This is a genomic window from Leuconostoc gasicomitatum LMG 18811 (assembly GCF_000196855.1).
Taxonomy (GTDB): Bacteria; Bacillota; Bacilli; order Lactobacillales; family Lactobacillaceae; genus Leuconostoc; species Leuconostoc gasicomitatum.
Window position 1 is genome coordinate 1 of the sequence record NC_014319.1, and the last position, 57671, is coordinate 57671.

Annotated in this window: 57 protein-coding genes, 1 pseudogene and 1 other annotated feature; of the genes and pseudogenes, 40 read left to right on the forward strand and 18 right to left on the reverse strand. The window is 35.8% G+C overall.

The genetic code is table 11. The features are described from left to right. Positions 1–45: 45 nt before the first annotated feature. The 6 genes from dnaA (at position 46) to gyrA (ending at position 9126) form a co-directional block, all read left to right on the forward strand. Positions 46–1392 carry a chromosomal replication initiator protein DnaA gene (dnaA, locus tag LEGAS_RS00005; protein WP_010391580.1) on the forward strand — a complete coding sequence of 449 codons (1347 nt, stop codon included), beginning with the start codon at positions 46–48 and terminating at the stop codon, positions 1390–1392. 198 nt (positions 1393–1590) lie between these two features. After that, a complete protein-coding gene (dnaN, locus tag LEGAS_RS00010) occupies positions 1591–2724 on the forward strand; it encodes a DNA polymerase III subunit beta (protein ID WP_010391578.1) in 1134 nt (377 codons plus the stop codon). Between the two features lie 140 nt (positions 2725–2864). Continuing rightward, the gene (gene yaaA, locus LEGAS_RS00015) at positions 2865–3326 is read left to right on the forward strand and encodes a S4 domain-containing protein YaaA (protein WP_010391577.1); all 462 of its coding nucleotides are present in this window, start codon (positions 2865–2867) and stop codon (positions 3324–3326) included. After that, entirely contained in the window at positions 3308–4435 is a 1128-nt protein-coding gene (gene recF / locus LEGAS_RS00020) for a DNA replication/repair protein RecF (RefSeq protein WP_013231071.1), read from the forward strand. Before yaaA ends, recF begins: the two co-directional genes overlap by 19 nt. A 25-nt stretch (positions 4436–4460) precedes the next feature. Continuing rightward, positions 4461–6470: a DNA topoisomerase (ATP-hydrolyzing) subunit B gene (gene gyrB, locus LEGAS_RS00025; RefSeq protein ID WP_013231072.1), complete on the forward strand. Its 2010-nt coding sequence runs from the start codon at positions 4461–4463 to the stop codon at positions 6468–6470. A gap of 100 nt (positions 6471–6570) precedes the next feature. Further along, on the forward strand, positions 6571–9126 hold the full coding sequence (gyrA, locus tag LEGAS_RS00030; protein ID WP_013231073.1) for a DNA gyrase subunit A: 2556 nt from the start codon (positions 6571–6573) through the stop codon (positions 9124–9126). Positions 9127–9320: 194 nt separating this feature from the next. Here the strand turns inward: gyrA and LEGAS_RS00035 are convergent, their stop codons facing one another. The 4 genes from LEGAS_RS00035 to LEGAS_RS00050 are packed head-to-tail and all read right to left on the reverse strand — an operon-like array spanning position 9321 to position 11521. Further along, positions 9321–9584 (reverse strand): PspC domain-containing protein, encoded by a 264-nt coding sequence (locus LEGAS_RS00035; protein WP_013231074.1) that lies wholly within the window; start codon positions 9582–9584, stop codon positions 9321–9323. Between the two features lie 12 nt (positions 9585–9596). Further along, on the reverse strand, positions 9597–9791 hold the full coding sequence (locus LEGAS_RS00040) for a hypothetical protein (protein WP_010015478.1): 195 nt from the start codon (positions 9789–9791) through the stop codon (positions 9597–9599). A 39-nt stretch (positions 9792–9830) separates the two neighbouring features. Further along, positions 9831–11174: a DUF4097 family beta strand repeat-containing protein gene (locus tag LEGAS_RS00045; RefSeq protein ID WP_013231075.1), complete on the reverse strand. Its 1344-nt coding sequence runs from the start codon at positions 11172–11174 to the stop codon at positions 9831–9833. Continuing rightward, positions 11171–11521 (reverse strand): PadR family transcriptional regulator, encoded by a 351-nt coding sequence (locus tag LEGAS_RS00050; protein WP_010382496.1) that lies wholly within the window; start codon positions 11519–11521, stop codon positions 11171–11173. The genes LEGAS_RS00045 and LEGAS_RS00050 overlap by 4 nt, the downstream gene beginning before the upstream one ends. Before the next feature lie 348 nt (positions 11522–11869). Between LEGAS_RS00050 and LEGAS_RS00055 the strand changes: the two genes are divergently transcribed. Genes LEGAS_RS00055 through LEGAS_RS00070 form a run of 4 tightly spaced genes read left to right on the forward strand, consistent with a single transcriptional unit; the run spans position 11870 to position 15304 of the window. Next, on the forward strand, positions 11870–12370 hold the full coding sequence (locus LEGAS_RS00055) for an MFS transporter (protein ID WP_010382498.1): 501 nt from the start codon (positions 11870–11872) through the stop codon (positions 12368–12370). Between the two features lie 40 nt (positions 12371–12410). Then, entirely contained in the window at positions 12411–13454 is a 1044-nt protein-coding gene (locus LEGAS_RS00060; RefSeq protein WP_013231076.1) for an efflux RND transporter periplasmic adaptor subunit, read from the forward strand. Continuing rightward, positions 13447–14136 (forward strand): ABC transporter ATP-binding protein, encoded by a 690-nt coding sequence (locus LEGAS_RS00065; RefSeq protein ID WP_010382500.1) that lies wholly within the window; start codon positions 13447–13449, stop codon positions 14134–14136. The genes LEGAS_RS00060 and LEGAS_RS00065 overlap by 8 nt, the downstream gene beginning before the upstream one ends. Next, positions 14123–15304 (forward strand): ABC transporter permease, encoded by a 1182-nt coding sequence (locus LEGAS_RS00070; RefSeq protein WP_010015485.1) that lies wholly within the window; start codon positions 14123–14125, stop codon positions 15302–15304. Before LEGAS_RS00065 ends, LEGAS_RS00070 begins: the two co-directional genes overlap by 14 nt. Positions 15305–15471: 167 nt before the next feature. On the opposite strand, the gene LEGAS_RS00075 is transcribed toward LEGAS_RS00070, so the two are convergent. The 3 genes from LEGAS_RS00075 to LEGAS_RS00085 all read right to left on the reverse strand — a co-directional run bounded on the left by LEGAS_RS00075 (position 15472) and on the right by LEGAS_RS00085 (position 16977). After that, positions 15472–15870 carry a hypothetical protein gene (locus LEGAS_RS00075; protein ID WP_010386830.1) on the reverse strand — a complete coding sequence of 133 codons (399 nt, stop codon included), beginning with the start codon at positions 15868–15870 and terminating at the stop codon, positions 15472–15474. Positions 15871–16173: 303 nt separating this feature from the next. After that, entirely contained in the window at positions 16174–16515 is a 342-nt protein-coding gene (locus LEGAS_RS00080) for a GNAT family N-acetyltransferase (RefSeq protein WP_010386829.1), read from the reverse strand. A gap of 123 nt (positions 16516–16638) precedes the next feature. Next, complete coding sequence (locus LEGAS_RS00085; protein WP_010386828.1) at positions 16639–16977, reverse strand: Rgg family transcriptional regulator; 339 nt, start codon at positions 16975–16977, stop codon at positions 16639–16641. Between the two features lie 319 nt (positions 16978–17296). On the opposite strand from LEGAS_RS00085, the gene LEGAS_RS00090 reads away from it, so the two are divergent. From LEGAS_RS00090 to LEGAS_RS00105, 4 genes are read left to right on the forward strand one after another with little or no spacing between them, the layout of a single operon-like run. After that, complete coding sequence (locus tag LEGAS_RS00090) at positions 17297–18106, forward strand: hypothetical protein (protein ID WP_013231077.1); 810 nt, start codon at positions 17297–17299, stop codon at positions 18104–18106. Positions 18107–18110: 4 nt separating this feature from the next. Next, positions 18111–18692, forward strand: a complete 582-nt coding sequence (locus tag LEGAS_RS00095) for a hypothetical protein (protein WP_013231078.1) — start codon at positions 18111–18113, stop codon at positions 18690–18692. Between the two features lie 20 nt (positions 18693–18712). Next, positions 18713–19312, forward strand: a complete 600-nt coding sequence (locus tag LEGAS_RS00100) for an ATP-binding cassette domain-containing protein (RefSeq protein ID WP_010386825.1) — start codon at positions 18713–18715, stop codon at positions 19310–19312. Then, the gene (locus LEGAS_RS00105; RefSeq protein ID WP_041771631.1) at positions 19305–19799 is read left to right on the forward strand and encodes a hypothetical protein; all 495 of its coding nucleotides are present in this window, start codon (positions 19305–19307) and stop codon (positions 19797–19799) included. Before LEGAS_RS00100 ends, LEGAS_RS00105 begins: the two co-directional genes overlap by 8 nt. A 110-nt stretch (positions 19800–19909) precedes the next feature. On the opposite strand, the gene LEGAS_RS00110 is transcribed toward LEGAS_RS00105, so the two are convergent. From LEGAS_RS00110 to LEGAS_RS00120, 3 genes are read right to left on the reverse strand one after another with little or no spacing between them, the layout of a single operon-like run. Further along, complete coding sequence (locus LEGAS_RS00110; protein ID WP_010386824.1) at positions 19910–20869, reverse strand: nucleoside hydrolase; 960 nt, start codon at positions 20867–20869, stop codon at positions 19910–19912. Between the two features lies 1 nt (position 20870). Next, on the reverse strand, positions 20871–21803 hold the full coding sequence (gene rihC / locus LEGAS_RS00115; protein WP_010386823.1) for a ribonucleoside hydrolase RihC: 933 nt from the start codon (positions 21801–21803) through the stop codon (positions 20871–20873). A gap of 29 nt (positions 21804–21832) precedes the next feature. Then, on the reverse strand, positions 21833–23056 hold the full coding sequence (locus LEGAS_RS00120; RefSeq protein WP_010386822.1) for a NupC/NupG family nucleoside CNT transporter: 1224 nt from the start codon (positions 23054–23056) through the stop codon (positions 21833–21835). Positions 23057–23211: 155 nt separating this feature from the next. Here LEGAS_RS00120 and rbsR point away from each other — a divergent pair, with 155 nt between their 5' ends. From rbsR to LEGAS_RS00160, 8 genes are all read left to right on the forward strand, one after another. After that, on the forward strand, positions 23212–24207 hold the full coding sequence (rbsR, locus tag LEGAS_RS00125) for a ribose utilization transcriptional repressor RbsR (RefSeq protein ID WP_013231080.1): 996 nt from the start codon (positions 23212–23214) through the stop codon (positions 24205–24207). Positions 24208–24540: 333 nt separating this feature from the next. Continuing rightward, positions 24541–24939 (forward strand): D-ribose pyranase, encoded by a 399-nt coding sequence (gene rbsD, locus LEGAS_RS00130; RefSeq protein WP_010386821.1) that lies wholly within the window; start codon positions 24541–24543, stop codon positions 24937–24939. Between the two features lie 28 nt (positions 24940–24967). Further along, positions 24968–26455: a sugar ABC transporter ATP-binding protein gene (locus tag LEGAS_RS00135; protein WP_013231081.1), complete on the forward strand. Its 1488-nt coding sequence runs from the start codon at positions 24968–24970 to the stop codon at positions 26453–26455. Between the two features lie 56 nt (positions 26456–26511). Beyond that, positions 26512–27441, forward strand: coding sequence for an ABC transporter permease subunit (locus tag LEGAS_RS00140; RefSeq protein WP_224127311.1), 930 nt, complete (start codon positions 26512–26514; stop codon positions 27439–27441). A gap of 14 nt (positions 27442–27455) precedes the next feature. Next, positions 27456–28412 (forward strand): D-ribose ABC transporter substrate-binding protein, encoded by a 957-nt coding sequence (locus LEGAS_RS00145; protein WP_013231082.1) that lies wholly within the window; start codon positions 27456–27458, stop codon positions 28410–28412. Positions 28413–28460: 48 nt separating this feature from the next. After that, on the forward strand, positions 28461–29408 hold the full coding sequence (gene rbsK, locus LEGAS_RS00150) for a ribokinase (protein ID WP_010388069.1): 948 nt from the start codon (positions 28461–28463) through the stop codon (positions 29406–29408). Further along, positions 29405–30091: a ribose-5-phosphate isomerase RpiA gene (gene rpiA / locus LEGAS_RS00155; RefSeq protein ID WP_013231083.1), complete on the forward strand. Its 687-nt coding sequence runs from the start codon at positions 29405–29407 to the stop codon at positions 30089–30091. Before rbsK ends, rpiA begins: the two co-directional genes overlap by 4 nt. 327 nt (positions 30092–30418) lie before the next feature. Beyond that, positions 30419–30670: a binding site (T-box leader), on the forward strand. A gap of 251 nt (positions 30671–30921) precedes the next feature. Then, positions 30922–31782 carry a MetQ/NlpA family ABC transporter substrate-binding protein gene (locus LEGAS_RS00160; protein WP_013231084.1) on the forward strand — a complete coding sequence of 287 codons (861 nt, stop codon included), beginning with the start codon at positions 30922–30924 and terminating at the stop codon, positions 31780–31782. 211 nt (positions 31783–31993) lie between these two features. Here the strand turns inward: LEGAS_RS00160 and LEGAS_RS00165 are convergent, their stop codons facing one another. Next, complete coding sequence (locus LEGAS_RS00165) at positions 31994–32848, reverse strand: AraC family transcriptional regulator (RefSeq protein WP_010388072.1); 855 nt, start codon at positions 32846–32848, stop codon at positions 31994–31996. A gap of 141 nt (positions 32849–32989) precedes the next feature. On the opposite strand from LEGAS_RS00165, the gene LEGAS_RS00170 reads away from it, so the two are divergent. From LEGAS_RS00170 to LEGAS_RS00180, 3 genes are read left to right on the forward strand one after another with little or no spacing between them, the layout of a single operon-like run. Beyond that, complete coding sequence (locus LEGAS_RS00170; protein ID WP_013231085.1) at positions 32990–34447, forward strand: PTS transporter subunit EIIC; 1458 nt, start codon at positions 32990–32992, stop codon at positions 34445–34447. A 16-nt stretch (positions 34448–34463) separates the two neighbouring features. Next, the gene (locus LEGAS_RS00175) at positions 34464–35966 is read left to right on the forward strand and encodes a sucrose-6-phosphate hydrolase (RefSeq protein ID WP_013231086.1); all 1503 of its coding nucleotides are present in this window, start codon (positions 34464–34466) and stop codon (positions 35964–35966) included. Between the two features lie 53 nt (positions 35967–36019). Further along, complete coding sequence (locus tag LEGAS_RS00180) at positions 36020–36511, forward strand: PTS sugar transporter subunit IIA (RefSeq protein WP_010388078.1); 492 nt, start codon at positions 36020–36022, stop codon at positions 36509–36511. A 156-nt stretch (positions 36512–36667) separates the two neighbouring features. On the opposite strand, the gene LEGAS_RS00185 is transcribed toward LEGAS_RS00180, so the two are convergent. Continuing rightward, on the reverse strand, positions 36668–37408 hold the full coding sequence (locus tag LEGAS_RS00185; protein ID WP_010388080.1) for a helix-turn-helix domain-containing protein: 741 nt from the start codon (positions 37406–37408) through the stop codon (positions 36668–36670). A 153-nt stretch (positions 37409–37561) separates the two neighbouring features. Next, positions 37562–38329: a cyclase family protein gene (locus tag LEGAS_RS00190; protein WP_010388082.1), complete on the reverse strand. Its 768-nt coding sequence runs from the start codon at positions 38327–38329 to the stop codon at positions 37562–37564. 699 nt (positions 38330–39028) lie between these two features. On the opposite strand from LEGAS_RS00190, the gene LEGAS_RS00195 reads away from it, so the two are divergent. The 3 genes from LEGAS_RS00195 (at position 39029) to LEGAS_RS00205 (ending at position 41312) form a co-directional block, all read left to right on the forward strand. Beyond that, positions 39029–39814 carry a CPBP family intramembrane glutamic endopeptidase gene (locus tag LEGAS_RS00195; RefSeq protein WP_010388084.1) on the forward strand — a complete coding sequence of 262 codons (786 nt, stop codon included), beginning with the start codon at positions 39029–39031 and terminating at the stop codon, positions 39812–39814. Positions 39815–40305: 491 nt separating this feature from the next. Continuing rightward, entirely contained in the window at positions 40306–40983 is a 678-nt protein-coding gene (locus LEGAS_RS00200; RefSeq protein ID WP_013231087.1) for a CPBP family intramembrane glutamic endopeptidase, read from the forward strand. Positions 40984–41072: 89 nt separating this feature from the next. Further along, positions 41073–41312, forward strand: coding sequence for a hypothetical protein (locus tag LEGAS_RS00205; protein ID WP_010388088.1), 240 nt, complete (start codon positions 41073–41075; stop codon positions 41310–41312). A gap of 220 nt (positions 41313–41532) precedes the next feature. Here LEGAS_RS00205 and LEGAS_RS00210 read toward each other — a convergent pair whose 3' ends face one another. Further along, entirely contained in the window at positions 41533–42312 is a 780-nt protein-coding gene (locus LEGAS_RS00210; protein ID WP_013231088.1) for a CPBP family intramembrane glutamic endopeptidase, read from the reverse strand. A 601-nt stretch (positions 42313–42913) separates the two neighbouring features. On the opposite strand from LEGAS_RS00210, the gene LEGAS_RS00220 reads away from it, so the two are divergent. The 12 genes and pseudogenes from LEGAS_RS00220 (at position 42914) to LEGAS_RS00275 (ending at position 53424) form a co-directional block, all read left to right on the forward strand. Next, positions 42914–43141, forward strand: a complete 228-nt coding sequence (locus LEGAS_RS00220; protein ID WP_010388096.1) for a hypothetical protein — start codon at positions 42914–42916, stop codon at positions 43139–43141. A 615-nt stretch (positions 43142–43756) separates the two neighbouring features. Then, the gene (locus LEGAS_RS00225) at positions 43757–44035 is read left to right on the forward strand and encodes a bacteriocin immunity family protein (protein WP_013231090.1); all 279 of its coding nucleotides are present in this window, start codon (positions 43757–43759) and stop codon (positions 44033–44035) included. A 134-nt stretch (positions 44036–44169) separates the two neighbouring features. Next, positions 44170–44409, forward strand: a complete 240-nt coding sequence (locus LEGAS_RS00230) for a hypothetical protein (protein WP_013231091.1) — start codon at positions 44170–44172, stop codon at positions 44407–44409. A 379-nt stretch (positions 44410–44788) separates the two neighbouring features. Then, positions 44789–45535, forward strand: a complete 747-nt coding sequence (locus LEGAS_RS00235; RefSeq protein WP_010388100.1) for an amino acid ABC transporter permease — start codon at positions 44789–44791, stop codon at positions 45533–45535. 54 nt (positions 45536–45589) lie between these two features. After that, positions 45590–46417 carry a transporter substrate-binding domain-containing protein gene (locus tag LEGAS_RS00240; RefSeq protein ID WP_013231092.1) on the forward strand — a complete coding sequence of 276 codons (828 nt, stop codon included), beginning with the start codon at positions 45590–45592 and terminating at the stop codon, positions 46415–46417. Between the two features lie 12 nt (positions 46418–46429). Beyond that, complete coding sequence (locus LEGAS_RS00245; protein ID WP_010388102.1) at positions 46430–47134, forward strand: amino acid ABC transporter permease; 705 nt, start codon at positions 46430–46432, stop codon at positions 47132–47134. A 2-nt stretch (positions 47135–47136) separates the two neighbouring features. Further along, positions 47137–47874 carry an amino acid ABC transporter ATP-binding protein gene (locus LEGAS_RS00250; RefSeq protein WP_010388103.1) on the forward strand — a complete coding sequence of 246 codons (738 nt, stop codon included), beginning with the start codon at positions 47137–47139 and terminating at the stop codon, positions 47872–47874. 30 nt (positions 47875–47904) lie between these two features. Further along, a complete protein-coding gene (locus tag LEGAS_RS00255) occupies positions 47905–49128 on the forward strand; it encodes an aminotransferase-like domain-containing protein (RefSeq protein ID WP_010388105.1) in 1224 nt (407 codons plus the stop codon). Positions 49129–49158: 30 nt separating this feature from the next. Next, positions 49159–50130: an NAD(P)-dependent oxidoreductase gene (locus LEGAS_RS00260; protein WP_013231093.1), complete on the forward strand. Its 972-nt coding sequence runs from the start codon at positions 49159–49161 to the stop codon at positions 50128–50130. 10 nt (positions 50131–50140) lie between these two features. Continuing rightward, a complete protein-coding gene (locus LEGAS_RS00265) occupies positions 50141–50914 on the forward strand; it encodes an amino acid ABC transporter ATP-binding protein (RefSeq protein WP_010388110.1) in 774 nt (257 codons plus the stop codon). Further along, entirely contained in the window at positions 50914–52143 is a 1230-nt protein-coding gene (locus LEGAS_RS00270; protein ID WP_010388112.1) for an MFS transporter, read from the forward strand. Before LEGAS_RS00265 ends, LEGAS_RS00270 begins: the two co-directional genes overlap by 1 nt. A gap of 587 nt (positions 52144–52730) precedes the next feature. Further along, a pseudogene (locus LEGAS_RS00275) lies at positions 52731–53424 on the forward strand (IS6 family transposase). Between the two features lie 105 nt (positions 53425–53529). Here the strand turns inward: LEGAS_RS00275 and LEGAS_RS00280 are convergent. Genes LEGAS_RS00280 through LEGAS_RS00295 form a run of 4 tightly spaced genes read right to left on the reverse strand, consistent with a single transcriptional unit; the run spans position 53530 to position 57597 of the window. Continuing rightward, positions 53530–54618 carry an NADH:flavin oxidoreductase gene (locus tag LEGAS_RS00280; RefSeq protein WP_013231095.1) on the reverse strand — a complete coding sequence of 363 codons (1089 nt, stop codon included), beginning with the start codon at positions 54616–54618 and terminating at the stop codon, positions 53530–53532. After that, positions 54608–55975 (reverse strand): MFS transporter, encoded by a 1368-nt coding sequence (locus tag LEGAS_RS00285; protein WP_010388120.1) that lies wholly within the window; start codon positions 55973–55975, stop codon positions 54608–54610. Before LEGAS_RS00285 ends, LEGAS_RS00280 begins: the two co-directional genes overlap by 11 nt. Then, positions 55965–56657 carry an AAA family ATPase gene (locus LEGAS_RS00290; protein ID WP_010388123.1) on the reverse strand — a complete coding sequence of 231 codons (693 nt, stop codon included), beginning with the start codon at positions 56655–56657 and terminating at the stop codon, positions 55965–55967. Before LEGAS_RS00290 ends, LEGAS_RS00285 begins: the two co-directional genes overlap by 11 nt. Position 56658: 1 nt before the next feature. Next, positions 56659–57597 (reverse strand): AvrD family protein, encoded by a 939-nt coding sequence (locus tag LEGAS_RS00295; RefSeq protein ID WP_010388124.1) that lies wholly within the window; start codon positions 57595–57597, stop codon positions 56659–56661. Positions 57598–57671: the final 74 nt, after the last annotated feature.

Below are 57671 nucleotides of genomic sequence, written 5' to 3' on the forward strand. Positions count from 1 at the left end.
TTGCCGTTATTTTTAAAGTACACCGAATTTATAGGAGAGATTTTTGTGACAAAACCCATAACAAAAGAAGAATTATGGAATCAGGTAAAAGCTAAGTTCTATCAAGAAATTGGTCCTGTTTCCTTTGATACCTATATAGAGCCCCTTGTACCAGTTACTTTAACAGAATCAAGCATTATTCTAGAAGTTCCCGTTGATGAAAGCAGTGATATCATTGACAATTGGAACAAATCGTATGCTATGAGCTTTGTACAGTATGCCATGGAAATTGCTGAAGGGTTCATCAAGCCTGAACTTCGTATTGCCGAAGCCATACAAAAATCCACGCTTATTCAAACAGAAAATCTAACGTTTACACGCGAATCAGATTTAAATGAGAATTTTACGTTTGATAAATTTGTTGTTGGTACTGGTAACGAAAATGCTTACGCGATTGCACGTGCTGTAGCTGAAGATCCAGGTCGTGTCTATAATCCATATTTAATTTACGGTGGTGTTGGCCTTGGTAAAACGCATTTAATGCAAGCCATTGGTAATGCTTACTCAAAAACAACACCATCGGCTCGCATTAAATATGCGACGGCAGAAGATTTTTTAAATGATTTTACTGAATCTTTGCGTGCTGGAGAGGGTGCAACAGCGGTATTTAAAAAAGAATATCGTACAGTAGACCTGTTGTTGATTGATGATATCCAATTCTGGTCGGGTAAAGAAAAAGTTCAAGAAGAATTCTTCAATACCTTTAATGTTTTAACCAAAACAGGTAAACAAATCATCATGACATCAGACAAATTACCAACAGAAATTGTTGATCTGCAGTCTCGTCTGACATCACGTTTTGAGGCCGGTATCTCAATGGATATTCAAAAACCAGATTTGCCAACTCGTGTAGCTATCCTCAAAAATTTAGCAGAAACTGACAATTTAGAGATTCCTAATGACGTCTTAGAGTTAATTGCTGATAAAATTGATTCCAATATTCGTACACTTGAAGGTACATTCCATCGTTTTGAAGCAATGTTACGCTATCGTAATAAACCAGCCACTAAAGAAACCGCCCAAAAAATATTGGGTGATTTAAATATCAATCAAGGCTTTAAAATCACTGTTGAACGCATTCAACAGGTTGTAGCTGACTACTACATGCAAACGATTGATGATCTCAAAAGTACGAGTCGTAAAAAAGACCTCGTAACCGCACGACATGTTGCTATGTACTTAACCAGAACGCTAACAAACGAGAGTCTGCCAGACATTGGGCGATCGTTTGGTGGCCGGGATCATTCATCCGTTCTACACGCAACCAATAAGATTACCGAAAAAGCTGAGTCTGATGCGCGAACAAAAGAAATGCTTGAAGCACTAACAGATGAGATAAAAAATGGGAAATAGGGTAAATACCACTTGTGGATAAGACATGATAAAGTAGCTGTTTTTCCCACAGCATTGTGAACAAGTTTAAATGTTTACTACGTTATGACCAGGCAGTTATCCCCAACTTAAACACCCCTTATTATTACTACTAGATCTTTTATTTAAAATATTTAAAAACAAGGCTACGCATATTGCTAAAATCAAAGGAGCATAATTATGCAATTCTCAATTAATCGTCAAGCTTTTATCAAGGCATTAAATGATGTCTCTCGTGCAATTTCATCTCGTACAACAATTCCAATTTTGACAAATATCAAAATTGTCTTGACCCAAGAAGAATTAATTTTAACAGGATCAAATAGTGACATTTCAATTGAAACGCGTATTGATCAATCAGATACTGGGGCCCAATTAATTATTAAACAACCAGGTGGTATCACATTACTAGCGACATTCTTTTCAAACATCGTTAAAAATTTACCTGCTGACGATATGACCTTATCTGTTGATGGGGTTCGTGCTAGTATCACATCTGGTGCTTCTGATTTTACAATTAATGGTCAGGATGTTCATAACTATCCACAATTACCAGAAATGGATGATGTTCAAAGTTTGAGTGTTTCAGCAGCACAACTTGTTGATATTATTTCGCAAACAAAAATCTCTGCTTCAACACAAGAAAGTCGTCCCATTTTAACTGGTATCCACCTAGCTTTGAATGGGAATGATGTTAAAGCTGTGACAACTGATTCACATCGCTTATCGCAACGAATTGTAACTTTAACAGGTACTGATGCGCATGTTAAAGCGGATGTGATTATGCCAGCTAAATCGTTTAACGAATTACAAAGTTTGTTAGAAGGGCAAGATCGAGTTGAAATCAAGTTAGCAGCAAACCAAGCGGTATTTGATTTAGGTAATACTACGTTTTATTCAAGATTATTAGAAGGAAACTATCCAGAAACAGATCGCTTAATTCCAACAGAAAGTACAACACAGCTTACGATTGAAGCAAGTGCTTTACTAGGTGCAATTAATCGTGCCAGTCTATTGAGTCATGAAAGCCGAAATAACGTTGTTCAACTCACACTGAAAAATGGCGTGGTAACACTGATTGGCACATCACAAGAAGTAGGTCGTGTACAAGAAGAATTGGTGACCAAATCTGTAGAGGGGGAAGATTTGGAGATTTCATTTAATCCAGATTATGTTCGTGATGCGCTACGCGTGTTTAATGGTAAATCTGTTGATATCAAATTTACCAGTAATTTGCGCCCGTTCACATTGACACCAGCTGGTGAAACAGATGATAAGCAATTACAGTTGATTACACCAGTCCGCACGTTTTAATTCCTAACGGGCGTTTTGAATAAATTTGATAACAAACAAACATTTATCCTTAAAACGGTCTAAAATCGCTTAAAAACGATTTTAGACCGTTTTTTTAAGAATAAGCTGCAAAAAAATGGTACAATACAAGAGTAACTAATATGACGAAAAATATAAAAATCACAACTGAATACATCACACTCACACAATTACTAAAAGAAGAGAATATTATTTCTTCTGGTGGTCAGGCAAAGTACTATCTAATGGATTTTCCAGTCTTACTAAATGGCGAGACTGAAAATCGACGTGGTAAAAAACTATATAATCACGATGAGATTACTGTGGACGGCGAGAACTATGTTATTTCATTGGCAGATAATGCTGATGAGATGATTGCAGCAGCACAAGAAGAAAAAGCTGAACGTGCTGCTGCTGCAAAAAAAACCGTGCGTAATGACCGAATTAAAGCGCAAAAAGCTGCTGTCGCTAAAGAACGTAAAGAGGCGCGATTTGCTGAATTACGTAAGAAAAATGGGACACGTGCAGGTGGGTTTGGTCGATCCAATCAAGGTGGTCGTGGTACAGGACCAAAAGGACCTAGTTCTTGGAACTCCAATCGCTAAGACTGGTTAATTACCGTAATTATACTGACCTAACGCTAAATTTTAGTGATGGTGTGAATGTTTTTTTGGGTGAAAATGCACAAGGTAAGACAAATTTACTAGAAAGTATTTACGTTTTAGCTTTGGCACGCTCGCATCGAACAAGTAGTGATAAAGATTTAATTCGTTGGCAGGAAAAAGAAGCCACAATTAGTGGTCGAGTTAAGAAAAGCATTAGTGACACACCGTTATCTTTGCACTTTTCGAATAAAGGCAAAAAAGCGCGTGTGAACCATTTGGAACAATCTAAATTATCACAATACATTGGCCAATTAAATGTTATTTTATTTGCACCCGAGGACTTAGAGTTAGTTAAAGGTGCACCGAGTGTGCGACGGCGGTTCATTGATATGGAATTTGGACAGATGAATCCCTTATATTTGTACAATACAACGCAGTATCGTCGCATATTAAAGGAACGTAACGCGTACTTAAAGCGATTGCAAATGAAACAAACAACGGACACAATTTTTTTAGATGTTTTGACAGAACAATTAGTTGATATTGGATCGCAAGTACTTTTGGCACGTCAAACATTTTTGGAAAGATTAGAAGTTGCAGCGCAACCCATTCATGCTGAAATTTCAAATAAACGTGAAACTTTAACTTTGAGATATCAAACAAGTCTTGATTTTGAAAAAGAAACTGATTTAGCAACGATTAAATTAGTTTTTGAACAAACCTTAAAAAAGCAACAATCACGTGAAATCATGCAAGGATCAACATTAGTTGGTCCACATCGCGATGATATTCAGTTTATTGTTAATGATAATGATGTCGCTGTTTTTGGCTCACAAGGTCAACAAAGAACAACTGCGCTTGCAATTAAGTTAGCTGAAATAGATCTCATGCAACAAGAAACAGGTGAATATCCAATCTTGTTACTCGATGATGTTTTAAGCGAGCTTGATGCTAATCGGCAAACACATCTTTTGTTAGCGATTCAAGATAAGGTACAAACGTTCATTACAGCACCAACGTTAAGTGATGTTGCACGGCAATTAATTCATGCGCCAAGAGTGTTTCACGTGAAACAAGGTGAAATTGTGTTAGAAGAACAAGTTGAGTGACCAACAAGTACATAAAGGATTTAATATGTCTGAAGAAATAAATAATGAATTAGAAAATATAGATGGTATTGTCACTGATGATGTTGAAATTCGTCAAGCCAGTACCGTAAATGCCAGTGCTGGGGACTATAATGCAGATCAAATCCAAGTTTTAGAAGGGTTAGAAGCTGTTCGTAAACGCCCAGGCATGTATATTGGCACAACTACTGCACAAGGTTTGCATCATTTGGTATGGGAAATTGTTGACAATGGGATTGATGAAGCCTTAGCCGGATTTGCCTCTCATATTACAGTAACAATTGAAAAAGATAACTCAATTACCGTAACTGATGATGGGCGTGGTATTCCAGTAGATATCCAAACTAAAACGGGAAAATCTGCACTTGAAACAGTCTTTACTGTATTACATGCTGGTGGTAAATTTGGTGGTGGCGGCTATAAAGTTTCTGGCGGATTACATGGTGTTGGTGCGTCAGTCGTTAATGCGTTATCAACTAATCTAGATGTTAGAGTTATTCGTGATAATCAAGTATATTATATGGACTTCAAATTAGGTCGTGTGAATACAAGTATTGTCAAATTGGATGAGAAACCAACAATTGATCGTGGCACAATTGTGCATTTTAACCCTGATAGCGATATATTCCGTGAAACAACAACTTTTAATTACAATACTTTATTAACACGTGTAAGAGAATTGGCATTTTTAAATAAAGGCTTACGCATTTCTATTACAGATAACCGCTTAGAAGTGCCTGCAACAGAGAGCTTTCACTTTGAAGGTGGCATAAAAGAGTACGTTGGATACTTGAATTCTGAAAAGACAGTTATCTTTCCTGAACCTGTTTATGTTGAAGGTGAAGAAAATGGGATTGTCGTGGAGGCAGCATTACAGTACACAACGGATATTAAGGATAGTTTGCGTACATTTGCAAATAACATCAACACCTATGAAGGTGGGACACACGAAACAGGATTTAAAACAGCCTTGACACGTGTGATTAACGATTATGGTCGTAAAAATGGCCAATTAAAGGACAATGCTGAAAGTTTAACCGGAGAAGATGTGCGTGAAGGGGTGACAGCGATTGTATCAATCAAACATCCGGATCCGCAGTTTGAAGGTCAAACTAAAACAAAATTAGGGAACTCAGATGCGCGACAGGCAACAGATCGCATGTTTTCAGAGACCTTTAGTCGCTTTATGATGGAAAACCCAATAGTTGCCAAACAAATTGTTGACAAGGGAATTTTGGCGCAAAAAGCACGTTTAGCTGCTAAACGTGCACGCGAAATGACACGTAAGCAATCTGGTCTGGAAATTGGTAATTTACCAGGTAAATTGGCAGATAACACGTCAAATGATCCAGCAATTTCAGAATTGTTTATTGTCGAGGGCGATTCTGCCGGTGGCTCTGCTAAGCAGGGGCGCAATCGTGTCACACAAGCTATTTTACCAATTCGTGGTAAAATTTTGAACGTTGAAAAGGCGACATTAGACAGAGTATTAGGAAATGAAGAAATTCGATCATTGTTTACCGCAATGGGCACGGGATTTGGTGATGATTTTAACGTTGAAAAAGCGAATTATCACAAAGTTATTATCATGACTGATGCCGATGTCGATGGTGCACATATTCGTACATTATTGCTGACACTCTTTTATCGTTATATGCGGCCATTAGTTGATGCCGGATATATCTACATTGCACAACCACCTTTGTATGGCGTAGCATTAGGTAATTCAAAGACACGTGAGTACTTGGATACTGATGAAGAACTTGAAGCCTACTTGACGCAATTACCATCAAATATTAAACCGAAAGTGCAACGTTATAAGGGACTAGGTGAGATGGATTTCGATCAGCTTGCTGATACAACAATGGATCCAATAAATCGTCGCTTATTGCGTGTTGATCCTTCTGATGCGGAGGCAGCTGATAGTATTTTTGATATGTTAATGGGTGATGATGTCGCACCACGTCGCGAATTCATTGAAGAAAACGCTGTGTTCGTAGAAAACTTAGATATTTAAAAAAGTGTGCTATAGGTCATGATGCTGGTATTGCAAAAAAGCACTCGAAACTGCCAGTTGGCAGTACATAACTTCAAAATTACGCTATAAGGAGTAAAAAATGTCTGAACAAAATGATTCGCGCATTCATAATGCGAATTTGTCAGAACAAATGAAAACATCGTTTTTGTCATACGCTATGTCTGTTATTGTGGCGCGTGCATTGCCTGATGTTCGCGATGGCATGAAACCTGTTCATCGTCGTATTTTATACTCAATGATTGAGCAAGGAAATACACCTGATAAGCCACATAAGAAATCTGCACGTATTGTTGGCGATGTCATGGGAAAGTATCATCCGCATGGTGATTCAGCAATTTATGAATCAATGGTCCGTATGGCTCAACCTTTTTCATATCGACATATGCTTGTTGATGGCCATGGTAACTTTGGTTCTGTCGATGGTGACAGTGCTGCTGCTATGCGTTATACTGAGGCGCGTTTGTCAAAGGTTGCCATGGAAATGGTCCGTGATTTAAACAAGGATACAGTTAATTTCATACCCAACTATGATGGTGAAGAACGCGAGCCTGAAGTCTTGCCAGCACGTTTCCCTAACTTGTTAGTTAACGGTGCAACTGGCATTGCGGTTGGGATGGCAACAAACATTCCAACGCATAACTTGGCTGAAGTTATTTCGGCGCTGCATATTCTGATGAATAACCCGGAAGCAACAACCATGGACTTAATGGAGGCACTTCCTGGACCAGACTTTCCAACCGGTGGAATCGTGATGGGGAAATCAGGTATTCGCCGTGCTTATGAAACTGGTCGTGGACGAGTTACCGTTCGTGCAAAAGTAGATATTGAGCAAACAAAAACAGGTAAAGAACAAATTATTGTCACAGAATTACCTTATGCTGTCAATAAGGCCCGTTTGATAGAGCGCATTTCAGAATTAGCCCGTGATAAGCGTATTGAGGGTATCACAGGAATCCGTGATGAGTCTGATCGTGACGGTTTACGTGTTTCAATAGATGTGCGACGTGATGCCTCTGCTAGTGTTATTTTAAACAATTTATATAAAGAGACATTATTACAAACAAACTTTAGTTTTAATATGTTGGCCATTAATGGTGGCAAACCACAGACAATGAGCCTCAAAGAAATCTTAGTTGCTTATCTAATTCATCAACGCGAAGTTATTCGTCGCCGTACAGCTTTTGATTTACAAAAAGCACAAGCACGCGCGCATATCCTTGAAGGTTTACGCATTGCTTTAGATCATATTGATGAAATTATCAGTATTATTCGTTCATCAGCAACTTCAGAAGAAGCTAAAACACGTTTGATTGATGGCTATTTGCTATCTGATAAGCAAGCACAAGCCATTTTGGACATGCGATTAGTCCGTTTAACTGGTTTGGAACGTGATAAAATTGAAGACGAATATCAAAAGTTGGTTGCGTTAATTACTGATTTGAAAGATATTTTGGCACATGAAGAACGTGTTGACCAAATCATTTATGATGAACTCTTAGAAATTCAAACAAAATTCGGGGATGCACGTCGTACAGAATTACAAGTCGGCGATGTGACTAATTTGGAAGATGAAGATTTAATCGAAGAAGAAGATGTTATTGTCACTTTGACACGTAATGGTTATATCAAACGCGTCCCACAGGCTGAATTTAAAGCGCAAAATCGTGGTGGACGTGGTGTGCAAGGTATTAATGTCAACGATGAGGACTTTGTTGATCAAATGATTGCCACATCAACGCATGACACCTTACTATTCTTTACAAACAAAGGTAAAGTTTACCGCATGAAAGGTTATGAAGTACCTGAATATGGCCGTCAGGCTAAGGGTATTCCAGTTGTTAACTTACTTAAATTTGAAGGTGATGAAAAAATACAAACAGTTATTAATGTTCGTGGTGAAGCTGGCGAAAGCAAGGATTATTTATTCTTTGTCACACGTCTCGGTGTTGTTAAGCGAACAGCTGTAAGTGAATTTTCAAATATTCGTACGAATGGTTTGAAAGCATTAACATTACGTGATGATGATGAAGTGTTATCTGTTCAAATTACAGACGGTACGCAAAGTATAATGATTGCTACCAAAGATGGCTATTCTGTCAGATTTACGGAAGAAGATGTTCGTATCATGGGACGTGCTGCAGCTGGTGTTCGTGGTATTCGATTACGTGATGGTGATTTAGTTATTGGATCAGATGTTGTGAGCTTAAACGATAATGTTTTGGTGATTACAGAAAAAGGTTACGGTAAGCAAACACCGGTCAGTGAATATCCAATTAAAGGTCGCGGTGGTAAAGGCATTAAAACAGCCAATATCACTGAAAAAAATGGTACTTTGGCTGGTATGATAATCGTTCACGGTGATGAGGATATTATGGTTACCACAACGCAAGGGGTGATGATTCGATTTACTACTGAATCTGTCAGTCAAACTGGACGTGCAACATTAGGTGTCCGCTTGATTCGTTTGGAAGATGGTGCTAAAGTAGCAACACTAGCAAAAGTCGAGCACGAAGAGAGCCTTGTTGTTGATGCAAAAGAAGATGTTTCACGTGAAACACCTTTGGATAATCAGCAAATTGAACAAGTAACAGAATTATTAGACCGCGCAAAATCTGATGAAACAAATGCAGATTAATAGGCATTACTAAGTTAATATATACTTGTTACTTTATAATAAAAACTCGATGGCTATATTAGCCATCGAGTTTTTATTATGATAGACCCTTTTTATGAGTAAACAGGGATGCAAGGTAACCAAACATAGCGTGCCTCCTTAATCTTTATGATACTATATGATACGAAAAGACGTGCAATGTTGCTTATGAATTATTAAGGTCGGTCGTCATTGTCTGGTGTGACATCTTTACGCGAATCTGTTGAATAGTAATTCGTTTTTTTTGGCGCATCAGGTATGATAATCCAAGCTAAAATATAAACTAAAATACCAGGAAATGCTACTGAGAAAAATGAGATCAGTACAAATATAATACGTAACCAAGTGGCATTCCAACCAAAATAATCAGCTACGCCTCCCATAACACCCGCAATCATACGATTGTTACGTGAACGTGTAAATGTTTTCTTTTTTGTCATGATTAATACTCCTTATTTAATAATGTGTTGTAGTGTGTCGGCAATGTAGTAACCAACTGAAATCCAGCTGAGAAGTGCATGCCAAAGCGTTGAAAACCAGTCATGAGATGTTGCAAATTCAATACCAGCAGCAAGCATGAGACCAACGCCATATGCTTGTATACCATGTGACGGGTGGCTATGATGATAATATTCTTTTATGGACATATGAGTTCCTTTCGATTAGGTAAAGAGAATAGGAGTACCTTAATACACCTTAATTGTACCAGAATTGACGTTAGCATCAATCGTAAATTTAGGGTTAGTGCCGTAAAATCCGCGTTTATAGTTTGTCGTATTTTTGTCAAAATGAATATTTTCATCACGTTCAATTGTAACCATACCGCTGTTAGAAGATAGGTCAAAATTAAAATGCTGTGTTGCCGGCGCGGTGACACGAATTGAACTGGAGTGAGCATGTAATTTTAGATCATCAGTTAATTCGGTTATACGCAAACGTAATGAACCAGAATTAGCACTAAATTGGCCACCGCCAACAAAATTGTCGACTTGAACGGATCCAGATGTCGCACTGATTTTGGCGTGAGATATTGCGGCGTTTAGAAGCTTGACACTACCAGATTGATCAAATATTTCGGCTTTTTCAAAGGTGAGTCCGTCTGCTTTTACTGCGCCTGAATGTACTTCCCAAGCGGCAGTAGTAGCTTTAATTTGTTGCCCGTTAAAGCTACCAGAGTGAATGACTAGATTAAACGTACCGAGAGTTAAATGTTGTGCAGTGACACGGCCACTGTGGTTAATACTTGTTATATAACCGGTATCAAAGTTTTTTGGAAAGCCGATATTAATTAAAGTTCTTACGTGAAATAATAGGGGATGATCACCTTGTGATACTAAGACACGATCATCATTTTCTTCAATCCGGGCAAAATATCGCGCATTATCGCGATTAAAGTATTCGTCGACGGTTATGAGATCTGTCTTATCATTGGTATAAAAATTAACAGTGGCATCTCTATAATCGAACACGAATTGTTTATCACTGGTAGGAATTTGGGCATTATGATGAGCAGCAGCCCAGGTTGGTGCAGAAGCATTTTCTTCGTTTTCATCAAAGTGCGATTGATTTATATTGCTGTCATCATCGAACTTGTAATATTTTTTTCCAACACGCGCACCATCATGATCGACATGTAACCAATCACCAAATTGGACTTTATCATGTTTGCCATCAATCACAATGTCATCGCCTAAACGAACACCACGACCATCAATATGTAAGTTACCAACATGGAAACCATCATCTGAAATATCAATAAAGGGTGCTTTTTTTGGTTCATCATCATGGTTTGCACCATTTGTTTTGTCTGTCTGACTTAAATCACGAAGGACAATATCAATGTCACCTAATTGTGCAAATGCATCATCAAGTGCCTCGTCGTGGGATTTGTCCTGTTTAGCAAAATCTTGGTAAGCTTCCATTAAGTCGGCAACAAGTTCTTCTTTAAATTCGGTGAGTTGTGTGTTTGGGGTGTATTTTGAGAAAATAACGTCCAAACGTGTCCGTATTTCCATTTCGATTGATGTCATAGTGATGCTCCTTCATTAATATTGCCAGTAATCAAATTGCTGATAATGTCCTTAGCAAATTCCCATTCCTGTAAGGCACTTGCAAGGTGTTGTTGACCAGACGTCGTGATTTTATAATATTTTCGACGTGCGCCTTGTGTTTCGTCACCCCAATAGCTTGTGATATCATCACCTTTTTCTAAACGCCGAAAAGCAGTGTACAATGTCGCTTCGTTGAGATCATATTGCTGGTTGCTCAATAGGCGAATCGACTTGGCCACTTGATAGCCATAGGAATCACCTTGGTTAAGAATATTTAATATAATCGTGTCAGTATGCCCACGAATAAGATCTTTTGAAATAGCCATTTTATCACCTTTCTATAAGTTTCAATTATATCATAAAACAAATTACTGTGTTTGTCAAAGTAATTTGGTTTATGATATAAAAAAACCATCTTTTCAGATGGTTTTTACGTTAGAACTTGATTAACATATTTTTAAGTAATTAACGCATGATGTCTTGGATCACTTTATTAATAATCACATAGCTAAAATTCGCAATTACATTCTTAACGGAAAATAAAATACTTAAATTTTGCATATAAAATCACAATATACAATTTTTCATGACAAAATAGGTATAAATTCATAACAATCATTGCTATACTATTACTATTGGTGTTTTGATGAACGCATTACAAAGGAGAAAAGGAAATGAGTAAAAAGAACAAAGTAATGATTGCTATTGTAGCAACATTGGTTATCATGGGTATTGGGGTCATGACAGCCCTTAGTATAACAGATGTTAATGGTGTTAAGATCGATGGAAAAGCAGCACAGATGATGTTGATCACAGTGACTGTATCTGGTATTGTCGGAGTGATTGTTGGCGCACTGTTTAATAAATTATTTATCTGGTTGTCACAACTGGGACAAGAAGAAAAGCAATCCGTTTCATTTTTAACATCGTGGTATGCGACAGCAATTAGTCAGATACCATTTGCTATTATAAATATCTTTTTAGTGACCGTACTGAGCTTATATAAGTCAGGAAATACAGTTGCTGCAATTATTAGTGGTGTTGTTAATGCATTGATTTATACATTCATTTTACGTCAAGAAAAGGTTATCACAAAGCGCACACAAATTATTTATCTTGTGATTATGATCGTATTGATCATTGTAATGAGTGCAGTACCTATGTTGATGAAATAAATAATCACACACTGAATTCAGAAGTATTGAGGGGAGTAGTATGAAACGACGAACTAAAGTAACCTTAATTGTCACGAGTTGCGTTGTAGCTGTTGGTCTATTGGCAGCTACTGGGGTGACAACGTATCATAAAATGACACACAAATCCGGTGCAACCGTCAAAACAGGTTATCAATCCTATACGGTGACCACTTCACCTGCTTTATCAATGTCAGGGAAAGTAGCTGCTAGCAAAACGCAAATGCTAAATACACCAACTGGTAAGCTACAACAAATTAATGTTAATAACGGTCAATCTGTTAAAAGCGGGGATATTTTGTTAACTGTAACGAACACGGATATGCAAGAAGCAATTGACAATCAAAACGATGTGATTGCTAAGTCAAATCGTGCGATTAATGGTGCGACAAGTGCACTAAGAAATGCACAACAGAGCTATAACCAAGCAGATCCGGAAGCTAAATCTGCACTAAAAGATGGTGTAACGCAAGCACAACAAGCGGTTACTGATGCAAATACAGATGCACAAGATGCACAAAATAAGCTTGTTGATTTACAAAATAAACTGAATGTCAATTTAACGGCACCTTTTGATGGGATTGTTTCAGTGGATGATAATACAAAAGATGGTTTGCCTGCTTTAACAATGAACACTACTGAAAAGGTGTTGCAAGCAACAGTGTCAGAGTATGATTATAATAAGGTTCACAGTGGGGATAAAGTTACTGTTAGTGGTATTGATGGTACACCAAACCAAACAACAGCCATTGATAAAATTGAACAAATACCAGCAGAAAAAAGTAAAGGAACCACCTATTATCCATTTTCTGCTCATGTGAACGAAAACTTTTTATACGGACAAAGTGTGAAAGTGAAAGTGCCACAAAACGATCTTAAGGTGCCAAGTACTGCTGTTTATAAAGGCAATATCTATAAAATAATTGATGGTAAAGCTAGTCGGGTTAACGCTGACGTTACTAAAACAGGGACAAGTTATATTGTTAAGTCAGGCGTCGCTAAGGATGAGAAGGTTGTCCTTAATCCAGATAGTCATTTAAAAAATGGTGAAGCAATCAATGATTAATTTATCAGCGATTAGTAAAAGTTATCGTCAAGGTAATGATGATTATCAAGTGTTACATGACATTAATTTGCGCATTCAAGCTGGTGAATTTGTGGCGATTATGGGGCCGTCTGGGTCAGGTAAATCAACTTTAATTAATATTATTGGGTTTTTGGATCAACATTTTGATGGTGGTTATACATTTAATGATGTGGTTGTGAGTGAACTAAACCGTAAGCAACATGCGCAATTGCGTAATCAATCCGTTGGGTTTATATTTCAAAATTTCAAGCTCATTACAAACCAAAGTGTTGGTGAAAACGTTGGCTTACCGCTATTGTATGCTGGTATGAAGCGTCGAGATATTGTAGCGCGTGTTAATGAAGTCTTATCACAAGTGGGATTACCTGGTAGTTATCATAAATTGCCAAAAAATCTTTCTGGTGGGCAACAGCAGCGCGTGGCGATTGCTCGCTCGATTGTGACAAAACCAAAATTTTTAGTGGCAGATGAGCCAACTGGTGCGTTGGATTCAGTTACTTCTGCAGAAATTATTGCGTTGTTTAAAGATTTGAATGATAATGGCACAACGGTTATTATGGTTACCCATGATGAACATGTTGCACGTGAAACAAATCGATTGATTAAAATATTAGATGGCCGAATACAAAGTGATGAGGAGGTGCAACATGCAAATACGTGAATTATTTGTGAGTGCTTTTCGATCACTATTATCTAACAAACGTCGTAGTATATTGACTATGATTGGCATTATTATTGGTATTGCTTCCGTGATCACCATTTTAGCACTGGGAGATGGCGCTCGTGTGGCGATGATGAAAAATTTGCAGGCTAGTAGCAGTGGTCAACAATCGACTGAAATTACTTTTGCGCCAAAAGATGAGAGCAAAGTGGCTGGTTTCAGCGATGATGATTTGAATCGCATACGTGAAAATAATAAAGTCAGTCATGTTAGTGTACAATCAGATGATCATGGCATTTTATCAACTGAAGGGTTAGTCAATGGTAAAACAATATCGCCAGTTGTTTATTTAAGTCAAAGTGCTAATAATGATCATTTAATTTCAGGTCATGGTATTAGTAAAAGAGATAGCCTGGTTAGCAATCCAGTAGCCTTAGTGAGTCAATCCATGGCCAAAAGAGGGTATCAAAGTGCAAATAATGCGTTGAATGCTGGTATTGAATTAAATGGCACGACATACACAATTGTTGGTATCATTAGTAATGATGCCATGCGTGGGAGTTATAATAACTATGATGTCGTTGTGCCACGCCAAGTGTTTGAGGCGAACAATGCCAACATTTCGGCCAACACATTGAAATTAACATTTGCTGCTGGGGTGAATGTCTCTAAAGAAACCCAGAAAATTACGGATCAATTGAATAGTACGGGTTCACAACATAACGCCGGGAATTATCAATTTTATGATATGGCTGCCATGTTGAAGGGTGTTAGTGCCGTGATTAAGGGTATCACGTACTTCATTGTTGCTGTGGCAGGAATTTCGTTGTTTATTGCTGGTATTGGTGTGATGAACATGATGTATATTGCTGTGAGTGAGCGTACTCAAGAAATTGGTATTCGTATGGCAGTGGGGGCTTCTCAGCAACAAATTTTATGGCAATTTTTGATAGAGGCAGTGATGTTAACTTTGAGTGGGGGTATGATTGGTTATCTTGCTGGTCTAGGAATTGCCATGGGCGTTTCTGCTTTCTTACCATTTAAAGCTAGCGTGTCTATATCCACATTCTTGTTAGCATTTGGCACATCAACCATTGTTGGCTTAGTGTTTGGTATATTACCAGCTAAAACAGCAAGTAATAAGAATTTGATTGATATTTTGAGATAACGACAGGTGGGCACAAAATGCTTTCTTAATTTAAAAAACGCATAACTAGCATCTGCTAGTTATGCGTTTTTTATTGATACTATTTAAATTAATTGCGAAACAAAAACATCGTATTTATGATTGATTAATGGTACGGATTTTCTGTAAGCTTTTCTTATTTATTGCAGTTATTTTTTGGTTGCTCTAATCGCGGCTTGATTTTGTTGATAAGGAGCAATTGCTTGTTTTAAATGTTCTTTTTGGTCAGCTGTCATAGGATCATTTTCGTTTAAAAGTGTAACTGTTTTGGTATCTGAATGATATATTTTAACGATTCGTTCTTTGCCATAGTAGGAAGTGAAATCCCCGCCACCACTGACATTATTGTTTCCTTCAGAAGCAATGTCAGCGGAAGATAAGTTCGATTCGTTATTTTTTGAGGTATCTGCGGATGAAGATCTTTGAGAAGGCAACATAGTTGTAGTAACAGGTTTTTTATTTCTCTGACTTTCGATTAGCAGAACAACGATCAAAGCACACACAATTAGTAGAACAAGAAAATAAATAAATTTTTTCGCCTTAATCATCGATTAACAACCTCATAATATGAGTTAGCAGCAGGATTATATGAGTAAAATGTTTTCATGGAATTGTAGTCGTAACCACTATTAAAATATTGGGATGAACCAGCAGACAGGTGGATTGCCTTGGCAGAATTGTATATCCAAGTTTGGCTTGCTTCTGATACGTTACCGACAATACTGTGTTGAAATCTGAATAGAAAACGTATCTCGCAAACCGCCAGCCTATGCCTTTTATTTTTTGCAGCACCGTCTGTTGTGCGGTTGATTTTTATCATTTTTCATATTTTTATACGCGCACGTTATACATTAGAGTTGTTTTTGCATGTTTATGTCTGTTATGTTGAATCCGCTTTTTTGATAAGTTTTATAAATTTCGAAGTCAAAGATAAACGCAGTTGATGCATTCTCATTATCAGTACCGAACCAGATATAACCGATTATTTCTGAATTTTTGAAAATTGAGTAGAAAAAAGTGTCTGGCGTTGCAAGCCCATTTGGTAATAACCGATCATAAGTTAATTGTGAATTTTTTTGAGCAGTTTCTGCTGTCCAAGTGCCAGCTGCGATCTTTTCTGTGGCGTATTCATTGACTGCAAAATCCATGTATTTTTGAAAATGATTAGGAGACATTGGCATAATTTTTAACATGAGTTTGTTCCTCTGAAAACAAGTATTTTACTAAGTATAGCATACTGATTTGAAATATTATGACATGTCATGTGACCAATAGTCATCGATAGTATGCTTCATTGTAATTGGTATCAATCAAAATTAAACATAAATCGAAATAACACGGGAATCAGCCGATTTGTATCCTTGCTTTTTTTCTTCCTGTCTTTTGATATGGTGTACTAATTGTCTAGTTAAATCAGACGCCTTTTTCTTGTAGCCTAATGAGGTATATATATTTATTGCTGTGCGAACGCGCTGTTCGCCTTTTTCAATGTGGCCTGCTTCAATGTCATACCAACCTTTATTAAACATTAATGTTATTTTTTCAGTTATATCTATATGATCTATTAAGTATTTTTCTGCAATGATTAATAATTGCTGAGCAGCTGAAAGATCTTCATATACAAGCGTCGAAAAGGATGTCCAAATGACATGCATCAATTGTGATTGAACATTTAATGCAAGTAGAGTTAGAAAAAATATTTATTTTAAAATATTTAGTATGGTCAGCCGCCTTAAATAAAATTAGTCTAAAGTACCTACTTAATGATAATAAAATATATTTGACAAACGTTAGTGAAAAATATATACTTGAAATCTATTGTTTGTCGCAATCATGCATCATTCAACGGGGATGCTCTACCAAATAGTAATGGGTATAATGTACGTTTAATCGATGGTAACGCTAAAGGACAATAAATATTTAAAAAAATGTACGCTTTCAAGCGTACTTTTTTAGTTAGTGATGAGGAAAATTATGTCGAAACGAGTTCTTTTTTATTTAATAACCATTTTTTTTGTTTTTGGAGGGATAGTCACCATAGAAACCTTGCTGGCTATTTTTGAAGCTAATACATTGCCACACAATGCTTTGAATACATCTAATACATTTTATATGCTTCAATTTGGTAATGTTTCTGAGATAGTTAGTATACTTATGTTAATCATGATACCAATTAGTGGGTCATTATTATTTACCTATATCAAGAACAATAATTATTTTTATAGTTTTATCCAAAGACATAGTTACAAAAAGTTTTTATCCAAAGCACTTATTGTGACTTTTTTAACAGCTTTTATTTTTTCACTAGTTATCCTATTGTATCAACTGCTATTAATTAGTTTGAGTATTCACCCATTGGATTGGGGAAATATTGATGCTAAGAACGTCATATCAGGGGTGGCAATGTTTGATGATGGCAACCTGAGTTCTACGGTTAAATTTATCCTACTATCGTCATTTGGTTGGGGAATATATGCTAATTTGGTGTTTTCAATAGGCCTTTTTATCAAAAAAAATGCAATCAATATTATTAGTGGTGGCATAATTGGAAGTAGTTTAATTATTGTGCCTGCTTTAGTCAGTCATCTCTTTCAAGGTACTTTATTAAAAATGGTATACATAGTATCCTTGCCAACTTTAATTGCACCTGGACAAATGAATGTCCAATATTTTGGGAACCAAAATAAGCTATATCTTTATTTTGTTTTGTCAACTATGGTATATATGAGTTTGACTTTGGGCATCGTTTATTTTTGGATTAAGAAAAAACAAAAAGAGGGCTGATGACATGAAAAAAATGTCGTTTTCCAAGATATCATGGTCATTATTTTTTACAATAGTTATGATGTCATTTTTATCTGCAAGTAATGCCTTATTACATACTTCTAAGGACAGTGATATTATACGTACGCAACTATATTCAAATTTCTCGGTCATATTCACGCAGTCAATGTTGTTACTACTAATGTCTTGGCAAGTATTAAATTTCAGAGCCATTAATTTTCTAGTAGCAATTAGAGGGCAATCTGAAAAAATTCAAAAACAAATGATCAAGACAATTATTTTTGAGGTAATCATTTATTTTAGTTTCTATTATGGATCGTTTATGTTGAGTGGCAATATATGGTTTAAAGATGGTTATGTATTAATAGGTATTATGATATTACTCATGCGTGCGTTTATAATCTTATTTTTAGGCATGATTATAACCAGTTTATATCGTGGTCAGCATATAGCTATTATTATTGTCGCTGTTCAACTTAGTAATTTTGTTTATCACTTTTTTTTGGAAACAAAGATACTATTGGTACAATATAGTCCATTATATGATCCAATATATCGCGCACTACATCATATTTATAACATATAAGTTACAATTGGAGAAAATTCATGCTTAAAGTTAATCATATTGCAAAATCATTTAAAGGCAAATCAGTATTAAATAATGTTTCTTTCGAGGTTAATGAGGGACAATTAGTACATATTTCTGGTGCCAATGGCTCTGGTAAATCTACGTTATTTAAAATAATTGCTAAAGTACTTTTACCCGATTCTGGGGCTATCACAATAATCGAATCAGCAAAAATAGGTGCACTGATTGAAAATCCTGGTTTTTTAGAATTTGAAACTGGTTTAGCTAATCTTCGATTTTTGGCTAAACTAAATCATAACTATGATGAAAAAAAAGTGTGTGAGCTAATGGAAAGGTTTGCGTTGGATCCTAATAATAGGCAGCCGGTTTCAAAATATTCGGTGGGTATGCGACAAAAATTAGGAATTATACAAGCAGTTATGGAAGATCAAAGTATTATTTTGCTTGATGAGCCTACAAGAGGTCTTGATACAGATAGTATTGACCAATTTATTGATTTATTAAAAATTTTGCAAGCTAAGAACAAACTTGTTATTGTCGCTAGTCATGATTACATTGAGGGCATCAAGTATGATACCTTGTTTACTCTAAAAAATGGCACGCTGTCTTATGGCTAGAAAACTTTATTTTTGGATTTATTTCTCTATAGTATTCATAGTAATTAGATTTGTACCAACTTATTTACCGCTAATAACGAATCATCAACAAGCAGGTTTGGTATTTGACTTTACTGCGAAGCCTTTTTATTTGTTAATGGTCAGTATATTGAATTTACTTTTTGACTATGTTTCGTTAATCATGCCAGTAATGGAATTACTATCAATTCAAATTTTTTTATTAGTTAGAAAACCAAGTCTACGTAGTCAATTTAAAGGCTATGTGCCAATTATTTTACATTATTTTGTGCCCTACGTTTTAGTCAAAGCATTTGTTCTTTCTACTGAAAGGAGTATGTCAGTTTTAGTATGGATAGGAATATCTATTGTTACTTGGGTGATACTACTGGTATTTCTGATTAATCAACGCTATAGTTACGCAAAAGTGGCCACTATAATTTTAACAACACTTATTTTCAGTCGTATTTTGGCGACTATAATGTTTTAAGCAGTTTGAAATCAAGATTTTAAATTTCAGCAGTGATATCAAGCGTTATTATGATTAATAATTCAACATAAAAAGGATTGCAAGAAATAAATCTGCAATCCTTTTTTTATTTAAGCTTTTAACACAGCAATCATAAAGTCCATAAAATCACGGACAAATCGTTTAGCGTTGACGCTAACAGCAACATTTGTTGTTGTTGGTTCAAGCAACCGTTCGCGATCGCCTATTGTGCGGCCATAATCCTTTGTATCTTTATCGTAAGTGACGCGCATATTCAGGGGAATTGTCACGACATAACTTGGATCAATGGCTACGGCAACTGCCAATGGATCATGCAAGGCGGCACCACGATGATCGATGTCTAACCGATCATAGGCTTCAATATAGAAGTCCATGAGATCAGCATAAGCAGTACCAGCTTGTGTCCCTAATTCACGCCATTGTTGTGTATCTTTTTTGGTTAACAATGTACGCAGAGTGACATCTAAGCCAACCATCGTTAAGTTTTCTTGTGTTGTGAAAACAAGGTCTGCGGCCTCGGGATCTTGATTAATATTTGCTTCAGTGAAGGGCGTCACATTACCAGGCACTGTTAACGCACCGCCCATTAATGTGGTATTACCAATCAAATGAGATATTTCAGGATCTATTTTCAAGGCTTTTGCCATGTTTGTCAAAGGACCAGTTGGGACATAAATCAATTCATCTTGATATTTATGCGCCATGTCGATTAAAAATTGAATGCCACTTGTTTGTTCGATTTTGCGTGTTGCTGTTGCTAATGAGAGATTTCCCACGCCATGCTCACCATGGATGGCTTTTGATATAGGCATCACATCAAAATGATCAGTCGTAGATGAATGTGATTCTCCTAAATAGACCGGCACATCATTTTCACCAAGTAAATGTAATAAATTGAGGGTGTTTTGTGCTGATGTTTCAACTAAAGTGTTACCATATGAGGCAATCACACCAATGAGATCAACCCGTGGGTCACATATCGCTAATGCCAAGGCTAATGCATCATCAACACCAGTATCTAAATCTAAAATCATTTTTGTGGATGCCATCTTAAATTGCTCCTTCACAATACTGGTTCATCACTGGTATTTGTTCAATGAACCATTTTTCAAATGCTTGCGTATCAATGTTAATGGCAACTTTGGCATTGATTTTACCATTAGACCAGCGATTTTGTGTATCAGCAACTGTTGCGCCAGCTGCTGGACCGTCAGTGATGACGTCAACCCAGTAATCTTTTGTGGTGTAAAATTCTGGGTTGAGTAAGTAGCAAATAGTGTTGACATCGTGCATTGGTTTGCCACCTGGTTCGCTATCACCATAGGCTGTCATTAATTTGTGAAGCATATTGCCTGCCTCACCGATATTAGCAACGGCGTCAATAGTGTCTAGAGATAATAATGCTTTTAATGTGACATCAAGACCGATCATGACAATTGGGATACCACTTTTAAAGACAACAGCAGCAGCATCAGGATCGGTAAAAATATTGAATTCTGCCACTGATGAGACATTACCACCAGATAATGAACCGCCCATCAAAACAAATTCTTTGATTTGACTGATTAATTCTGGATGATTTTGAATTAACAAGGCGATATTTGTATAAGAACCAGTAGCAACAATTGTCATTGGTTCAGGCGCTTCTGACAATACTTTTGCCATGGCACTGACAGCATCAGTGGGCAAAGCTTGTGTTGTAACGGTTGGGAATTCATAGCCAGGCATACCTGATGCGCCATGAATATATGAGGCATCAACAAACGCTTTTTTTAATGGTGCAGCAGCACCACGTGCTACAGGTACTTGTGTCTGTTTAAAAAATGTGGTGAGTTTTAAGAGATTAATTGTTGTTTTATCAACGGAAACATTACCAGCAACACTTGTCAGTAATTTGATATCGATTTCTGGGTTAGTCAGTGCAATTGATAGCGCTACTGCGTCATCAATACCTGGGTCCATATCTAAAATAATAGGTGTCATGTTCATACCTTTCTAAATTGTAATATTGCTTACCACACGAATAATCCGGCAGTTGCTGCTGACAATAATGAAACGAGAATACCTGACAATAACATGTACGGTACGCGTGCGCTAATGTAATCATTCTTTTCTTTATTGACCAATCCTTTGAAGGCGCCAATAATCATACCAATTGTACCAAAGTTGGCAAAACTTGTTAAGAAGACAGTTAAGACAATACGTGCATGTTCATTTGCAAAGAGACCTTTACTAGCCATGATTGACTTTGATACTTCACCCATGACGACGAATTCATTGGTTACTAACTTTGTACCCATGAATTGTGCGAGTTGGAAAGCATCGTGTACGTTGAAACCAAGCAACCAAGCAAATGGGAACATAATAACACCAAAGATATTTTCAAGTGTTAACCAATGCAAGCCAGTTAAGCTAAATAGTTGGTTGATGAGGGCTGCTAATGAGACAAAGGCAATAACGGTTGCAGTGATGATTAAAATCAACTTACCAGCACCCAGAATTGAATCACCTAAGAATGAGAAGAAAGGTTCTTTTTTAGTTCCTTTTTCATTAATATTAACAATGATATCATCTTCGGGGGCAACTTTGTTAGGATTTAAAATTGAAGTAATGACAATGGCACCCAAGATGTTAAGTGGGATAGCTGTCAAAACATATTTGCCGGGAACCATTTGTGTATACGCACCGATAATGGCAGAAGTAACACAGCTCATTGACATCATAGCCAATGTGAAGTTACGGCTTGCCGACATGTGATCCAATTGTGATTTAGAAACAGCTAAAACTTCAGTGTTACCAAGAAACATCATTTCAATAGAGAAAAATGCTTCAAATTTTGGTTGTCCAGTAACAAATGTTAGTGCTTTACCAATCCACTTGATTAGCCAAGGCAAGATACCAATATAGGTTAAAATATCAAATAGTGGGACAACTAGTAAAATGGGTAACAAGGCTGATGTTACGAAATTAGGGCCACCGTGATTTGATGTTAACCACTCAGGCAATGCAAAGGCAATACCTTGTGATGCAACAGAAACTAGCCAGTTAAAGCCATCAGCAGCACCTTGGACGGCAACTTGGCCGGCTTTGAACTGCGTGAAGAACCAAGCTAATACTAATTCAATGGCTAGGACGATACCAACAGATCGCCATTGAATGTTTTTCTTATCTCGGGAAAACAAAACAGCGATGGCAATGAAAACAAAAATACCAAGTACGTTAGCAAATAAGAACATAATTTTTTCCTCTCTTGAATAGAAAATTTATTAAGTAAAGCGTTTAACCAAAGGCCAGTGTAACATATTTTATTTAAAAATGGAAGCGCTTTCAGGTAGTTTTTAAGGTACAATAGATATATTAAAGTATACCATTACGATAAGGGATAGAGTTTATGCGCAAAACTTCAATTAAAGATGTTGCTAAAAAAGCAGATGTGTCTATTGCAGCAGTCTCTCAAATTTTAAACAATAAAGGGCAACGATTCTCAAAGCATACAATAGAAAAAGTATTACAGGCACGTGATGATTTGGGATATGTACCAAATAGTGCTGCGCGAAACCTAAAGGGGACACACAATCGTTTAATTGGTATTATTGTACCATCCTTTCGTATGCCATTTTTCGCAGATATTATACAAAGTATGCAAGATAACGCACCTACTGATGTGAACCTTGTTTTTCTGGGTTCAACAGATGATAACTTACAAAACGCGATTTATTCGTTAGTTGAACGTGGTGCACAGGCGCTTATTTTTGGTAAACCGATACCAAATCGTGCAGAAGTGAATGAATTTTTGAAAAAAAGACACATCCCATACCTTGTGCTTGATCAAAATGCCGATATTAATGCGCAAGACATGGTACAAACGAATGAATTTACTGGTGGGAGCTTAGTTGCTAGTCATCTATTATCATTAGGTCATCGAAAAATTGCATTAATTTTACCAAATAAATTAACTGATAATATGAGACAACGTCGTGCTGGTTTTTTGGATACGTTGTCGACAGCGAATTTATCACCCACTACTATTATAACTGCAACACTATCAAAACATGGTGGTTTAGCTTCAGTGCATCAATTAATTCAAAGTGAGTCAACGGCAGCTTTTGTCTTAAATGATGAAATGGCCATCGGGGTATTACGCGGATTAGCTTATCAAAACATTAAAGTACCAGCTGATATATCTATCGCAGGGTATGATGATACAGATTATGCTGAGTTTATGATTCCAACACTTACTACAGTGATGCAGCCGGTTCTAGAAATTGGAAAAGCGGCCTTGAATATGATATTAAGACGGTTAGATCACCCAAATTTACCTTTTCAAACAGCTTTTTTTGACGTTAAATTAATTGTTCGAGAGTCGACTGGGTCAGTTAAATTATAAAAGCATGTCGTCCATGTCATGATGTTAGCCCATAACATTGAGGGATTTGTATGTTAAAGACAGATCAGTTAGTTTTAACGGGAGAACTAACTTGATGTTTGATCAATAATAACTTGCAATATTGGGACAAAATGCCGATTTAATGAGGGTTTAGGTTTAGGGTTAATTGTAAATAATATGAGATATTAAATAAACTATCAAAATATAACTTGACAAAGTAAATAAAAGGGTCTAATTTATATATATGGAAGCGCTTACAAAATATTAATTAAAAGGCCTCTTTTTTTGAACAAAAAGTAAAACGTTTTACCAAATTTAAAAGGAGAGCTTATCATGAAAAAGATAGGTATTATGAATTCAAATATTTCTGCGAGAGTAGCTGACATGGGACACATGGATTGGTTAGCAGTGGGAGACGCAGGAACACCTGTCCCAGAAGGCGTAGATAAAATTGATTTATCTGTAAAAAGCGGGATACCGAGTTTTATGGAGGTGCTGGATGTCATATTGTTGGAGTTAGAAGTGCAAAAAATTTATTTAGCTGAAGAAATTAAAGTAAAGAATCCTGATATTTTGGAACAAATTAATAGACGATTCGATGGTGATGTCAGCATTGAATTTATTTCTCACAATGATCTAAAGAAGAATATTAAAGAAAGTAAAGCATTTATTAGAACAGGGGAAACCACGCCATATGCAAATATTATTTTGGAAAGTGGCGTTATTTTCTAAAAAGTAATGATAAATGGAAGGAGCAAACATGAAAATTGATATGGTTGGTATTTCTAAGTCATTTGGTAAAAATCATGTATTACGAGATGTTGATTTTCATATAGGGAATGCTGAAGTGCATGCCTTAATGGGAGAAAACGGTGCAGGTAAATCAACACTGATGAATATTATGACTGGGTTATTAAAAGCAGATGCTGGTCAAATAATGGTTGATGATAAGGTAGTTACGTTTAATGGTCCCAAGGATGCGGAAGAACATGGGATTAGTTTTATTCATCAAGAAATGAATAATTTCGGCGAAATGACAGTTTTAGAAAACATGTTTCTAAATAAAGAATTGAAGAAAAAGTTTGGTTTTCTAGATGAGTCAACTATGCGATCTCAAGCAAACAGTATCTTTCATACGTTACATATTAACTATGATTTGGACAGCCCTATAGGAAATTTGAGCGTTGGCGCACAGCAAATGATTGAAATTTCAAAAGCAATGATGACAGATGCGAAAGTTATCATTATGGATGAACCAACGGCAGCATTAACAACATCAGAAATACGTTCTCTCTTCGAAACCGTGAATAATTTAAAGGCTCGCGGTGTGAGTTTTATTTATATCAGCCATCGTATTGAGGAAAATATGGAGATAGCTGACAAAATAACAATTATGCGTGATGGTCATACCGTTAGCGAGTCGCGAATTTCTGATACAAGCGTTGATAAAATAGTTACTAGTATGGTTGGTCGTGATATTGGTGAATTTTATCCAGACCGTCATAAAAACTATGGGGATACTATGCTAAGTGTGTCCCATCTCACTCGTGTTGACAAATTTAAGGATATTAATTTTTCTGTCAAATCAGGTGAAATATTAGGATTTTCAGGGTTAATGGGATCAGGTCGAACCGAAATAATGCGAGCAATATTTGGGGTTGATCCAATAGACTCTGGTGATATTAAAATAGATGGTAAGATAGAAAAAATTTCGGATCCGTCAAATGCTATTAAGCAAGGAATTGGTTTTGTAACTGAAAATCGTAAAGATGAGGGGTTGATTCTTGATTTCTCTGTTGCTGAAAATATTATTATGCCAAGTCTACAGGAGTTGGTAAAAAATCATATGATAGATGAAACTACTAAAGAAAGTTTTGTGGATCTGTTGATAAAACGTTTAACTGTGAAGACAGATGGTCAAAATATTAGTGTGGGCAGTTTATCTGGTGGAAATCAACAGAAAGTAGTACTCGCCAAATGGATTGGTGCTGGCAGTAAAATATTGATTTTAGATGAACCGACACGAGGCGTGGATGTTGGTGCTAAACGAGAAATTTATGATTTAATGAATGAGTTAACTGATCGAGGGGTTGCAATTATAATGGTTTCGAGTGATCTACCAGAAGTCTTAGCTATGAGTGATCGCATTGCAGTCATGTATGAGGGCAGTCTTATGGGAATTGTCGACAATAACGAAAAGGTAACAGAATCGGACATTATGACACTTGCAACAGGAGGAAAAATATAATGGCTAGCGAAAAACGCGTAGAGAAAGTACAAGTAGTAAAAGATAATAAGAATCTGATGAGTAAGGTATCAGGGTTAGGCCCAGTCCTTGCATTAATTGTCTTAGCCTTGCTCACAACTGCAATGAATCCAAGTTTTTTAGATCCTAATAACTTATTGAACTTGTTACGACAAGTTTCGATTAATGGATTGATTGCATTTGGTATGACATTTGTCATTCTTACTGGCGGAATTGACTTATCAGTTGGTGCAATATTAGCTTTAACTTCAGCCTTGTCCGCTATGATGATTACAAGCGGCGTGCCAACATTAATTGCAATGTTAGTTGGAATTATAATTGGGGGTATCTTAGGTGGCGTGAACGGATTAATTATTACTAAAGGTGGCGCAGCACCATTTATTGCTTCACTGGCAACAATGACAATTTTCCGTGGTGCAACATATGTTTTTACAAATGGTAATCCAATTACAGGAAAAGCAATGAATAATAGCTTTGTGTTTCAATTCATTGGTCGAGGATATTTCTTCGGAATCCCGGTTCCAGTTATATTGATGATAATTGCATTTATTATTCTGTATGTTTTGCTACATAAGATGACATTTGGAAGGAAAACCTATGCTCTTGGTGGTAATGAAAAAGCAGCTTTTGTGTCTGGTATTAAAGTAAATATTACTAAAACTTGGATATATGTCATTTCGGGAATTATGAGCTCAGCAGCCGGTATGATTTTGATTTCGCGATTAAGTTCAGCTCAACCAGATGCAGGAACAGGATTTGAAATGGATGCTATTGCTGCTGTTGTTCTGGGCGGTACATCATTAGCTGGAGGACGTGGTCGGATATTTGGGACACTTATTGGTGCGCTAATTATTGGTACATTAAACAATGGTATGAACCTAATTGGTATTTCCAGTTTTTATCAGCAAATTGTTAAGGGAATTGTGATTATTATAGCAGTTCTACTTGACCGTCGGAAGAAAGCATAAAAGGAGTCGTTATCATGACTAAAAAAATTATCGGTATTATTGCTGCTATTGGCATATTGATATATGGTATTTTCTTCGTTACATCGGGTCGTCAGGTTTTTTCTATCAGCAATCCCTTTCAAAACAATGTAACAGTGCAGCATAAAAAACCAGCTGAATTGAAGATAGGCGTTTCATTATCCACATTGAACAATCCATTCTTTATTTCTATTAAAGATGGTGTGAATGAAGTTGCTAAATCATCTGGATCAAAGGTACAAGTGTACGATGGACAAAATAGCACGAACAAACAGAGCAACGATGTGGAAGATTTAATTCAAAAAAAGGTTGATGTTCTGATTATAAATCCAGTCGATTCTTCAGCAATTACGCCAGAAGTTAAGTCTGCAAATGAAGCTGGGATACCAGTTATTACAATAGACAGGTCTTCTGATGGTGGAAAAGTTCTGAGTTTAGTTGCTTCTGACTCACGAGAAGGCGGTAAAATGGCAGCTGAGTTTATGATTAAAACATTAGGACAAAATGGGAAAATTGCTGAATTACAGGGCACACCTGGCGCATCGGCAACACGCGAACGTGGTGCCGGGTTTGATAACACAGCTAAAGGAAAACTTGATACTGTCACACGACAGACAGCTAACTTTGATCGTACACAAGGGCTGAATACTGCTGAAAATATTGCCCAAGCTCATCCTGAAATAAAGGGATTGTTTGCTCAAAATGATGAAATGGCATTAGGCGCAGTGCAAGCTTTAAAGTCTAACCCAAATGTTATTATTGTCGGATTTGATGGCTCTGAGGATGGCATTAGTTCTGTAAAGAAGGGTCAAATGGCGGCAACTGTTGCACAGAAACCAAAAGAAATGGGTAAGTTGGCTGTTCAAGCAGCATATGATTATTTCCAAGGAAAGAAAGTATCAAGCAATATTAAATCACCATTGGAACTTATAGTTTCGGATAAGTACAAATAAGTTGTTAGTTATATTTAGTTCTTATTATGAATATGAAAGGCAGTAAAAATGAATAATGTTGTCGTAATTGGCAGTTTAAATATAGATTTGGTTACAAAAATTGAAAGACTTCCGCTCCAGGGGGAGACCATCTCCATTATTGATCAAACAACTAATTTTGGTGGAAAAGGTGCGAATCAAGCTGTTGCGGCCGCCAGGCAAGGAGCAAATGTAACGTTTATTGGCGCCACTGGCGACGATGATAATGGGGAACTTTTCAATGAATTATTAAAAAAAGAAAATATTAACACAGATTACATCGTGAAAAAGGACAAACCAACAGGCACTGCAACCATTTTGTTAGAAGCTAATGGTCATAATACTATACTAGTTCATGGTGGTGCTAATATGGACTTGAACAAAGCAGATGTTGAAAAAGCAACAAAAGTGTTACGAGATGCCGATGTAGTTGTCGCACAATTAGAAGTCCCTAAGGAAGCAGTTGAAGCAGCGTTTAAAATTGCCAAAGTAGGTGGCGCTATTACTGTACTCAATCCAGCACCGATTACGCATAACCTTGGAAAAGAGTTAATTAGTAACACTGACTTAATTATACCAAACGAAACAGAGGCAGCTGCGCTTGTTAATGCTTCTAAAAGTACGGATTTAAAAACAATAGAAGATACAATTTATCAACAATTGCGTGTTCAAGGACTAAAAAACGTGATTATCACTCTCGGAGATAAGGGTGTTTATTATAATATTTTAAACGAACCTGGGTTCTTACCGATTTTTACAGTAGATACAGTAGATACTACAGCTGCCGGAGATACGTTTATTGGAACAGTTGTTGCAAGCTTACGACATGACATGCTATATATGCGAGAATTATTATTACGTAGTACCATGGCCAGTTCTCTAGCTGTAAGTAAGGCTGGCGCTATATCATCTATCCCATATAAAAAAGCAGTTGACGAAAAGATTAATCAATTAGGAAACTACGAGGCATCAAGATGATTACACAAGACGAGAAGAAGAAGAGAGCTGCTGAAGTAGCGGTTAATTATATAAAGGATGGCATGGTAGTTGGTTTAGGAACAGGTTCAACGGTTATGTATTTACTAGAAGCTATTGCTCGTCAGGGATTAAAAATTTCTGGGGTGACAACTTCAAAAAAAACCTCTAAGATATGTGCCAGTTTGGGTATCAAAGTCAATGACATTGACAATGTAGATCACATCGATGTCACTATTGATGGCGCCGATGAAGTTGATGTTTATATGAATGGTATTAAAGGTGGTGGCGCAGCATTATTAATGGAAAAAATTGTAGCTAAAAACTCTAAACGTAATATCTGGATTGTCGATGATACTAAGGTGCATGATATTTTAGGGACATTTCCTCTACCCGTTGAAGTTGTTCCTTATGGAAGTGGTCGTTTATTGAAAAAATTTAACGATAAAGGTCTTAAGCCTATTCTTAGAATGGATAAAAACAAGTTGCCCATAGTAACTGATGGTGGGCATTATATTATTGATTTACATTTAAATGCGATTGATAATCCGCAAAATTTAGCCGAGTATCTTGAGCGTCAAGTTGGTGTTGTGGAGCATGGATTATTTTTAGATGTAGCAGACGTCATTATAATTGGTGGAGATAAAAATATTATTAAGGAACGCAAAAATAGAATGACAGAATAAATTTGGTCGTCTAGAAAAAAATAAAAGTCTCTGATAAAATTAGTTTTCTCTCACTTTATCAGAGACTTTTAAATTAGACAGATTATAAAAACACCTTGCATAAAAAAGGAACAGGTTATATCTTCTGGTTCATCATCTCATGACGGTACTGTCATATATTATAGTGACAATCATTCAGACAAGTTTTTCAGCAATATGTAGTGTTTGATTAATTATTGCAAGCTGCCAGATATAATTGTCTTACTTTGGTTACTTTTGTAAATTGGCTATTAATGTATTTTATTAATCAATTGACATTTTAAACTAATAATTATATAATCTATTTATTATATAACGTCGAAAAGATAAGTACTTATTAAATTGATTGCATAGAGAGCTAATGATTGGTGAAAATTAGTATCATGGGAATTTGGAAAATGGTCTTGGAGTTAAAATGATGTGAGCATAGCGTTTGTTAATGTCGTTCGGTTACACCCGTTAAAGTGTCAGAGTATCGTATTTTTATGCCGTACTTAGTAAGCGTATCATAGTGATTTGATGCGGAAACCGGGTGGTATCACGATTTAATTCGTCCCGCAACTTTGATAAAACAAAGTTGCGGTTTTTTGTTGTCGTAATGCAGTTTTTAAAAATAGAAGTGGGAGATAGACATGGGAAATAAAGTGGTGAGTGACCAAGCTATTGCAAAGCGGTTGACTAAAGAGAGGGCTGATGTAGTTGCGCTTTTTTAGTATTGTCAGATGTAAACCATAGATAATCAATTTTAATAGACGGTAGTAAGCGATTTTCATTGAAAACGGTTATCTAGTAAATAATTTTAAGGACTATTATTGCTTAGGAAAAAAATAATCATTGCAGTGATAATTGTTATAGCGGTGGCCAGTACTGCCATATTTGTGTACCAACGTCCAACAGATACGAACGCAAAATCTGAAATAACGGTTGGTGCTATTGGATCTGACGCGCAAACTTGGCAATACATTGCTAAACTATCAGAAACAAAGGAAAAAAATATTAAAATTGTCGTTAAAAACTTTACTGATGGTGTATCTTTAAACACCGCCACAGCTGAAGGTCAGATAGACGTCAATGCTTTCCAATCGTATGCTTATTATAATGCTTATAATAAAAGTAACAAAAATAATCAATTGGCAGCATTAGGGACGACATACCTGGAACCAATGGGTATCTATTCGAATAAATATAAAGACATAAGAGATATACCAAATGGTGCGACAATTGCAATTGCTAATAATGCGGCCAACACGTCACGGGGCTTACGTTTATTAGAAAAATCTGGCTTGATTACGTTGCAGTCTGATTTTGGTAGTTTATCTGGCGTAAATGCGATTAAAAATAATCCACATCATCTCAAATTTAAGGAAATAGATGATACTACTGGACCACATGTGTTTAAGGATCCCGATATTGCTGCTGCTTTAATTGGCAACACGATTGCTTTGGAAGGTAAGCTCAATGTTTTAAAGGATACTATTTTTTACGAAAGAATTAATCAGTCAACAAAAGATAATATCAACATTTTAGCAACTACGGCAAAGGAAAAAAATAATAAAAAATTTAAGCAACTAGTTCAACTGTATCATAGTCAAGCTGCTCAAAAATATATTAGTCGCAAGTTTGATAACACAAAAACTGAAGTCAACAAACCAATCAGTTATTTATCCAATTAATTAGTGTTGCGTTGGCAATTGGCAGAGAAGCTTAAAGTGGCTTTTGATACAATCATATGTTCAAAAACAACGTGAATCCTAATTAATAGGATTCACGTTGTTTTGACTGTCAATATGATATTTTATGATGGATTGTATAATATAATTGAGCGCCTATACAATAATTTAATATGAATTGACTGAAATAACCATAAAGAGTTAGCAGTTGTGTTTATTTTCTTATGAACAAGTTGTTTTTAGATGGTGTATTATGCGTATTTTTAAATTGTGAAGGGGCCATGCCAATGTATTTTCGAAAAGCTTTTGAAAAGTGAACATAACTCGTATAACCACAGGATAACGCGACGAATTTAATTGATGTATCTGACTTGATCAACATTTCTTTAGCAGCACGTAATCGCGTAGTTGTTAAATATGTTTTGGGACTGACTTGTAGATAAATCTTAAAGATTCGAAATAAGTAGGTACGATCAATACCTAGATAATTAACGACATCAGTGATTGTGATTGGTGTATCGTAATTATTTTGAATGTATTGTGTTGCTTTTAATATTAATATTTTTTGAGGATTTGAATTAGTAGACTTAGTTGCATTAAATGTTGTACGTAATGCGTTTATTAAGCTGATTAATTGTGAGGCATAATCTAAATCTTGCGTATGATCTAGATGAGACAGCTTTAAAATATTTTCAATTTCATCTTTAACAATTGGAGCTTGGGTTACTGTAAATACTGGATTTTCATCTGTTAGTGAAACAGTATCCATTAGTGATTTAACATAGTCACCCGTAAAGCGAACCCACATAGTTGTCCAAGGGTCATTATAATCAGCAATCATATTAACAAGAATGCCTGGTTGACAGTAAAACATACTACCAGCTTGCAGATGATATTTTTGGCCGTTGCTGATAAAAGTACCTTTTCCAGATAATACTAAATGAAGCATATAACCTGAACGTGCACCAGGCCCATAATGATGACCAGGTGTGGCAGGATCTACACCACCAGAGGACAGGTATAGGTATGGATTGCTGAGAGAGTTGTTGAACACATATAATTTTGTCAATTTAGCCACCTTATTCTAAATCATCTTTTTGATAACAGTATGCAACATTATGACATTGTAAAAGCGCTTACATTATAATAATATAAAGATGTAATTAATTGTAATTATAGCATATAGAATAAGGTTTGGGAGGAAAATGATATGGTAGATAAAAAGCAACAATATGACGCCTTTTCTGATGACGTTTTAAAATCTATTGGTGGTAAAGAGAATGTCATCGAGGCATTTCACTGTGCAACACGCTTGCGAATTAACTTGAAAGATACGGAGAAAGTTGATAAAGAAAGTTTAGGGGATCTGGATTTAGTTAAAGGAATCAATATTAATAGAAACCAACTACAGCTAATTATTGGACCTGGTTTAGTTGATGAGGTGACTGATGAGTTTATTTCATATACTGGGATTACAGATTTACAAGCACAAACAAACAACATAGCTCCAAATTCAGCAAAAAAAGAAAACGTTAGTTGGATATCACATTTTATTGATGATTTAACAGGTGTATTTACTGAGATACTACCAGGAATCTTAGCAGCTGGTATATTAATTGGATTAAACAATCTTATGACACAAAAGATTGTAGGAAATCAATCAATTGTTAGCGCAATCCCTGGATTAAAAGGAATCAGTACAATAGTTAGCTATGGATCTAGTGGTATTTTTGCGCTATTGCCATTATTAGTTGTTTATTCTGCTACGAAACGCTACGGTGGGCGCCCAGTTATGGGTCTTGCTATGGGAGCTGTTATGATGTCTGCTAGCCTTCCGTCTCTAAGTGATGTCAGCACTGGTGCTTCAAAAGCTGTTATTGCTGACATATTTGGATGGCAACTATCATTGTATAGTTTTGGTGGTCAAATTATTGTTGCATTAATAATGGGTTGGATTATTGCTAAAATAGATAATTATTTTCAAAAACATTTACCAGGAGTTATTCAATTTGTCTTGGCTCCTATGTTGACGATCTTAGTTTCAAGTTTTATCTTATTTATGGTCGTTGGTCCAATTGGCATGAGCCTGTCTTCATTGGTAACGAATTCACTTGTTTGGATGTCAACAACATTTGGCATTGTGGGTTACATGATTTTTGGTGGCATTCAGCAACTTATTGTTATAACTGGATTGCATAACATGTTTGGTGCAGTTGAAGCGCAATTAATTGCAACAAAAGGAACTGATTTTTTAAATCCGTTGTTTAGTGTGGCATTGATGGGTCAAGGTGGTGGCGTACTAGCCTATATGTTCTTAAATAGGCATGATGCAAAGGCCAAAGAAATAGGTCTGTCATCTTTTTTCTCAATTCTGTTTGGCATTTCTGAACCAGCATTGTTTGGTATTAATATTAAATATCGTTATCCCTTAATTGGTGGTTGTTTTGGTGGGGCTATCGGAGCCGCTTATGTGTACTTGACTAAATTAACTGCTATTAGCTTTGGGACAACGGGATTACCCGGCATTGCTATTGCCTCGCCCAATAATAATGGTTATGTTAATTATCTTATTGCTAATTTAATCGGTATGGTATCAGGACTGATAATCACGTTGTTAGTCGCAAAATTTGTTAGGAAACACCATACTACTAATGCTGTTAAACAATAAATAAAGGAGAACAAAATTGCCTAAAACAACGCAAAATAAAAAAATACAGTTTCAAAATATGGTAACTAATTTGATTGATGTCGATCCTAGTATCGTAAACCAAGAGGAAATGTTAACTTCTGAAAGTCCATATCGAGAAAAATATCATATTGAACCCCACTCAGGTATATTGAATGATCCTAATGGTTTTACCTATTTTAATAATGAATATCATTTGTTTTATCAATGGACACCACTGGCATTTACTAAAAATCCTCACATATGGCACCATGGTTGGTATCATATGGCATCAAGAGATTTAATCCATTGGCGAGACTTAGGACCTGCGATAGAAAGCGACACAAATTTAGATAGTCATGGTACTTACTCAGGAAGTGGGTTGGTAGTTGATAATGATTTGTTTTTGATATACACCGGGAACACTTGGAACGCAAAATGGCAGCGCGTGCCATATCAAGTTGGTGCAAAAATGACATCAATAGGTGAAATCACAAAATTAGGGAAACCATTCATTAGTGGACATCCGATGGGCTATACATCACATTTTCGCGATCCAAAAATTTGGCAATCAAATGGTGACTACTATGCTATATTTGGTATTCAGAGAGAAAACTTAACCGGTGCGGCAATTATATATCAATCCAAAGATTTACAAAACTGGCAGTTAAAAGGTGAAATCAAAACAAAGTATAATCATTTTGGTTATATGTGGGAATGCCCAGATTATTTTGAAATTGATAATAAAGGGGTGTTACTCATTTCACCACAAGGATTGCAAGCAGAAAATGATAAGTATCAAAATATTTATCAGACAGGATATTTTGTTGGTACGAAGTTAAATTTGGATACACTGGCATTTGATCATGATGATTTTCAAGAACTAGATTCAGGATTTGATTTTTATGCCTCTCAGACAACTCTGGCACCAGATGGTCGTCGTATTTTATCAGCTTGGCTTGGTATATCAGAATTACATTATCCTACAGAAGCTTATCATTATGCTGGTGCGTTAGTTTTTCCGAGAGAGTTAACACTTCATAATGGAAAACTTATTCAAAATCCAGTGCGTGAAATCAGTGAACTACGTCACGAGGAGCAAAATATTAATCTGGATATTACTTCTGCTCATATGATCAGTCATGGTGTTGCACAGGAAATAAAACTTGATGTTGATATGAAAAATACTGGACGTGTAAATATCTATTTATGTGCCAACAATACTAATAAACAATATACATGTTTGACTTTGGATCGTATTGAGCAACAAATAATACTTGACCGAACGCATTCAGGCATGACGCTCAATGTTGAAAATGGAAATATACGAAAAAGGCATCTAGGGATAGAAAAATCAGTACAATTAGATATTTTAATTGATCGCTCGTCAGTTGAGATATTTGTTAATAATGGCGAACTAGTGTTTACAGCCAGAATATTTCCTGATGAAGGGCAAGATAATGTTTTTATTGAGGCGGTGAGTGGTATTACTAAAATTGTTGGCAAAAAATGGTCCCTTTAATGTGAAATGACGCTTGAAATGATAATGAATAAATTTAGAAGAGGTAGTTGTTTATGTTTAGTCTTTTTAAAAAACAAGAAATTGTCATGGATAATGACTTATACAGTCCGATACAAGGGGAGTTTTTAAACCTTGAAGAAGTAAGTGATCCAGTTTTTTCAGAGAAAACTATGGGTGATGGTTTTGCAATTCAACCAGATGGGGATGAACTACTTGTCAGTCCAGTCGCTGGAAAAGTGATGATGGTAGCTGCAACAAAACATGCGATTGGTATTCATATGGCTAATGGGTTGGATGTATTGTTACATTTAGGTTTAGATACTGTTAATATGGATGGCAGTCCATTTAACATAAATATTAAAGTTGGCGATATTGTCAGTGCAAGGCAGCATCTTGGAACAATGGACTTAGAGAAAATTATTAGTGCTGGATATGACACAACGATAATGGTTGTTATTACTAATATGAACATGTTAAAAACGTTATCTACCAATGACGGTAGATATCAAGCGGGTGACAAAGTTGGGGTAGTTACAGTAAAATAATGGTGCTAAATACTTTTATCTATTGCTTGATAAGACATTAGTAAATAGACGTTGTAAATTTTTTTAGGTAATATTATTGAATAAAATGAGGCATTTAATGTAAAAAAATATGGGAAACCTTAACTAGAGGTTTCCCATATTTTTTGAAGTAAAACATTAAGCATGCCAAGATGCTATATTATGATTAACTAAGTAAGTGATGCGTGCTTGAAATTGTTCCAGTGGTTCAATTTCTGGTTGACTTAGCCAAATTGAAATAAAAGCGGTTAATATTTCGATTAAATAGGCTGTATCTAGATCGTTCTTTTTGATATCAGGGTTGTACTTTATGAGCAGTGATTGGTATTTGGTATTAATAAAGTGCATCCACACGCCTTTAATGTAAGGACGTGTGTACAGAATATGTAAGGTTTCCTTTTTATGATAAAGCAGCGGTGCCATATCATTTATAAATATCGAGAGTACATCCTCATGATCGGATAAACGCTTCTCTACTCTGATTTTAATATCTTGATCAACTTTGTTGATGAGTGTATAGACTAGGTCATCATATGACGGGAAGTGATGCTGGACACGTTCTGCTGATACACCAGATAATTGCTGAATAGTTTTCAAGTTTGGCGCTTCGTCTCGACTAGTTGCCATGCACTTTAAGAAAGATGACAAAATGAGTGTTTCCTCGTGATCTGTCGTTGCATCAATGTCCTTGGCAATAAAATAATTTAATGGTAAATCAAATGTATCAATGATAAGTAACATGATTTCAGTAGATGGATAGCCACGATGATTTTCCCAGTTAGATACAGATTGATAGGAAATATAGATTTTTGTGGCAAATTCTTGTTGTGTTAGATGATGCGCTGTACGTAAGTGTTTAATTTGATCCCCAATAGTCATAATGTTTTTCCCCTGTAAAAATTAGTTTAATAATTATATTATACATTAAATATAATAGGATTAAATATAAAATAGTGATATTATGCACAATATATAATATTGTACGCATTATAAGGTGAATCTATGTAATTACGAGACAAAATAAAAATGGCTTCATTTTAAAATAGCCATTGGTCTGACCCAACCAGCAGAGGCCTTATAAATATTAATTGGTTGGCAAATAATTGTGAAACCGTCATCGGGTAATAGATCTAGGTTGCCCATTTTTTCCATTTGATAATACGGGATTGTTGTGCCTGAATAATGACCTTCCCAAATAATAGAGGGGTCTTTTGTTTTAGCAAATTTTTCTGCTGTGAAATTAAAAGGGGCATCCCAACTCCAAGCATCAGTACCAACTACTTTGACACCACGTTCAGTTAAGTATAATGTGGCCTCACGTCCCATACCAACGCCTGAAGATAAGTAGTCATCTGCTCCATAACGGGCACCTGCAGCAGTATTGACAACAACAATATCGTCAGGTTTTAAAATATGATTAATGCGATTAAGCTCCTGCGCTACTTCACTAGCCGTAATCACATGTCCATTTTCAAAATGACGAAAGTCAAATTTTACCCCTTTACCTATAAAGTTTTCTAATGGGATCTCATCAATTGTTGGCATGGGCGAGCCATTGTCCTGTGTTGAATTAAAGTGATAAGGCGCATCCATATGAGTTCCGGAATGGCTAGTCAGTTTGAGATTTTCTGAAGCCCAGCCCTCTTCATTTTTCAAATTTTTTGTGTTAAGGCCTTTAAATACACTTGCCATTTGTTTGGCACCTGCTGTGTGGTCACTATATTCAATTTCTGGTTTGGCTTCCTTGGGATCAGACGGAATACCTGCTTTAAGACTCACAGATAAATCAATAATTTTCATAAGCATATCCTCTTCAAATTTTATTCTACAATTTACGATATCTCCATAACTTGAATGTGTTAATGATTATATCATAATCTTTTGAAGGGTATGCTCAGTTTTTCCACTACTTTGTTTAGTCTATATCACAGTAAACAATAAAAGTCACTAACATATTTTGGGACAAATGATGAGTAAATATGTGAAAAATTAGGGGTTGTAGTTTGATAAACTATAATTTGGAGGATAGTAAAGATTGATTTAAAATTCTTAAATTGAGGCCTCTTGTGCTAAACAAATCATATAAAATTTGATACAAATGATGAGTTGTTTAGCACAGGATATTTTAATTGACATGATGTGTGACGTATTGTAATAAAGTGCTATGAAAATAACGGAAAGATTATTGGTATTGGATTGATGTTTAAATAATAACGTTGTTATATATCAGTTAGTTTGTCAAATTTATCCGATCATGAGAACGTGATAGTAATTATTATATTAGGTATGCTATACTTCTTTGCATCAAAATAATTTTTACAATTTTCCAAGCATGTAACTTAGTATTGTAAAATCATGTAAATTGATCGTGAGATATGTTACAACTACTAATTATAAGTCTTCAATGAGCTGTAGTAGTCTGCTAACAGATAAGTCATTATAGTTGCAGTTCATTGAAGACTTTTAATTATGTAAATGTTGATTTAAGAGGGGATAATTATGAGAATCATTAGGGTATTTAGTATATCAATATTTTTATTGGTGGCTACTTTTATTATTCAAGGAATGACGCAATATGCATTGAAACCATTATTATTTAGTTTTTTACAAGTATTATTTGTAGCAGAAATTTTGACTATTATTTTTGCTTTTGTCGTGGGGAAATGGTTAAAAATTAACTTTTACTGGCAATTACCAAAATTTCAAAACTACCATGAATATACGGTTTTTGTTTTACCTGTGCTGCTTGTCGCCGCCATTTCCACTATTTCTATCATGACAATGCCGACTATTTCAATCTTGCAATGGTTAGAGGGCATTCTTTTAGTATTATCAGCTGCAGTAGCAGAGGAACTGATTTTAAGAGGTGTTGTGCTTAATTTATTTGTTAAGCTATTTTCTGGCACAACAAAGTATGCAGAAGTATATATGTGCATTGCCACTAGTATTGTGTTCTCTTCTGCCCACTTAATGAATTTAGTTCACCAATCTCTTTTTCAGACTTTGGATCAGATGATTGGTGTCTTCGGATTGGGTATGGTTTTAGGGATGCTATATATCCGCTCCGGAAGTTTAATACTACCAATTTTATTACATTCATTTTTTAATTTACCTGGCGTTGTTAAAGGAAATCTCATAGGCAATACTACATATGCGTCTAACATTGGCAGAACATTGAACATGTTGTATATTGCTATTGCCGCATCAATTTATGTGATATGTTATCTGAAACCGTTGAATAGGGATAAATTTAATTTGATTAAACGTGTGAAATCCCGGAATTGAAGGTGCGTGACGTATTTTTTTAACAAATAAAGAAGAATTAATCTACTGGGCGTGTATATGCTAGAAAATTCAAATAGTGGCACAACATCATAAGTTCATTTTTCTTATTTTCATTGGGTTATATCATATTATGTGTGTACGGGGAACAACAGGATTAATACTTAGTGGCAATATATGCACTTGCTAAGAGATTTACCAATCTTTATATTTGATATTTTTTAGTTAAAAAAGGGGGACAAATGAGTATACGAAATAAATAGGAATGATTATCATATGATGGATTAAAGCAGGTAACTGGATCATTCAAACAACAGCGTATGATGTGGGTCAATGTCAGCTGACATGTTTATTGATGTTTTGTCTTTCAGATGTGGTCATTGGTCGTGTAACTTATGGATTCTTTAATAATTAATGAATGTCCATCACTGATCTTTTAATATGTTAAATATAAATTTGGGATCAAATATATTGCGTAAAAGGAAACTAAAATTATGTTATTAAAAAATATTATATTATCTATTTTCAAAAAAGTAAGGCAATTCTTTGAACTCATTTTAGTCACAATATTAATTTATATGATTCTAGCCATACCAACTTTTTTTCTTTTTATAGGAAATTTAAATCAATATACTTGGATACGGTTAGTATTGAATATCATTGCAGGTGGATTAATTGCTTATTTTGGGTATCGCTATTTAGTGAAGCAAGCAGATGTTGTCTTTGAGCGTCTGAATAGTAAAAAAGTTGGCATGTCCGTCATTATATTTGTTATAACATGGCTGTTTCTAACTTTTGGGTTACCTGCGATATTTGGGCATAATCCGTTACCGGGCAGTAATCAACATGCCATTGATACTATATTCAATCATTTAACGAATTGGTGGACACAGTTATTATTTAGTTTTAATATTGTTGTGATTGCGCCGATTGTTGAAGAAGTGTATTTTCGTGGCATTATGTTTGAAGAGGCCAAACCGCTTGGGAGAGTTGTTCAAATCTTGTGGCCAACGTTGATGTTTGCATTGGTGCATTCACCATCGACATTGGAACAGTGGGCAATTTACTTAACGGCTGGTAGTGTATTGATGGTTGTTAGAGTGGTGACTAAAAAATTGCAGTATACGATCATGTTCCATAGCCTACATAATTTAGTAGCATTGTTGTCATAAATTTGCGTTTGAAAATAATTCGTTTGACGGAAAAACATTGCGAACGCAACATTTTAGATCTAATTTTTAACACAGTTAGGGAGAATCCAATGATTCAGATAATTAACTTAATATTGCAGATTATAATTGCTATAGTAACAACTGCCGTTTTTGTAGACATACTTATAAAAGGGTTGAAAGTTAACCCTTTCGGATTTAATGCAACTTATTTGTCATATTCACTGCTCTTTTTAGGTTTAGGGTTAACGTTATTGCAATTAAATTATTTTTCTGTGATGATTGCTACGCTCGCAGCCTTTGATTTGTGGTTGTCTGAGAGAAAAAAGTAGTAAAACAATGTGAACCTAAATATTAAAGGGATAAGTTTTGACTTTACAATGATTTAACGTGTCATGTTCAGAACCATATTAACCAAAATAAAAAAGCGTTTCACCTATGAAATATATAGGTTGAAGCGCTTTTTCTGTGATGATTGTTTTATATTTTAGTAAAAATAGTTGGTTTAACTATCATAAAATCGTCAATCATTGCTTATGTATCGCAATATGACTAAAATTGATAATGCCTTTTTTCGTCATTATTGATAAAAATAAAGGTATAGACTAGGAAAATGCTTAACATAAAGATTTGCATGAGTATGGTTTTGAGTGTGACAGGCGCTGTTGCAAGAGGTGACGAGCTATATAAAAATGACGGCAAATTGAGTAAGCAATGCGCTAAAAATGGTATTAATAGGCTACCTGACCGGATATACAGCATACTTACTAGACATCCAAAAGCAAAAGTATAAATCATCTGGTTAAGTGCTTGCATAGCGTTTTGATTAAACAAATTCATCGCGTGTGATAATGAAAATGTCAAGGAGGATAATAATATACTAAGCTGTACACGCCATTTATGATGCTTAAAGTAGACAAGTAGCGCTCCAAAAATTAGGCCACGGGAGAGATATTCCTCAAAAAAAACAGCTGTAATCATAGCCAATACAAGCATAAGAGAATGAGGCAAGTGGTGAACAATCATTTTCCAAATGGCAGGATCATAAAGAAGAGGGAGCAACGCGCGTACAGCATATAACATGATAGGAATAACATAAACTAATTTATCTAGCCAAGTATCATGTGCAGGAATAATAAATATTTTGACTACTTTGTATTTGCGATTAACTAAGTATAATATGCTAGTAATGGATAGGGAGTTCAGTATAATTATTGAATTATCAGGTAGATGTGTGAAATGGGCTAACAGATTTTCAAAGCCAATAGTGAGTAAATCACTGCCAATCCAGAGTGACAAAATTAGGAATAGTAATTTTTTTTTAGATTTCATATCATTAGTTTAGCATAGTTAAAGCATCTGATGAAGTGCCATTATGGCAACTAAAAATTAAGGGTGTTATGGTAATATTAACATTGTACTGACCGTATGTTCACAGTATGTCAGAAATAAAGGGTAGTGGGGAAAAATGAAAAAAATCGTAATAGATCGTAATTTTTATAAAAAACATGATATATACTTTGGTATTATAGCAGTTATATTATCAGTGCTTATACTACAAAGGCCAATAAGTGCACCACTTTTTATAGGAAGCATCATTTTCCTAGTATTGTCAATGATAAGAATCATTTTTTCAGTTGTCTCAATTAAACAGATTAATTAAATTGAAAAAAATATTTGTTAGCACGAATGACAGTGTTAACAAATATTTTTTTATATTCATGAACATGTTATCAAAGCTGTTTTTACCACAATAAACAACAAAAGTCACTAACATATTTCAGCGCAAATAATGGGTAAATATGTGAAAAATTAGGGATTGCAATTTGGTAAACTATAATTAGGGATTGATAAATGTTTATCAAAAAAATTAATGACATACCGCAAGTTGATGAACGTGATTATGAGGGCTCACATTTGAAAGGTGTTATTGATGATTATAAGAAAAACCCTAATTAGTAAAGTTGCTGTAAGAGATACAGCCATATTCGTGGCAGCGATACTGCCAAATATGGCTGTAGCCATTTCTATCCAAATGTTTCTGGTATTGGCTGGCTTTCTTTTTATTAGTGCTGTAATTTTATATATTTTAGACATGCTTTTTTTATCATATACGAGTATTGGGAAAAAACGAGTTGATAAATATACTGAAAAATTATAATAATACCCTTCTATTTTTTGAACACTGTAAAGGTAATTTTTTAAAGATTTTAAAATATGAGCTGATACACAGCTGGCATATCTTAGTGGGTATCAGCTCATCATGCTCATAATTACTTCAAACAGCAGTAAATCAGAAATAGTCGACGTTTTAAATGTTGATCCTGTGTTTTCAATTATACGTCCTGAAAACGGGTATAGGATACCAAAATGGAGGGAAAAAGTTTCTGTTATACTTAACATCACTATCATAACTTGTTTCTTTTTTGAATGTTTTATTGATAGGGTTGCTTGATCGAAGCATTAAATAGTGTGTTCATATCATTAATGATTTTACAATTCATACTAACTTTATTTTAAGTTTGTGTATCAAATAAAAAAGAAATTCAAGTTAAGGACATGTTTTTATGGGCAAGGCAGTATCTTAAATTTATCAAGTAAGAAGTAAACTAATTATTAGAAATCATAAGTTAATTTGCCTTTTAGGTAGTATGAAATAATTTTATTTATTATACAGTAACAAAAAGTCCTCTTCAGGCTGTGGTGGCAGAGTTATAATGGAGTGTAGATGCAGAAGGATTAGGGTTCCGTAGAAATGAAAGGATTGGTTCTTGATATGAAAGAAAACAATATTCTATCTGATATCAATAAGTTATTAGCAGATAATATTAGTCAGGACGAACGAGAAATTTTAAGTCATGCTAAAAAAGAACTAGAAAAAAAATCATCCTTTCCTAGGATCATTTCAGACCTCAGAGGAGAATTAACACCTTTAGCCGTAAGCCAGAAACTTTCTAAGAACGTTGGCACACTTTATCTAAAAATTAATAGTCATGAATTTCAAAGTAAAAATTTCGGAGGCGGGCTTATTATGGGTTGGGGCCAGACGTTTTAATCCTTAACACAATACAGCTTATTCAAACTAAAAAACACCAGTTTTACTGAAATTGCTGAAAGGCTTGTTTTCGACCAGTTAAGTGCTTGGTTAATTCTGACAATTTGCCATTTATAACAAGGGAAAATGTATTAATGAAAAAAGCAAAAAAAATTTACTTACCGAAATATCGTGCTACAAATATAGCGCTAATATCGTTTATTTTAATGGCAACAGCTTTTTTTAAAAATAGATCGTTAAATATTTTTTTGGCGATAATATTATCTATTTGTGTTGCTGGAATAATTTATTTTCTGTATTATATGTATTTAACTAAAACAAAAATGGGTAAACGCTATATACAAAAATTAAAAGAAAATGTCGAAAAAAAGTAGGCATTATTTTGATAAATATTAAGTTAAACTAAACCAATCATTTGGACAAATCCATGTCCAAATGATTGGTTTTTATTTTTTAATCGTTTATTTAACTAAAATAATCACTGTGTTCTTGCTTTTGATGTAGAAATTATTACAATGATGACACTTAAAATTGACCAAGTTGAAACTGCTTAATTTGTGCAATGTGAACAAATTTAACGTAATTATTGTTTATTGTGTTTATTTCGTGTATGATTATTTTTAATCTCTAGTTAATGTTGTAATTGCTTTATTGTTATTTAACCGGTTAATAGCTATATAAACATAATCAGTATAATTAGAAATGATTAGTTATTTTTCATAATATCTTCATTGATGCAGTAGGAGGCGTTTTATGAATAGTTTTTTTCAACCACACCTTATCTGGCAGTATTTTCCTGATGTACTATCTGCTTTGCCAGTGACATTACTACTAACACTGGTATCAACAATAATTGGTGTGATTGTTGGTGCCGGAATCGCATATGTCAAAATGGAGAACACGCCATTTTTGAAGCAAATTGCGGCAGTCTTTACCTCGTTTATCCGTGGCACACCAATTTTGATACAAATGTTTTTGGTTTATTACGGGTTACCGTTTTTCCTAGGTTATGTTGGTATTGATGCAGACGATGTTAACGCGCTCGTCTATCTATTTATCACCTATGGCTTAAATATGGCAGCATTTCTATCGGAAATTATTCGTGCAGCATTAGAAAGTGTTCCTGCCACACAACGTGAAGCAGCTTTAACTTCAGGCTACACCAAGAGGCAAATGTACTTTAAAATTATTTTCCCTCAAGCAGTAATTATTGCCATGCCAAGCTTTGCGACAATGGTGATATCTTTACTACAAGATACATCACTGGCGTTCACAATTGGTGTGATAGATGTTGTTGGAAAGGCTAAAGCTTTGGGTACTGCAACATTTCATACTGTAGAGGCTTACATTAGTGCCATGATTATATTTGTCATTTTAAGTTTCATTTTGGAAAGATTATTCCGTTGGATTGAGAAGCGAAGTAACTATTCTTCTCGTCAGATGCCAATTGTAGCCACTAATCCAGTCATACCTGTCATTGAAGCGCCAAAAACGAGTTAAACAGAACACACTGTAATTAAGTTTAAGAAGAGAGTTAGTATAGGGAGAATTATTATGAAAGATAAAACACGCAGTCATAAAGGATTATGGATTGGTCTAGGAGTCGTTATCATTGCTATTATTGGCGTTATGTTTTTTCGCCACACAGGAACAAGCACTCAGTCGTCTTCTAAAGTGCAAATCATTAAGGTCGGTTCAGGAAACGATGGGCAACCCTTTGCTTACTTAGATAAAGATGGTAAGCCGGCTGGTATGGATATTGCATTACTTCAGGCAATTGATAAAAAGTTACCACAGTATAAATTCAAGTTAACATTGTCTGATTTCCCAACGATGATTACTAATTTAAAGGCCGGTAAAACAACGATGGCGATGTATCAAGTTGAACAAAATGCCGAACGTAAAGAGAACTTTAAATTTGGTACAGTTGGTTATACTGTCTGGGATACCTTATTAGCTACTAAAAAATCTGCTGGTGTGCTAGATTCATTTGCCGATGCTAAAGGTAAAAAATTGTATGTGACTAATTCTACCAACCAAGCAACTTTAACAGATGCCTATTTAAAGAAAAATGCTGATGCTTATTCTGTTGTACGCGGTACCTATACGATGGAACAGGTGGCACAAGGATTAAACTCAGGTCAGTTTAATGTTTATCCTGCGCCAAAGTATTCAATTGATTTATTGAACCGTCAGTTCAAAACAAACTTGGTTTATGGTAAAGCAGTTAACCATTCTAACGCCTACCCATTGTTTAATAAGAAAGCGGATCCTAAGTTCATCAAAGCTGTTAACAAAGCAATGGCAGAATTAAAAGCGGATGGGACACTTAAAAAGTTAAGTAATCAATGGCTTAAGGGCGATTACGTACCGAAGGATTAACGGAGGTTTCAGATGAACTTTGATATAGGCTTTATATTTCAAGTTATGGGACAAATTATTCGTTATGTACCGATCACAATATACATGGCAGTAGTTAGTTTGATTATTGGTGGCATGTTGGGATTGGTGGTGGCACTAGTCAGATATTATAAAGTGCCGGGTTTGTCACAGTTATTTTCAATTGTGATTACGATTTTAAAAGGTGTTCCTCTTATTTTGGTATTTTTGGTTATCTTTTTGATCACATCTCAAAATTTCAACCATTTTGCTAAAGCAGTTGGTTGGCATGTCCGATATGGTGATTTACCAATGAGCGTTTTAGCTATTATTGGCCTATCTTTAATGGCTACAGTCGGATTGAGTGAAGCATTCCGAGGTGCATTTGAATCAGTTAAACAGGTACAATTTGATGCTGCACGTTCTTTGGGCATGACCCAATTACAAACGATTCGTCGTGTTTTGATACCTCAGACGATGCCTGTAGCATTACCGATGATCATTAATATGTTTATTAATTTGATTAAAGGGACAGCCATTGCCTCATTAGTGTCAGTTGTTGAAATTTTTTCGGCCGCCACGCAAGCTGCCAGTTCAAACTATAAGTATTTCGAAGCTTACATTGCAGCGGCGTTAATTTACTGGATGATGACTATCGTGATTGAACGCGGGGCAGTATTTCTAGAAGTGCGTATGGACAAGAAAATAAAGAGGTCTTGATCATGATTGAAGTTAAAGATGTCCACAAAAGTTTTAACGATAATGAAGTCATTAAAGGTGTCAGCCTATCACTCAATGAGGGGGAAGTAGTTACAATTTTGGGCCCTTCAGGTTCAGGAAAAACAACTTTTCTACGGTGTTTGAATTTTTTGGAAGAAGCAGATTCGGGCTCTATTACGGTTAATGATCACGAAGTGGTTTTTGGACAGGCGAGTGCAAATGATGTGTTACAGTTACGTCGAAGTATGGGGATGGTGTTTCAGAATTATGCCTTATTCTTAAACAAAACAGCAAAGCAAAATATCATGGAGCCGATGGTCATTGTACATGGTTACAGTACTCAGCAAGCCGAAGCACGTGCAGAAGAACTATTACGGGTTATTGGTTTACCAGATCATGGTGATTATTACCCTTCACAACTTTCTGGTGGTCAAAAGCAGCGAATAGGAATTGCGCGTGCCTTAGCTGTTCATCCTACAGTACTATTATTCGATGAACCAACCGCTGCGCTGGATCCGGAATTAGTCGGCGAAGTGCTTAAAGTTATGAAAGCAGTTAAAGATGCTGGTGTTGCCATGATTGTTGTGACACATGAAATGCAGTTTGCTTATGAGGTCAGTAATCGTGTTATTTTTATGGCTGATGGTGTCATTGTGGAAGAGGGTACCCCGCAACAAATATTTGAAAGCCCACAAGAAGCGCGTACGAAATCATTTTTGAACCGTTTCACTGTCAATTAATCTATTGTTTATTAGAAGGAGATTTGTTATATGTCAGAATTGCGTTATTCGTTTGCATCACGCGTGTCTAATTTAATCCCAAGCCCTCTGCGCGAACAGGCTAAGCATGTTCAAACGGCTGATGATTATATTAAATTAACCTATGGTTATCCAAGTAATCAAGCTTTTCCAATCGAAAAACTGGCCAAACTTTCTGATAAGATTTATCGTCAGCATGCAGTTGAATTTATGCAGTATGGTGAGACTGAAGGTATTCCGAAACTCCGAGAACAACTTAAGTCGCGCTTACATCAATACCAAAATTTAGATGTTGTTTCTAATGATATCCTAATCACGTCTGGATCAACTCAGGGGATGGATTTGGTATTTAAAATATTTGTTAACGAGGGGGATACAGTACTCACTGAAGAACAAACATTTATTGGTGCTGTCAATGCAATTAAGTCTTATGGTGGCCATGCACAAGGACTACCATTTGACATGACTAGCGGCTGCATTGATACTGAGGCTTTAGAAGCAACATTATCTGCTGACACGGCACATCGAATTAAGTTACTTTATTTGATTCCAACCTTTCAAAATCCAATTGGGACATCAATGTCTTTGGAGAAGCGACAAGAGGTTTACGATATTTGTCAGAAACATCAGGTCATGATTTATGAAGATGATCCATACGGTGATTTGCTTTATTCAGACATCGAATCAATTCCTAAAATCAAGTCGTTGGATACCACAGGAATTGTGATTTATGCGGGGTCTTTTTCAAAAATTTTAGCACCTGGGTCACGACTAGGCTACCTGCTGGCACCAAAGGCAGTATTTGATAAATTAGTATTGGTGAAGCAGGTGGCTGACTCGTTTGCTAATCTATACTGGCAGTATCTTGCTAGTCAGTTAATTGATGACTATGATTTTAATGAACATATTGCTTATTTGCGCCAATTATATAAGGTTAAGGCAGATGCCATGGTTGGTGCATTGCGAAAGTATGCGACAAAAGATATGACTTTTGTTGTACCTGATGGTGGTTACTTCATTTCTGTTAAACTCAATGATGATATAGATTCAAACGCTTTCTATGATGCATTAGATCAGCGCCATGTAGGTGTTATTCCTGGTAATGTTATGAGCGCAGCTGGCCAGGGCTATGAACGTTATTTTAGGTTGAATTTCACACTGCCATCGGTAGAAGAAATTGAAACGGGCATTCAACGCATTGCACAAGCAGCAGCCGTTGCTAAAGTAAAACAGTAAATGGTATTTTGAAGTAGGGAGAAATTGTATATGAAAATACTTTTCTATAATGTAGCAGATATAGAAAAAAGCTTCATTGATCAGTGGGCTAAAAGCAATAATGTCACAGTCAAAACACTATCTGTATCAATTGATTACAACAACATCGAATTAACACGTGATTATGATGCTGTTGTATTTTATCCAGGGAAAGCATTTCTAACCGATGAAAATTTGTATGTTCAGCTAGTTCAAAATGGGATGAAACAAATTTCAGTTAAATCAACGGGTTATGATAATATTAATTTTACCTTTGCTGAAAAATACCATCTTAGTATCACCAATGTCCCTAACTACTCACCTGAATCAGTGGCGCACTTTACCATTATGTCGATCGTTATGTTGCTACGTCATATACCAATATATTTATATCAACGGCAAGTAGCTCACAGAAAAGATTTTATTGGACAAGAATTGACCGATTTGACCATTGGTATATATGGTGCAGGTCGGTTAGGTAGTTTAGTTGCAAAAACGTTAAAATACATGGGAGCCCGTGTGCTGGTTCATTCACGTACGAATAAACCTGAACTTGAACAATTAGGCATTGAAAGTGTTGATTTTAAAACATTATTAACAGCCAGTGATGTGATTAGTATTCATGTGCCACTCAACGAAAAGACTCACCATCTATTTGATTTTGATAATTTGAGTTTGATGAAACAAGATGCCATGTTAGTTAATACGGCGCGTGGTAGTATCATCGATACAAATGCATTAATCGATCATCTACAGCAAGGGAAATTTAAAGGTGTGGCACTTGATGCGCTGGAAGATGAAGAATTTTTTGAAATAACAGCTAATCCATATTATCAGGCACTCATGGCATTTGATAATGTCTTGATAACGCCACACATTGCTTATTTCACACAAGCAGCCGTACGTGACATCGCAATTACTGCCTTAGAAAATGCACGTGATATTGTGATGAACGGTGAGTCAGAAAACATAGTTTTGAACTAGGAGGCTAGCCATGAGTTTTATTGAAATTAAAGACGTGCATAAATCTTTTTATCAAAAAGAAATTTTAAAAGGTATTGATCTCACGCTTCACAAGGGTGAGGTTATTGTCATTCTAGGACCATCAGGTTCGGGTAAAACAACTTTTTTAAGATGTTTAAACACCTTGGAACAGGCTGATAAAGGTCAAATTAAAATTAACGATGTGACCAAGGATTTTACGAAAAAAGATCGTCGTAACACGCGCGATTTGATTTTGAAAACAGCAATGGTTTTTCAAGGACATGCACTTTTCAATAATATGACTGTACTGCAGAATGTCATTGAGGGATTGGTCCATGTTAAAAAAACGCCTCACCAGGAAGCTGTCAAGATTGGGTTAGCAATGTTAGAAAAAGTTGGGCTATCTGATCGTGCGGATTATTATCCGGTGCAGCTGTCTGGTGGGCAACAACAGCGTGCGGGTATTGCTCGTGCCATGGCGATGAAACCAGAATTGTTATTATTTGATGAACCAACTAGTGCATTGGATCCGGAGTTAGTTGGTGAAGTGCTATCGGCTATGAAAGAATTAGCACAAGAAGGTCATACTATGATTGTTGTCACACACGAAATGCAATTTGCTTATGAAGTAGCAGACCGTGTTCTCTATATGGAAGGCGGAATAGTGGTTGAGGAAGGGACACCACAAGCTATATTTAATACGCCACAAGATGAGCGGACAAAGAAGTTTTTGGCACGTTTATCCGGTAAAAATTTTGATGATATTGAACTGGTAGAAGCATGATGCAATCTAAACAAGGATGTGTTAGTGAAACAACTGATACGGAGAAAGTGTCAGAAAATGGACAGGCAACACGCCTTTTTTCTAAGGATATGATGTTGCTAATGGTCATTAATTTTTTGGTCATGACAGCTGTGACAACGCAGATGGGTACTTTACCTTTATATGTCACACGACTAGGTGGGAATGCTGTGATGTCAGGGCTAGTTGTTGGTATTTGGGGACTAGCGGCGTTAGCTGCGCGGATACCTGTTGGCAAATTGATTGACAGTTATGGGCGTAAGCAACTAGTATTGATTGGCATAGGCATATTAGTGATTGATTTTTCAATGTTGATTTTTGTGAGCACCATTGTGAGTTTAATTATATTACGCGCGGTGCAAGGCATAGGTAATGGGACACAATCAACCGCAGTAGCGACACTAGTGGCTGATAAAATACCAAAAGAAAAATTATCGATTGGACTAGGATATTTCAGTATTTCACAAACTTTACCAGCAGCAATTGGCCCAGCAATTGGGCTGATGATTGTTGAAAATTTAGGATTTCAGTCACTTTTTTATTTTAGCTTGTTACTTGTTAGTCTAGCATTTCTACTAACCTTATTCATCAAAGATAGCTATGATGGCCATACACAAGTTCAAAAAACAAAACAAGTCAGAACTGGGTTTAAGGCACTGATTCGATTACAAAGTATCTGGGTGCCTAGTTTGTTGATTTTTATTGTTTCTTTTGCAAATGCTGCTGTAGCAGCATTTTTGATTCAATTTGGGGAACAAAAAAACTTGTCGCCAGCTGTTGTTGGTTTGAGTTTCACTGCGCAAGCCGTTATAGGTGCATTAGCCAGGATTTGGTTTGGTAGGATGTATCTGTATTTTAAATCATTTGTGTTGATTTTAGCTGGGATTGTCATGATTGCTGCAGCCTACATATGTATTGCATTTGGTGACACAATTGAATTACTATTGTTAGCGGGGGCACTAGATGGTTTGGGATTTGCCTTGTTAATGCCATTGATGAATGCCGTTGTTTTACGTGATGTGACTTCAGAACAGCGTGGCCGTGCAACAGCTATTTTTTCATCTGGGACAGACGTGGCATATGGTTTAGGTGCTTTGGTGTGGGGAATTGTTGTGAGCTTAATTGGTTTTCAGGGGATGTATCTCTGCACAACGCTAGTCGTTTTAGCTACTTTAGGACTTGTTTTGACTCATCGTCAGTTGCTGAGTTAGAGGTTGATAGGACATTAAAAAAACTCAGCACTGTTAGATAAAATATGAAATGAACCCGATAACCTGGATACTTATTCTTTCCAAGTTATCGGGTTTTAATATAGTTAAATTAAAAAATAAAAATTGTTAACAATTGGTTATTAGGAATTGATGGGCAAAATCCACTAGATGAAAAGTATCGAATAGCAAGTTGAAGAATGATTGGTGACTTGTTTAATGAATTCATTCTCAGTTTCAATAATCGTCGTATAAAAAACAACCTCAATGGTCGTTCACCGGCGCAATGCCATAGAACGACTACTGAAATTGTTGATTAATTATTTTAGCCACTTTTAATCAGTGATTATTCTAAAATTATTAATATTTACAGCTGATACTGAGTCATTCGGACAACAATGCTTTCATAGTTGATTGCTGTAAAATAGCAATTAAATCATGAATTGTGGTTAGTGGTTCAGTTTGGTTGGTTAACAACCATTCCCGCCAAATATTATAAACACCTGCGCTCACAGGTTCTGTTGCAAAGTTTTTCTGATAATCTAATTTTAGTGTACAATAGTTTAAAAAGCGATTAGGAGATAAAGAAGATGGCCCATTTTAAAGGGAAACAATTCCAAAAAGAGGTGATTTATTGTCGCTGTAGGGCTTTATCTTCGTTATCCTTTGAGTTATCGCCAATTTCAAGAGCTATTAGCTGAACGTGGTATCCATGTCAGTCACACCACGATTATGCGTTGGGTGAAAGAATATAGTCAAATTCTCTATCAAATCTGGAAGAAAAAGAATAGGAAGTCCTTCTATTCGTGGAAGATGGATGAAACCTATATTAAAATCAAAGGAAAGTGGCACTATCTCTATCGTGCGATTGATGGCAAAGGTATGAGTATGACCTTAATATCTGGTTGAGGAAACGACGAGACACTACATCCGCTTATGCCTTCTTTAAGCGTTTATACAAGCAGTTTGGCGAACCAAGAGTGATTGTGACGGATAAAGCACAAAGCACCATCCATTGGAAGTGCCTTTAAAAAGCTACAAAAAGAGGGTTATTACGCCCATACAGAACATCGGACAATCAAGTATCTTAATAATTTAATTGAACAAGATCACAGACCAATTAAACGTCGAAATAAATTGTATCAATCTCTTCGTTCTGCTTCAACCACGATTAAAGGCATGGAGACAATGCATGCACTATACAAAAAACACCGAACAGATGGGAATCTATTCGGCTTTTCTCCGTTTATGGAGATTAAAAACTTATTGGGTATGGTGGCTTAAAATCAGATCAGTCGTAAAGACTTATTTGTGTTTTTGAAACTTTGCAACACAACCAAACTCAGTAGTTACATTGCTTTCAAAGAATTTAAAATTATCTATGACCTTCTATTTTAAATATTTTAACATTTCTGCATCAAATGATTGTAAATCTCCAAGATTGTTCTCTTGAACTTTATTAACCCAGTCTGGATTTGCAATAAGACTTCTACCAAGTGCTACTAAATCAAATTCACCATCTCGAAATTTGCTTTCTAGTTTTGAAAGTGAAGTAATATCAGCCCCTTTACCAGATAACAAGCTTTCTGTGAACATACTAGTTAAGCCAACAGAACCAACTGTAATTGTAGTTTTTCCTGTCATCATTTTTACCCAGCCTGCAAGATTCAAAGGTGATCCTTCAAACTCATTTTCCCAAAATCTTCGAGTCGAGCAGTGGAACATATCCACTCCAGCTTCTGAAAGTGGAGTGACAATTTGTTTCAATTCATCAGGATTTTTTGCCAATTTTGCACTAAAATCTTGAACCTTCCATTGAGAAATCCTGAAGCCAATAGGAAAATCACTCCCAACAGCTTTTCTCACAATTTCCACAATTTCTTTAGCAAAACGAACACGATTTTTAATGCTTCCACCAAAATTATCAGTACGATAATTCGTCTTATCCCAAAGAAACTCATCAATCAAATAGCCATGTGCTCCATGTATTTCAACACCATCAAAACCAATTTCTTTTACAATTTTAGCTGTTTCGCCAAACGCATCTATGATTTCTTGAATTTCTTCTACTGTTGCATAATTATCTTCACCAGATTTAGATGGGGATACACTTCTTATTTCAGGATTAGGCGCTTTCGTTGCATCTCTATCGCAACCCATATGCCAAATTTGAGCGAAAATTTTCGCCCCCTCAATATGAACTGCTCTAACAACAGCCTTCCAGCCTTGTATTTTTTCTTCTGTTGCAAAATCTGGAGAAAATCCATCTTTATTTGCTGAAGGATGTGAAACAGCAATCGGCTCAGTGATAATTAGTCCAACCCCTCCTCGTGCTCTTGAAGCAAAATACTCTACTAACTCCTCATCAGGAATAGCCTCAGGTGTTAAATTCCGAGTCATTGGAGCCATGACAAACCTATTTTTCAAAGTAAGTTCTGCATTTATTTTTAATGGTAAAAAGAATTCTTCAAGACTCAATTGTTTTACCTTTTTCTTTACTTCCAATTATGGAGAACGCAATCCCCAACACGTAAAAAATGGTCATAATGGCAAAAGAAATTTCTGCACCAATAACCGGGCTAGAAGATTGGTAAAAAATAACTCCAAGTAGTGCGACGCCAAATAAAGAACCAATCTGCCGTGCAACATTAAAAATTGCACCTGCAAAATTGCTATACTTATCCGTTGCACTTTGCATCGCTACCATTGTCATGGCAGGGACCACTATTCCTACGCCTAGATTAGCAATCGCATAGATAAGCGCATAAACAAGGTAAGTAAAATGTAAACTGAAAGTTAGAACAAACGTACCTATAGCTGCCAATAGAAGTCCGAAGATAAGCATTTTATCTGTACCAAATTTTTTAACTGTTCGTGAAAAAATAATATTCCCAATCATAAAAACAATCATCATTGGAATGAGCTGTGCACCCGCTTCAAGTGTTGTGCTGTGGTTGGAAGACTGTAAATAGAGTCCGAAGATAAAAAGTCCTCCCATCATCGATGAATTCAATAAAACCGCTGTGAAATTTGAAAAAACAAAGGCTTTAATTTTTATCAAACCAAGCGGTATCATTGGCAACTCTGATTTTCTCTCATAAGATGTAAATAAAAATAAAGTAATCAGAAAAAGAATAAAGCTGATTATGGCTGGAGGATAGGCTATCCCGTAGGTTCCACCCTCTATCAATGTATAAGCAAAACTGGCAAGCATTATCATGCTGAGTAAGTTTGGCAAGACTGTTAATTTTAAACTTCTATCTGATTTAGGATTAATTGCGAAACAATAAGCAAGAACTAAGCCGATAATACCCAGAGGAACATTAATAAAGAAAATACTGCGCCAACCTAATCCATAAATCAGTGCTCCACCGACAAACGGACCAACTCCTGATGAAATAGAAACGACAGCTGACCAAATGCCTAACATTTTTGCTCGTTCTGTCTTGTCTTCAAAAGAAAGTACCAGTAAGCTCAATGAACTCGGCATAAAGAAAGCTGCTCCGACCCCTTGAAAAAAACGTGAACCAATTAGCCATGCACCACTTTCTGAGAAACCTCCAGAAATTGAACCAATAAGAAATAAGAACATTCCCACTAAATAGATGGGCTTACTGCCAAATTTATTAGCTAAAACGCCACCAAGTAATAAAAGACTAGCAAAAGACAATAAATAGCTGTCAATAATCCAAGTCCCGCTCGTACTGGAGAGTGAAAGCTCTTTTTGAACAGTTGCAACTGCAACATTCATGATAGAAGCATCAAGTGTTGCCATGATGAAACCAATAGCAAGGGTAATGAGTGTGAGCCAGTTAGGAACTTTTTTAGTTATCATTTTCTCTTCCTTCTTGGACAATGTCGAATTTTTCAGCTTCCTTCTTAGCCAATCTAATCGCTTCTTCCACACTCATGACAGGCTCAAGATGATAAATTTCAGTAATCTTTTCTAGACGCTCTGCAATTGTTCCCCCAACGACATAGTAAGGAATATCCAATTTCTGAATTGTCTCCAGTAGTAAATCATTTGAGCGTCTTCTAAATAACTCGGATACAGGACGATGTCCATCTGCCACTAATGGAAACTCAACTGGTAAATGAACAAAAGATTCGTAGGTATCTTTTGCGTAATCTTTTGCCACTGCACCAAAGTTTATCATTATTTCTTTGAGATATTTCAAGTCCTCTGTTAAAACAATATTCCCTTTGTCTGTTTCTTCATTAGGATTCATGCCTAGTTCTGTTCGGACCATGCCATAAGCCCATTCATGAAGTGAGGAGCCATCTGACACAAAATCTTCTAAGTGAGACTCGCGAACCGCGCGTTCCATTAGACGACGAAAACCAAGTTGAACTAGTTCAGGACCTGTAGCGTCCTCTAACCTTTTACCGGGTAAGGCTTTGGGTAAGATTTCCCGCATTGTCTTTGCATGGGTACTTAGCAAGCCAGTATAATAAGCCAATGCTAGAGTCGTCGTTGTTTTTCCTGTTGAATATGTACCTGAAATTGCAATTTTCATATTAGTTTTCCTCCAAAGTTTCTGATATTTCTTGTGCGACAGAATAAGTAAATGTCGAATTACCAAACTTAGAAATCATATCACTCGTTCTTAAAGACTTCCTTCCTAAGTACACCATTTTTGTTTTTAGTACTTCAATTTTTATTGTGTTATCATTAGGATCAACATCATACAAAAGAGTTCGTGAAAATTCGATTTTTTGCATAATCAAAGTTTTTGATTTTTCTCTTGGAATATTATCCAATCGGGCATGTAAAATTTCTGTTAATTCTGTAGTAACAATAATTTGATCTAGGATGGAAGGTAATTGATGTAACAAAAGATAGGCTGATTCCACACCAGAAAAAGTCTTGTTGTATTGAAAATCTACATTTGCCGAAATACCACTTAAATCTGGCATGATTGATACATCAGTGACTTCATTCTCTTCAGCTTCAAATGCAGAAAAATAGTAATCCTCTCCATTTGGAACAATTATCTGTTTTGAGTCATCAAACAACTTGATTGTTAATTCAACTGAAAATGAAGCTACTTTTCCTTTAAAAAATAGTTCATTATCAGAAGATAAAGCAAGATGAGCTTCCACGTTTTTAAGATTTTCAACTAAATTCTTGCCTGCTTTAACAGAGAGTTTTGAAATCAAAGCGTTATTGATTGTGTTCTCCTCAACAGCTAATTGTTCTCTAAGAAAATCTGTGACAAGTTTAACAACCAGAACGACAGAATCAAGTGTACTAAAATGTGGGGTAATTGCCATTTCTGCTACTTTTGTTGACCAATTTGTAGGATAGTGAATTTCAAAAACTTCTCTAATTTCCTCAAAACTGATTTGTTTCTCTCTTTGAAGATAATGAACTTGCTTGTAGCCCGTTCCAAAATATCTTCCATTTGCATTTCCAAGAACATCTTCAATATTCTTGAAGTAATTGATAGTTTCCATTTATGTCTCCCTCTTTGCTCATATGATATAATGAGTCTAACAGTTCTGAAAAAGTTTTCAAGAAGGGAAATAAA

Excerpts from the sequence above, each read along its gene's own strand:
- dnaN (WP_010391578.1), top strand. The coding sequence starts at position 1,591 with ATGCAATTCTCAATTAATCGTCAAGCTTTTATCAAGGCATTAAATGAT.
- yaaA (WP_010391577.1), top strand. The coding sequence starts at position 2,865 with ATGACGAAAAATATAAAAATCACAACTGAATACATCACACTCACACAA.
- gyrB (WP_013231072.1), top strand. The coding sequence starts at position 4,461 with ATGTCTGAAGAAATAAATAATGAATTAGAAAATATAGATGGTATTGTC.
- gyrA (WP_013231073.1), top strand. The coding sequence starts at position 6,571 with ATGTCTGAACAAAATGATTCGCGCATTCATAATGCGAATTTGTCAGAA.
- LEGAS_RS00035 (WP_013231074.1), bottom strand. The coding sequence starts at position 9,584 with ATGACAAAAAAGAAAACATTTACACGTTCACGTAACAATCGTATGATT.
- LEGAS_RS00040 (WP_010015478.1), bottom strand. The coding sequence starts at position 9,791 with ATGTCCATAAAAGAATATTATCATCATAGCCACCCGTCACATGGTATA.
- LEGAS_RS00045 (WP_013231075.1), bottom strand. The coding sequence starts at position 11,174 with ATGACATCAATCGAAATGGAAATACGGACACGTTTGGACGTTATTTTC.
- LEGAS_RS00050 (WP_010382496.1), bottom strand. The coding sequence starts at position 11,521 with ATGGCTATTTCAAAAGATCTTATTCGTGGGCATACTGACACGATTATA.
- LEGAS_RS00055 (WP_010382498.1), top strand. The coding sequence starts at position 11,870 with ATGAGTAAAAAGAACAAAGTAATGATTGCTATTGTAGCAACATTGGTT.
- LEGAS_RS00060 (WP_013231076.1), top strand. The coding sequence starts at position 12,411 with ATGAAACGACGAACTAAAGTAACCTTAATTGTCACGAGTTGCGTTGTA.
- LEGAS_RS00065 (WP_010382500.1), top strand. The coding sequence starts at position 13,447 with ATGATTAATTTATCAGCGATTAGTAAAAGTTATCGTCAAGGTAATGAT.
- LEGAS_RS00070 (WP_010015485.1), top strand. The coding sequence starts at position 14,123 with ATGCAAATACGTGAATTATTTGTGAGTGCTTTTCGATCACTATTATCT.
- LEGAS_RS00075 (WP_010386830.1), bottom strand. The coding sequence starts at position 15,870 with ATGATTAAGGCGAAAAAATTTATTTATTTTCTTGTTCTACTAATTGTG.
- LEGAS_RS00080 (WP_010386829.1), bottom strand. The coding sequence starts at position 16,515 with ATGTTAAAAATTATGCCAATGTCTCCTAATCATTTTCAAAAATACATG.
- LEGAS_RS00085 (WP_010386828.1), bottom strand. The coding sequence starts at position 16,977 with ATGCATGTCATTTGGACATCCTTTTCGACGCTTGTATATGAAGATCTT.
- LEGAS_RS00090 (WP_013231077.1), top strand. The coding sequence starts at position 17,297 with ATGTCGAAACGAGTTCTTTTTTATTTAATAACCATTTTTTTTGTTTTT.
- LEGAS_RS00095 (WP_013231078.1), top strand. The coding sequence starts at position 18,111 with ATGAAAAAAATGTCGTTTTCCAAGATATCATGGTCATTATTTTTTACA.
- LEGAS_RS00100 (WP_010386825.1), top strand. The coding sequence starts at position 18,713 with ATGCTTAAAGTTAATCATATTGCAAAATCATTTAAAGGCAAATCAGTA.
- LEGAS_RS00105 (WP_041771631.1), top strand. The coding sequence starts at position 19,305 with ATGGCTAGAAAACTTTATTTTTGGATTTATTTCTCTATAGTATTCATA.
- LEGAS_RS00110 (WP_010386824.1), bottom strand. The coding sequence starts at position 20,869 with ATGGCATCCACAAAAATGATTTTAGATTTAGATACTGGTGTTGATGAT.
- rihC (WP_010386823.1), bottom strand. The coding sequence starts at position 21,803 with ATGACACCTATTATTTTAGATATGGACCCAGGTATTGATGACGCAGTA.
- LEGAS_RS00120 (WP_010386822.1), bottom strand. The coding sequence starts at position 23,056 with ATGTTCTTATTTGCTAACGTACTTGGTATTTTTGTTTTCATTGCCATC.
- rbsR (WP_013231080.1), top strand. The coding sequence starts at position 23,212 with ATGCGCAAAACTTCAATTAAAGATGTTGCTAAAAAAGCAGATGTGTCT.
- rbsD (WP_010386821.1), top strand. The coding sequence starts at position 24,541 with ATGAAAAAGATAGGTATTATGAATTCAAATATTTCTGCGAGAGTAGCT.
- LEGAS_RS00135 (WP_013231081.1), top strand. The coding sequence starts at position 24,968 with ATGAAAATTGATATGGTTGGTATTTCTAAGTCATTTGGTAAAAATCAT.
- LEGAS_RS00140 (WP_224127311.1), top strand. The coding sequence starts at position 26,512 with ATGAGTAAGGTATCAGGGTTAGGCCCAGTCCTTGCATTAATTGTCTTA.
- LEGAS_RS00145 (WP_013231082.1), top strand. The coding sequence starts at position 27,456 with ATGACTAAAAAAATTATCGGTATTATTGCTGCTATTGGCATATTGATA.
- rbsK (WP_010388069.1), top strand. The coding sequence starts at position 28,461 with ATGAATAATGTTGTCGTAATTGGCAGTTTAAATATAGATTTGGTTACA.
- rpiA (WP_013231083.1), top strand. The coding sequence starts at position 29,405 with ATGATTACACAAGACGAGAAGAAGAAGAGAGCTGCTGAAGTAGCGGTT.
- LEGAS_RS00170 (WP_013231085.1), top strand. The coding sequence starts at position 32,990 with ATGGTAGATAAAAAGCAACAATATGACGCCTTTTCTGATGACGTTTTA.
- LEGAS_RS00180 (WP_010388078.1), top strand. The coding sequence starts at position 36,020 with ATGTTTAGTCTTTTTAAAAAACAAGAAATTGTCATGGATAATGACTTA.
- LEGAS_RS00185 (WP_010388080.1), bottom strand. The coding sequence starts at position 37,408 with ATGACTATTGGGGATCAAATTAAACACTTACGTACAGCGCATCATCTA.
- LEGAS_RS00190 (WP_010388082.1), bottom strand. The coding sequence starts at position 38,329 with ATGAAAATTATTGATTTATCTGTGAGTCTTAAAGCAGGTATTCCGTCT.
- LEGAS_RS00195 (WP_010388084.1), top strand. The coding sequence starts at position 39,029 with ATGAGAATCATTAGGGTATTTAGTATATCAATATTTTTATTGGTGGCT.
- LEGAS_RS00200 (WP_013231087.1), top strand. The coding sequence starts at position 40,306 with ATGTTATTAAAAAATATTATATTATCTATTTTCAAAAAAGTAAGGCAA.
- LEGAS_RS00205 (WP_010388088.1), top strand. The coding sequence starts at position 41,073 with ATGATTCAGATAATTAACTTAATATTGCAGATTATAATTGCTATAGTA.
- LEGAS_RS00210 (WP_013231088.1), bottom strand. The coding sequence starts at position 42,312 with ATGAAATCTAAAAAAAAATTACTATTCCTAATTTTGTCACTCTGGATT.
- LEGAS_RS00220 (WP_010388096.1), top strand. The coding sequence starts at position 42,914 with ATGATTATAAGAAAAACCCTAATTAGTAAAGTTGCTGTAAGAGATACA.
- LEGAS_RS00225 (WP_013231090.1), top strand. The coding sequence starts at position 43,757 with ATGAAAGAAAACAATATTCTATCTGATATCAATAAGTTATTAGCAGAT.
- LEGAS_RS00230 (WP_013231091.1), top strand. The coding sequence starts at position 44,170 with ATGAAAAAAGCAAAAAAAATTTACTTACCGAAATATCGTGCTACAAAT.
- LEGAS_RS00235 (WP_010388100.1), top strand. The coding sequence starts at position 44,789 with ATGAATAGTTTTTTTCAACCACACCTTATCTGGCAGTATTTTCCTGAT.
- LEGAS_RS00240 (WP_013231092.1), top strand. The coding sequence starts at position 45,590 with ATGAAAGATAAAACACGCAGTCATAAAGGATTATGGATTGGTCTAGGA.
- LEGAS_RS00245 (WP_010388102.1), top strand. The coding sequence starts at position 46,430 with ATGAACTTTGATATAGGCTTTATATTTCAAGTTATGGGACAAATTATT.
- LEGAS_RS00250 (WP_010388103.1), top strand. The coding sequence starts at position 47,137 with ATGATTGAAGTTAAAGATGTCCACAAAAGTTTTAACGATAATGAAGTC.
- LEGAS_RS00255 (WP_010388105.1), top strand. The coding sequence starts at position 47,905 with ATGTCAGAATTGCGTTATTCGTTTGCATCACGCGTGTCTAATTTAATC.
- LEGAS_RS00260 (WP_013231093.1), top strand. The coding sequence starts at position 49,159 with ATGAAAATACTTTTCTATAATGTAGCAGATATAGAAAAAAGCTTCATT.
- LEGAS_RS00265 (WP_010388110.1), top strand. The coding sequence starts at position 50,141 with ATGAGTTTTATTGAAATTAAAGACGTGCATAAATCTTTTTATCAAAAA.
- LEGAS_RS00270 (WP_010388112.1), top strand. The coding sequence starts at position 50,914 with ATGCAATCTAAACAAGGATGTGTTAGTGAAACAACTGATACGGAGAAA.
- LEGAS_RS00285 (WP_010388120.1), bottom strand. The coding sequence starts at position 55,975 with ATGATAACTAAAAAAGTTCCTAACTGGCTCACACTCATTACCCTTGCT.
- LEGAS_RS00290 (WP_010388123.1), bottom strand. The coding sequence starts at position 56,657 with ATGAAAATTGCAATTTCAGGTACATATTCAACAGGAAAAACAACGACG.
- LEGAS_RS00295 (WP_010388124.1), bottom strand. The coding sequence starts at position 57,597 with ATGGAAACTATCAATTACTTCAAGAATATTGAAGATGTTCTTGGAAAT.